This is a genomic window from Paraflavisolibacter caeni (genome assembly GCF_025628885.1).
GTDB classification, from domain to species: domain Bacteria; phylum Bacteroidota; class Bacteroidia; order Chitinophagales; family Chitinophagaceae; genus Flavisolibacter; species Flavisolibacter caeni.
The window spans coordinates 57,672-115,342 of record NZ_JAOTIF010000001.1 but is presented as its reverse complement, the minus strand read 5'-3'; the positions used below and the strand labels follow the sequence as shown (position 1 = coordinate 115,342).

Sequence of the window (57,671 nt, the reverse complement as noted above, 5' to 3'; positions counted from 1 at the left end):
TAAAATGTAAATGCAAAGCTATGGTGGTTTACCAATGATTAAGCTTCTCAAAAACACGTATTTTGCATTTCCCTATATGCACTAGCCTTTTGGAAGGCTTTGATGGATAGAACGGCAATTCAAGAAAAGACTGAATACGTCATCATCCGTTTTCAATAACATGGTAAAAAGATCATCTATGAGATGAACAGGATAGAAACCGAGTTTAACCAGTTTTTCTTTTGAACTTGAACAAGGAATCTACCCTTTATTTTTGACCACCGTTATATCGTAAAATATATAACGACATCCCATTAGCCTTATAGTCTTTTTAAATGCTAAGTGCTATCGATTGTTAAGATTATGGAAGAAAAGGTACCTGATAACGACTGTTTGCCGGATCAACAAAAATGTAAAAACACAAAAACTGCATCATGAGAAAGAAATCAAGACCAGGTAATTCATTTTTGAAAAAATCTTCCACTTTTTTATTGACAGGAGTGAGTATTGCGGCTACAGGACAAAGCACGAATCAGACGCCTATAGATACGTTCAATAAACTCCAAAGCCTGGATGAAGTGGTGGTATCCGCTTCAAGAGTATCGGAAAAACTGTTAAGTGCACCGGTGAGTATTTCTAAGCTCAGTTCCGGACAAATCGCACAAACTGCCTCTCCTTCCTTTTTTGATGCCATTGGCAATATGAAGGGCGTGCATATGATTGTGCCCAGCCTTGGATTCAAAATCATTAACACCAGGGGATTTTCCAATACCACCAATGTGCGATTTGTGCAGTTGGTAGACAACATCGATAACCAGTCGCCACATATTGGTGCCCCTATTGCCAATGTGTTGTGCCCGAGTGACCTTGACATCGAGAATCTAGAAATTGTGCAGGGCGTTGCATCTGCTTTGTATGGTATGAACGCCACCAATGGTTTGGCTAATTTTAAAACAAAGGATCCTTTTTCGGTGCAGGGATTGAGCATTCAACAACAGTTTGGATTGAATCATGTAGATGATCCAAACGGCGTGGGCCCACAATTGTATAATGCATCCAACCTACGATGGGCTAAAGCATTTAATAGTAAATGGGCCTTTAAAGTCAATGCTGGATTTACCAAAGGCTATGACTGGATTGCCAACGATCAGACAGACCTCAACCCAAAAGCAAACCAGACCACTAACCTTATGGGCCAGGATAATCCCGCACTTGACCCGGTGAGCAGTTATGGTAATGAATCCTCCAACAGGAAGACACTAACGCTCGGTGGTAAAAACTATGTAGTAGCCCGCACAGGTTACCTTGAAAAGGAGGTTGTGGATTACCATTTCCAAAACATCAAAGGAGATGTAGCCTTGTTTTACCGCCCCGGCAGGGACAGAGAGTTCTCTTATACTTACAGGGCGGCCTTTCTTAATACGGTTTATCAACGGTCAAACAGATTCCGCCTGGAAAACTACCTGTTGCAGCAAAACATATTTCAGTATAAAAGCCCTCTTTTCCAATTCAGGGCGTATGTAAACAGTGAAAACACGGGCGATTCGTATAACCTTCGGTCTATGGCAGAGAACCTGGATGTCAGCTTTAAGGGTACCAACCAGTGGTATAACGATTACTCCAAGGTTTTCAATGATGCAGTTTCGAATAATTCGCCTGTTGCTGAAGCACACCATATTGCACGGCAAGCAGCGGACAACGGCAGGTATCAGCCCGGCACAGATGCGTTTAATCAAAAACTGAATGAACTGAAAGACATCAACAACTGGGATATAGGCGCCGCCCTTCGGGTAAAAGCCCATTTAATTCATACAGAAGCCACACTGGATTTAGGAAAGTTGTTACAAACGAGGTACAACTTGCAGGTAGGTGGCAATTTCAGGGAATATGTAATTGTTCCGGATGGCAACTATTTTATCAATCCCAAGACTACTGACAAGAATCTTGTTTATAGCAGTTATGGTTTCTTCATACATGCATCGAAGGAGTTTTTCCAACAAAGATTGCAATTGAGCGGAGTGCTCAGGGCCAGTAAAAATGAATATTTCCAAACCAACTGGAATCCCCGTTTGACAGCGGTGTATGCTGTTTCGAAAAAAGACTTTGTACGCTTTTCCTACCAGAATGGCTATCGTTTTCCCAGCATATTTGAAGGTTTCTCGAATATCAACAGTGGAGGGGTAAAGCGCGTAGGAGGCTTAAAGGTAATGTCTGACGGCGTATTTGAGCAATCCTGGCTGAAAAGCTCTATTGATGCATTCCAGGCGGCAGTGAACAAGGATGTGAACACTCAAGGGATGACAACACAAGCAGCGATAGACAAGAACAAAGGGCTTTTGAAACGGAATAACTATTCGTATTTAAAGCCGGAACAGATGAATTCGTTTGAAGTTGGTTACCGCAGTGTATTGCTTCATAACAAACTGTTTGTTGATGTGGACGCCTATTACAACATCTACTCCAACTTTATTGCACAGATTGAAGCCAGTATACCCAATACGACAGATAGCTCCGCAATTCCAGCAGCATTGTATGATAAAAGTAAACAAGCCCGGTACCGCTTGTGGACCAATTCCAAAACTATTGTTCATAATTACGGAACGGAACTCGACCTGCGCTATGTGATCAATGATCATTATTCTGTTTCCGGTAATGTGAGTTATCAAACATTAAAAAAGACCGATAAAAACGATGGCCTGGAGGATGGCTACAATACTCCGAAATGGATCGGCAATGTCAGCATCAATGGCAATAATGTTTATAAGCAACTAGGCTTTAACATTGCCCTCAAATATCAAAGTCAATATTATTACCAATCGTTTTTAGTGAATGGGAATGTGCCTTCCCTATGGAATGCTGATGCGCAGATGAGGTATTCTTTTGTAAAGCAGAGTCTAGATGTAAAGGCCGGGGCTACCAATTTGTTGAATCATTACTACTATTCTATATTGGGGGGACCCCAAATTGGGGGATTTTATTATACAACTCTCACTTATCATCTCCATTAATGAATAAGGCGTGATTGTTGAAATGAAACTAATGAATGATGAATAGTTTCTTCAATGAATAAATGAGTGAAGAGTTTTGGTGATGTGTGAGGAGAGAGTAAAAGATCCCGCTAGTACGCGGGATCTTTGGTTATAAGGAATTCTTTATTTTATTTTTCCCGTTTTTCGAGGTATCTAACTATAGCCAGGCGGATGTCTGTTTGTACGTTCGGTTCTGACGCTGGAGCATCGTAAACCTTTACAAGACCAGGATTGGCAGGGGTTAGATAGCCCAGATTGGCTTCGCCGCCTGTTAACAGGAAATCGCTCAGTGCCACGCGGTAAGTTCTTGCCGTATCAACAGTATTTCCATTTAATGTCCAGGTGTTATTTAATTCATTGAAAGCCAGGGTTTCGTTGTAGTGCAGGAAACCACCTATACCTTTGTTCGCTTTTCCTTGTTGCAGGGTTTTTACCAGCAGGCTTCCCTTCATGTCTACCTGTTTAATGCCGCCACCAAAGGGGAGGCTTCTTAAGATATCGTACTGAGTAACCGGAGGCGGAAGCATATCATCTACCCTGATGGAACCAGCATTGACAATGACCACTTCAGCTTCGGGCACAGCATCAGCCATTGCAGCTGTAATTATTCTTGTCAGGTTGGTGTTACCGCTCCGAACTGCACTTTCCAGGCCATTCAGCGGCTTGCCCGAATTGATTACCACCTTATTGGCATCAAAGCCGGACAAGCTGTAGCTTTTAGCGGCGATATCCACCCATTTTTGAACGACGGTGTTGGTACTGCTGTCAATAGCTGTTTTTTCATTAATGTAGACCAGTTTGGGATCTACGTTCAGTTTATGTTTCTTCTTGTTTATGTCCAGCTTTACTACGTAAGCAGACTTGGCATTGGCGTGGGCCTTGGTTATGAATACATTGCCTACTTTTTCTAAGCGCATATCGTGTTCATGGCCGCCGAGAATCACTGCAAGGCCTGGCAGTTCTTTGGCCAATAGCCTATCATCGGCAATAAACTGGTGCGTCAAGGCAACTACTGCATCTACAGAATCTTTGAGGCTATTGTATAGTTCTTTAGCTGTAGACAACGGATCGGTGTAGTTGACAAAGGAGGCTTTATTGAATGGGAGGACTAGGCCGATAAACCCGATCCGTGCAGTGGTGCCATCTTTATCTTTTACTTCTTTGATGAAGGTTTTGGGGAAAGGAGGCTGATTGCTTGCTGTAGTCTTTGCGAAAGGAGCGACCATATTTCCCTGTTTATGGAATGCATTGGAGGAAATCCATTGGAAATCAGATTCATTGATGCGGTCCTGCAGTTCCACTTCGCTGATATCGAACTCGTGGTTGCCGAAGATAGCAAGGTCGGTGCCCGCGCTGTTCATGGCTTCTACCATCTGGCGGCCACGAATGCGCTTGCCTTCGTATTGTAAACTGTTATAGACAGAAGGACTCAGGAAGTCGCCGGCCATGACCAGGAAGGTATTGGGATTCCTTTGCTGGTACTGCTTTTTCAGCGTAGCCACTCTAGCCATCCCTCCCTCCCTGCCACCAGCAAGGGGAGCTATTTCATAAACGTCGTTGACCTGGACAAATACCACTTCTATCTTACCGTCGTCCTTTGCAGGAGCCTTGCGCAATGCAGAACAAGATGCGGTGCCTGCCAATAGTACCAGACAGGTAAAGCGCAAAATGTGTTTCATGTATGGGAAAGTTTGATTGGGTGGCAAATTTAGGCAGGAACAGGGTAGCCCAAAAAAAGATGCAGCAGGAAAAATTCATTTCCCGCTGCATTCAGATTTCTCATGTGTAACTATTATAAAACTAAAGCGAGGCGTAATTTATAGAAAAAGACGAAAATTTACAGAAATTAATTCTTCAAAATTGTAAACTCCACCCTTCTGTTCAACTGCCTGTTCTCGTCTGTATCATTAGGCACCACAGGTTTGGTTTCGCCATAACCCTGCGACCTGATGCGATTAGGAGCTATACCTTTTGAAAGGATATAGTCCATCACAGAACGAGCCCTGTTGTCAGACAGCTTGAAATTATATTCGTCAGATCCCCTGCTGTCTGTATGCGCACTCATTTCAATCTCTATTGCAGGATTCTCATTCAATAATTTTACCACCCTATTCAGTTCCCAATAGGATTCCGGCCTCAAATCCCATTTATCAAAGTCAAAGAACACATTATTTAACCGAACCACCTGTCCAATTTCGATGGGAACCAGAAAAAGGTCTTTGTGCACCTCTTTATAGCCGACCTTGATCAAAGAATCAAGGTTCAGATTCTCAGAGACGGCAAAAAACTTGTCGGCGGTTGCATGGATGCTATAATTTTTATCGTAAGGCAGTACCACCTTAAATGAGCCATCGTTAGGACTCGACAAACCGTTGCCTGCAATGGTACCATCGGGTAAGGTTTCATAAACCAAAGACGCGCTGAGGGGCAGCATGGTTTTGGCATTAAATACATTGCCGCTCACAATTACCACAGGGTTCGGCTTTTCTCTCTCCAGCAGCTTTACCCGCACGATATCACTTTCGCCGAAGGAATTGACATGAGAGCTCATGTAGGCATACTCCCCACCAGCATCCATGGTAAAGAAGGCGTCCCAGTCGGGAGTATTGATCGGACTACCAAGGTTTACCGGGTCGCTCCATTTCTGCCAGCTCTTATCGAGGCGCTTCGTCATCCAGATATCGTTATCACCCACGCCGCCCGGACGATCGCTGCTGAAGTATAAGGTTTCGCCATCGGCAGCCAGGTAGGGTGTCATTTCGTTGTATTTGGGCAGGTTAATCTTCTTGCCAATGCTTTGGGGCTCAGACCATGTACCATCCGGTTGCAGGAAACACGCATAGATATCGTTGTTGTAACTGCCTTTTACTTCTGACATATAGAGCAACAGTGTCTGGCCATCGTGGGCCAGGGTAGCACCGTATTGCTGGCCGCGGTCGTACTTTTCGAAATTCTTGATCATCAGCGCCTGGGGCTTACTCCAGGAGCCATTCTTTTTCCGGTAAGTCAAGCTGACCCCATTGCCGGCGTAGTCTCCATCGATAAATGCATTACGAATTAAAAGCCGGTTGTTATCAGGTGATATCCAGAAGACAGCATTAAAGAAGTAAGTATTCAGAGGATATTCCATGTGCACGGCTTCAGTCCATTTGCCTGTGACAGAGTCTTTTTGCGAATACCAAATATCCTGTGAATTTCGGATGGAATTATATTTTGTATTGTAGGGATGATTCTGACAGATAAAGTACAAATGATTCCCATCCGCAGAAATGGTAGGCCGGAGTTCCGGCAATTCGGAGTTAATGTTGATCCCGATGTTCTCAATTTTGACAATAGTATTAGCATTAATGATATTTTCTTTCTGGGGCACCAGTTTTCCAGAGGTATCATTAACATTAGAGGGCTGGGCTTTGGCTATCAATGCACCTGCCAGTAGCATTAGTACGAAGGCTTGCTTCATGGGTAAGGACTTTATAAATACGTATTGGCATCAATGTTACAGCTAAGTATTTGAAAGTAAAAAAGATCAATAGACTTATCTGTCGCAATACTTATATTCCCTTATTTTCTAACACATATATTCCTTTTGTTGGCAATGACATCAATACAGTGAGGGGGCCTTAACAGGAAGCAATACGGCACAGTTTTTTACCAGGTAGCACTCCAATGTAACAAACCTGCTATCAACTTATACGCCAACCAAATAATTGCTGCGATGACCAGGAATAAAATGATCAACACAGGAATGATCACCTTCCAGGCACTACCCTTATGCCGGCCCTCCCTGTAATGCTCCTGCATGAGGCGCAGGTTGCGCGTATTGGATTTGAATGCAAAGTCGAACAAATCGCCGACTAAGGGGATTGAGCCAATGAGGGTATCTATTAGCACATTGACGACCATGCGGGCCAAGACATACCCGCTGGCTCCATTGCGCGCCATGATCCATAGCATATAACTTGATACAGCAAACGTAGACAGGTCTCCGACGCCTGGTACCAGGCCAATGATGCCGTCGAGGCCAAACCGGAAGTTAGTGCCCGGGATACGGAACTGGGAATCCATCAGTTTTGCCAGGTATTCGACTTCTTTTAATCCCCTGCTTTGTACAACTGCTTTTGCCATTGTTGAATCAATTTTACTTTCTTTCTGATCACGGTCTTATAGATGTGCAGGTGAAAACTGTGCCAAAGAGAGGAGTGACTGCAGATTTCGAGGACTGACTGGTTGCAGAAGAGGTTGTTTTTATTTGCCGTGCGTGAACTTCAGTATGAATATGATGGTTTAATTTCATAGTTTAATTAGCAGGTATGTTTAAACAGTACTGCATACTCTTTGTTTTTAATTTTATTGCATCCACTGTTGCAGCACAGCGGCAATGGATGAATGGTTATTTACAGGATAGTGCTACACATTTTCCCATTGCCGGGGGAACAGTCAGGAATGCCAACACAAACAGAAGCGTACTTACGAATGAAAAGGGTTTCTTTCACCTTGAAGTAGCGCCTAACGATGTTCTGTATGCGCTTGCTCCTTCTTACAGGTATGATACATTGACCTATTCTATATTGTTCACGGATACGGTTACGGTTTACCTGGCACCAGCAAGTGAAGTATTACCTACCATTACTGTTACTGCGTCTGACAGCAAGTACAAGATGGATAGCATGGAGAGGAGAAAAGAGTATGAAGAAAACATGGGTAATATGGTCAGAACAGCTTCAAGTAATAACACAACTGGCGCCGGTATCGGTATCAACCTGGACCGTTTTTTCAAAAAGGAGTACAAGAACAAGAGGAAGTATGAGCAAGCTTATTTAAAGGCGGAAGAACAAGCTTATATAGATTACAGGTTTTCGCCACATCTGGTTGCGTATTATACGGGATTGAAGGGCAATGATCTCAGAGACTTTATATACCGATATACGCCCAGTTATAAATGGCTGCGTGAGCACCCTACTAATGAGGCGGTGTTTTATTATATCAATGAGAAGATCAAGGAGTGGCGGAAGGGAAGAGGGAAAGGAAAATGACGAAACAATGGAATGATGGGAATGACGAATGATTCGAATCCGTCAGAGGCGGACACGTGCAAATGTCGAATGGGGAGAACAGATTGTGGATGACAGAGGATAGAAGGGGAACAGACGGGGGAATTTTACAGGCTTAGGTATGGAGTAAACAGGGAGTACAATAGGAGTATATATGGAGTAACCATGCAGTAAGGTCTCTATAAGGTCTCTATAACATCTCTATAAGGTCTCTATAAAGTCTCTATAAGCCGAGGAGAAAAAAGATGGGCAATATGTAGTATTTTGTGTGAGATATAGAACACATTCAACCAAAACTGAAGTTACCAAACCCCTTTGAAAATGGCAAAAATTGTCCCTTCCCTTATTAGCTTGCAAGGAACATTATATGATGTCACTCATGTAAACAGCAAGTCTTACCCTGCTCATACACGGGCAGTGAGAGGCACTTATAAACGAGCTATCTGTAATAGTGTACTTGAGCAGAACTCAATGCTGACTTCTTTATTGAATAAAGCCGCTAAACCGGTGCATGATGCATTAAAGCAACTAGCAGGTCCATTTAAGCAGCGAGATTTATGGCAACAATTATTGAGCAGGATGCGGAGTGCGTCTTCTCCTACCCTCTCCGGATTGTATAGAACACTTGAAAGTCTGGAAATTAATAAAGCTTACCCGCTGGGCCGGCGAGTACCAGTGCCACAAGTCGTGGTGCGTAGCGATAAGGAAGGTCTCATTCTGAACATGACGGCGATAGGGCATCCAGTATTTGGAAAGAAGGTGAAGGCCGAGCAATACTGCTATGAGTTGTTTGTGCTTTGGATGAATAAGGATGGGCAACTATGTGGAATTGAGCATACGGGAACTGAATGGATACAACTTTCAGCACCGGTGCCTATTTGTGAGTTTTGGATTGATCATCCAACAGACGGGCAGTATTATATACTTTGCCTGAAGCTGCAGGCTGGACAAGCGGAAAAGGAAGTGGAGAGTTTTGCAGGTATGGGGATGAGGATTGTTGGGACGGGGTTATGGGGTTAAAAATGGCGGTTAGGGAATGTTTATACTCAAACCAAACTTTGATGAACCTCTAGATGATTTCAAAGAATACATGCACTGATTCAGCTTAATTTATTAGACACCCATACACTTATTTGGTTTATTAATGGAGACAAGGAACTTTCTCCAAAAGCAAAGACAATAATCGAAAAAGAGGACGCGGTAAACTTTGTTAGTATTGCAACCTTATGGGAAATAGCTATGTATCTTTATTCAAAGACGGTATAAAAGAATGTAACATTGGCAGAAACAGTGTGGATCTTTGTAAACAATTTAAATGCATAAACTTGAAAATAAAAATTGCTTTTGTATTGATTAGTATTGTCCTTTTTTCCTGCGGAGCAGAAAATGGGGAGCAGGCTTCAAAAGTTGAACCGAAGCCCATAGTAGGAACCTGGAAGTTGCTTAAGGGCACATTAATAGAACATGGTGATACTACGGTTACGGACTACACCAAGGCTGTTTCCTTTATTAAAATCATCAATGATTCGCACTTTGCCTTTTTGCAACATGATCTGAATAAGGGTAAGGATTCTGCTGCTGTCTTCGTTGCCGGGGGAGGCCGTTATACTATTCAAGATAGCTCGTACACCGAGCATTTAGAGTATTGCAGCGCCAGGGAATGGGAAGGCAATGACTTTGCGTTTACAGTTTCCATCCACAATGATACACTTACCCAGTATGGAGTAGAAAAGGTAGAAAGTGCTGGAGTGAACAGGATCAACATAGAAAAGTATGTTAGGGTGAAAAATAATGAGCACTTAAAGTAAGTTAACCCTCTGGCCTGTTGCAGCGGATTTGTAGATAGCTTCCACGATGCGGATGTCGCGGAGGCCTTCTTCGCCGGGAACGAGCAGGGGTTTGTTTTGCATGATGGCCACTGCATCATCATCCATCTGTTTGGCTTGCTGCCAGGGGACTGAATAAGGAAAATGTATTTCACCTAACGGACTGCTGCCGCTAAGGCCTGCATAAGATTGATAGGGAGACATGTTGATGTCTCCTTTTTCGCATTTAATGTGGAGCTCGTTAATATTTTCTCCGAAACTGGTTTTGATATCAGCCATAACTCCGCCAGGAAATTCAAGTTTCGCTACCGTGGTTTCATCGAGACCATTCTTATAGATCTCCGGACGAGTGGTAGAGGTTTGGGCTGAAATAATTGCTATAGGCTCCATACCTGTTCCTAGTCTTGCGCCTTGAATGGAATAAACACCCATATCATACAGCACACCGCCACCCATCTCCTTCTTTTGTTTCCAATGATCAGTGCGGTTATCACGGTAACCGGCAGCGCAATTGAGGCTCTTTACTTTGCCTAAGAGTTTATTGTTTACAATCCGGCGCCACTCCTGGGTGTTGGGTTCGTGTTGCAGGCGGTAGCCGATGGCCAGCGTCTTTTTGTTCTTTTTACAGGCATCGATCATTTCCTGGCACTCTTTGGCTGTCATTGCCATTGGCTTTTCACACCATACGTGCTTACCAGCGTTTGCTGCCCTGATTGTATACTCGTGGTGCATGGAAGGAGGCAACACTACGTAGACTACATCTATATCAGGATTATTGGCGATCTGGTCGAAGTTCTGGTAGTTATATATGTTCTTGTCGGGGATGTTATATTTTGCCTTCCATGTTTCGGCCTTGGAAGGCGTTCCGGTTACAATGCCTGCCAGGTAACAGCGCTTTGTTTGTTGCAAGGCAGGTGCGAGCAAGTCGGTACTATAGTAACCGAGACCTACCAGAGCAACACCGAGACGATCTTTTTGCTTCCTTGTGGCAGAAAGCAAGGTGTGAGGAGATAAGATCAAGCCGGCACTGCCCAGAGCTATTGTTTTAATAAGATTTCTACGGGAAATGGATACCGTGTTTGAATTTTCTGAAGCAGGTAAGGGTATGAAGGCGGGGGCAATCTTTTTCATGGCATTCGTCTTGAGTAAGGAAAAGGGTTATAGCTTATGAAGATAAATTATTTTTTATTTGTGGCACCGTCATATAGAGTACACCATAAAATTATCTACAATGAAAGCAGAGATGCTGTTATCTTTAAGACTTTGGTATTGAACATTCATTGTTCAATAGATCTATTCATCCTAAACAACACGCAACTATTTCACTTATGAAAAAAGTTCTTTTTGGTTGTTTCTGTTTTTCTGCCGTTATGCAGCTTTGTGCACAAAGCAATGAAACTCTGGTGAGAAAGATTGCAGACCAGATCATCAATGAAACAAAACTTGGTTTTGAAGGTACTGAGAACAAACAGTTCTACGCTTCTTCGAAAGATATCCCGGAAAATACAAAGGTGAAATACGCATCGCCATATACAGGCTGGCATTATACACATGGCGTTCTGAATATGGCCATGATCAACCTGGGTAATTACCTGAATGAACCCAAGTATACCAATTATGCAGCACAACACGTTGCTTTTGGCTTTGACAATTACAAGGTATTCCAGCAACGTTTTAAAAATGATGTAAAGCATTATACCTATCCATATGGCGAGTTTTTTACTATGGATGAACTGGATGATTTTGGAGCTATGAGCGCAAGTATCATTGAAGTTTATAAAACAGTAAAGAAACCTGAATACAAGGAATACCTGGAAAAGGCCGCCAAGCACCTGACAGAAGAGCGCCTTCGCCTGGAGGATGGTACTTTTGTGCGGAAGTTTCCTTATCAAAATACATTATGGGCAGACGATTTGTATATGAGCGTACCCTTCCTGGCCCGTATGGGTAAACTAACTGGTCAGAACAAGTATTTTGATGATGCCATCAAACAAGTGATCAATTTCAATAAATACCTGTGGGATGCTGACCGGGAGATCTACTGGCACATCTGGTACAGTGATTTGAAAAGGAATGGTGTTGCTCATTGGGGCCGCTGCAATGGCTGGATCATGCTGGCACAAATTCACCTGCTGGACCAGCTGCCTCAAAACCATCCCAAAAGGAAAGAACTTATTCAGCTCCTGGAAAGACAAATCGTAGGTATTGCAAGATATCAAAATGCAGAGGGCTTGTGGCACCAAATACTGGACAAGAATGATTCGTATACGGAATCTTCCTGTACTGCCATGTTTGTTTATGGCATTGCCCATGCCGTGAACCAAGGTTGGATCGATAAGCGTTATGCCTCTATTGCAACAACAGGCTGGGAAGGATTGAAGAAGCATAAGATCAACGAATTGGGACAATTGAAAGACATTTGTGTAGGCACAGGTATACAGGATAATCTTGCTTTTTATTACAACCGGCCAGTTGGTTTGAATGAGAAGCATGGGACCGGACCGTTGCTGGATGCGGGTGTGGAGATATTGAAATTAGAAAAATCGGGAAAGTAAAGTACCCCCGGTCCGCCTAAGGCGGAGAGCATCAGCGCTCAAGGGCTCACAATTGTAGTTCATAATTTTATGCTCATTAGGATAATGATAGCTGCACATAATTTACATAAACACAAAAGTTTTCTATTTATTCTTTTCAGTGCCGTTGGTATTTCTGCAAATGGACAAACTGCAGACTCGTCAGGTAAAGATGTCTTGCAGGAAGTTGTGATCAAGGCGTATGAACAAGGCAGAAGATTACAAGAAGTGCCTGCTGCCGTCAATTATATAGGAAGGTCGACGCTGGAGCGTTTTAGTCCTACTTCCATTGTACAGGCAGTGAATACAACTCCAGGTGTACGAATGGAGGAACGCTCTCCGGGAAGTTACCGGTTCAATATCCGGGGCTCTTCGCTGCGGTCTCCTTTTGGTGTGCGCAATGTGAAGGTGTATTACAATGATATTCCCATCACAGATCCGGGAGGACATACTTACCTAAACCAATTGGGTTATTACAATTTCAACTCTATAGAGGTGATCAAGGGCCCGGCAAGTAGTTTATATGGTGCAGGAACCGGTGGTGCCTTGCTTATTGAAAGCCTTGGGCAAAGCGAACAGCCATCCATCCATACAGAGTATACTACAGGAAATTATGGCTTACACAATGTTTATGGCAGCATTACAACAGGATCAGGAGAAAATGCAGGAAAGGCCAGCTACCAGCACCAAGAAAGCAATGGCTACAGGGATCATTCGAGATTAAAGCGGGATGTAGCGAGTTGGAGTGGACACTACTGTTTTGGAGACGCCAAGGTTCTGAAGACTAGTTTTTTATACGGGAACCTGTATTATGAAACGCCTGGTGCATTAACCAAAGCTGAATATGATGCCAACCCAAAGTCTGCAAGACCGGGTAGTGCTGCTTTCCCGGGCGCCGAAGCGGCTAATGCATCCATCAGACAAAAAACATTTATTGCCGGCGCGTCTTATGAACAGCCTGTATATCAAAAGTTGAAAAATAAAACTGCATTATATGGCATGTTCACAGAACTGCGTAATCCAGCGATCCAAAACTATGGCCGGAATTCGGAGCCGCATGTTGGAGGAAGAACAAGCTTTATTTTCAGTCAGCCTTTACAGAAGGGCAACCTGAATATTGATGTCGGAAGCGAGCTCCAGCAAGGTTTTACCAGCGTGAGCATATTCAAGAATAACGGAGGAAGTGCAGATTCCTTAAGAACGAGTGACGAGATCAATAACCGCCAGTTACTGGTCTTTTCGCAGGTATCGCTCGATTACAATGCATGGACGTTCAATGCAGGAGGCAGCCTGAATTTCTTCAAAATTAAATTTCAAAGATTTTCACCAGCAACGGCAGGAAGACAGGACAGGACATTCAATAATCAATTCGCTCCCCGACTGGCCATCCTCAGGAAGTTCCATCACCTGAACATTTACACGAGCGTTGCCAAGGGTTTTTCACCGCCTACTACTTCAGAACTGTTACCTACCGGCGGGGCCGTGAACCTGGGCCTCAATGCCGAGGAAGGCGTGAATTATGATCTTGGGATCAAAGGCACTATTGGGAAAGCGGTTTACTTTGACGTCAATGCTTTCATCTTCTCGTTGGAAAACACCATTGTACAAAGACGTACTGCAGGCGGAGGAGATTATTATATCAATGCCGGTGCGACGAAACAACATGGCATTGAAACTTACATCAGCTATCCCCTGCTTCAATCCGGTGGTTTCATGGACAGAAGCCTGTTGTGGCTTAGTCATACATGGCACAACTTCCATTACAAAACCTTCAAGCAGTTGAACAATGATTATTCAGGCAACAGCCTTCCATCTGTAGCGCCGCATACCATCTCTACAGGTTTTGACTTCCTGGCGAAGAAAGGGTTACTGGGCACAGTAAGTTATTTTTACAGTGACCGGATCCCACTGAATGATGCTAACACTGCTTATGCCGATGCCTATCATTTGTTGATGTTGCAACTAGGTTATCAAAGGCTGATACAACAAAAGTTCATGATGAAGGTGGTTGCCGGTGTTGATAACCTGCTTGATCAAAAGTATAGTTTGGGTAATGACATCAATGGTTTTGGCGGCAGGTATTATAATGCTGCGGCCGGAAGGAATTATTTTGCATCGGTGGTGTTGGAGCTGAGGGGGAAGAAGAGATAGCTGGATATTGTAAAGTTCTATTTTCGATTAGCCGGGCCGTGATCGTAGCTTAAAATGCGGGCCATTTTCCAAGTGCCATCTTTTAACAGCCATACATGGGTGAACTTTGCCAAGCCATCAAGTCTTTCAGTTCCTTTTTCAATGATGTAAAAGACATGTTCACCAGAAATGACCGCACCATAGATGACACCGGAATTCTGGAGCGGGAAGACCTTAACACTGCCTTCAACAGCTTCGCGACGAAGCCTGAAGGTATTGGTACCACAAAGGTTCTTTTTCATATTTGAGATGATGCCATCCAATCCTATTGTCATGCCCCCTTTGTCATGATAGAACTCCACGTCATTTGTAAAGAATTGGGGAAAGCTTTCTGTGTCGCATTTATTGTATGCCGCCCAGAAGAGGCTGTCTTTGTGCAGGATGGTCGCAGTTAGTTCTTGCAGGTTTGTCTGGGCCCATAGCTGTGAGCAAAAACAGAAGAACATTAAAAATGCAAGGATAGCATTGATGGTTTGTTTCCTGATCATTTGTAACATATTAATGCGTTCTAATTTAATTTATTATTTCAGAACAGATAGCGTAAAACAAGCAAAACTGGCTAAAGAGGTAAATGTTCTAACAGAATGAAATAGTTGCCACTTGCTACGAATCGATTCCCAATCGGATGGAATCTCCGCAACAGTCCAATGTTTTATCTGATTGTCTATAGGAACCAAAATTAGTAATGTAATCAGCAGCGTAATAATGATTAGAACAAGAGCTGTAAGGTTCAAATAAAATCCTGTTGACTTTTTTTGAGGATAAAACAATAATGATAAAAACATAAACAAAATACACGAAGGCATCAAAATACGCATAGGTACAGCTACATTGGCTATAATTATTTTCCCGATGTGAATAAATTCTGCAGCCGAGAAATGTTCTATAGAACGGGTAAGCGTAAACCATGTTCCCCAAAAAACTCCTGATACAAGAAGGAGAAGGAATAGGCTAACAAATTGAATAAGCTTTGTTTTCACTTGATTGAAACTTTCTCATTCTTAAATTGAATATGAAGATACTAAGAATATCATCTGCTCACCAGCCGATGCCATAGTCTTCACCATAGTTGCTTGAGCCACCCCAAAAGCTGCCATGCTTCCAGTCGAAGTAAATGGCATTGATCGGCCCGCTGGTACGGTCGCCAAAGCTCAATGTGTAGCCCATTTTTTTCAGTTCATTGCGCACAGTTTCAGGCGTATTGTTATTTAATAAAAGCTGTCCAGGACGAGGTTTACGATCATCATTTTTCGTACCTCCAAGTGAAAGCCAGAGCTGGTTGGAGTTGATATTGGCTGCTTCAGTGGCTTGTTGCACATTCATTCCAAATTCAACAATGTTCAAAAAGAACTGGAGCAGGTTTTGATCTTGTGTATCACCTCCCTGAACTGCAAAAGATAAAAAGGGTTTACCGTCTTTCAGAGCCAGTGATGGTGTTAGTGTTACCCGAGGGCGTTTACCGGGCTGCACCACATTGAACGGGCTTAGCGTCGAATCCAACACAAAGCTTTGCATACGCTGACTCATACCCACACCTGTATTACCGGCTATACAAGCAGGCACCCAACCACCACTTGGCGTTATAGAAACGACCCAACCTTCCTTATCTGCAGCTTCCACGCTGGTGGTGCCCAACCACAACCGTTGCTGATACTCTATTAATGAAGAAGTGTTCCGGATATCATGCACCGGGGCAAAGTTGCGTTTGGTTGTATCCATTTCATAACCACGCTTTTTCAGTAACGCAGTGTAAGGATTGGCTTTCCCTTCAAATGGGTAGGGATCACCAGGACCTATACGCGGGTTGTTTTGATCAAATTGAATTATGGAAGCTCTCTGCTTCGCATATTCCTTACTGAGCAATCCTTTTATAGGTTCCTGAGGTTTGAAATACGGATCGCCATAATAAAAGTCCCTGTCGGCAAAAGCCAGATTCATTGCCTGGTAAATAGTATGGATGTACCGTGCGCTGTTGTAACCCATGCTTTTCAAGTCAAAGTTTTCCAATATGTTCAGGGCCTGTAGCATAGCTGGTCCCTGCGTCCACTGTTGTAGCTTATATACATCAATGCCCTTATACGCTACTTTGAGGGGTGCTTCTTCTAGGGGTTTCCAGCGGGCCAGATCTTCCATTGTGATCAGTCCTCCCTGCTCCTGGCAACCGCGGACAAACTCCCGGGCAATATCTCCTTTATAAAACCGGTCATAAGCTGCCATGATGGCTTCTTTACGGCTTTTTCCTGCTTTCATTGCCGCCCGTTCTGTCTCCACCATTTTTGTCAGGGTTTGTAGTAAATTCTTCTGCACAAAGATCTCACCTGCATCAGGAGCTTCCCGGTTTTCTCCCGGATGTGTCAGAAACACTTTTTTACTGTAGGGCCATTGCTTGATCTGATCCTTATTCCGTTCAATACTGTTAGCAGTTTGCGCTTCTATTGGATAACCTGCAGCCAATTGCAAAGCAGGCGCCAGTACCTGTTCCAGGCTCAGGGTGCCATAGTTAGCCAGCATGTAACATAGTCCCCCAGGAGTGCCGGGTGTAACAGCAGCCAATGGACCATATTCTGGAGGGAAATTGTACCCTTTATTCTTAAAGAATGCTACTGTCGCTCCTGTAGGAGCAATGCCAAGGGCATTAATGGCAATTACTTTCTTTGTTTTTGGGTTGTAGATCAGCGCCTGTGTTTCTCCACCCCAGCTCAACATATCCCACATGGTGCAAGTAGCGGCCAACATGGCACAAGCTGCATCAACGGCATTACCTCCTTTCTGAAAGATCATCGCGCCAGCTGTTGCTGCCAGTGGCTTTCCGGTTATAGCCATCCAGTTTTTCCCATGTAGTACTGGCTTTTGGGTTTGTTGTGCAGATGAGGTATGCATCAATGCCATGAGTATAAAGAGTGTCCAAAGGAACTTCATGCTTAGTCAATTAGTACTTAAAGTTAGGATGCCTGTTGTTGTTTTCATTAAACAGAAATAAGATTGCAGATTTGCTGTAGCTTTATTGAAGCTATGCGGATACTATTGGTCTTGGCTTTTGTTATTTGCACCATTTTTTGCAAGGCACAAAACTTAAAGCTGCCAGCCAAAAAAATAACGCCTTCATTAGAGCTGTTCCTAAAAAGAAGTATTAAGCCTGATAGTATAGACATTCTATTGTCTGTTCAAAATTTTACGGTACTTGGCCAATGGAAAAAAGATGTGCGCTTCATTTCCAGCTATAGCCCGGCGAATACTATTGTATGCAGAATCAATACCAGTAGATTGATGCAATTGATCAATGATACTTCCGTTGTATTTGCAGATTTGTTAAGAAAGCCCAAAGAGGAACTTGCAACTGCTGAGTTTGACTTATCCCTTAATCAATTCAATGTTGTTCATCGTCTTTTTCCTTTCAACGGCAGCAACATACATGCTTCATTGAAAGAGCAACGTTTTGATACTACTGATATTGATATTAAAGGACGTTATTTTAATTCAGGTATTGCAGCGCCCAGTCTGACAGGTCATGCATCCAGGATGGTTACCATGCTTGGAGGAGGGGGTAATTCCTCCCCTTTCAACAAAGGAGCCGCTCCGGGTGTTTTTGTCACATCATCTGATTTTGTCAACCTATTACCAGATGCAGATTCCATTTACCAACAATATCACATTAGTATTCAGAATCATTCCTACGGAACAGGTATCGAGAATTATTATGGAGCTGATGCAGCGGCTTTCGATGCCAGCATATATCACAACAACGCTCTCATGCATGTATTCTCAAGTGGTAATTCAGGAACAAGTACACCAACCGATGGAACTTATTCCGGCATCTTGCAATTTGCTAATATGACCGGCAGCTTTAAGATGGCAAAAAACATCATTACAGTTGGCGCTGTCGATTCATTCAACACCGTAATGGAGCTAAGCTCGAAAGGTCCTGCTTATGATGGACGTGTCAAACCAGATCTAGTGGCATTTGGTCAGGACGGGAGCTCAGGATCGGCAGCTTTGGTGTCAGGTGCTGCAACATTAGTACAGGATGCTTATTTGCAAACACATGGAACCTTACCTTCCGCGGCTTTATCCAAGGCTGTTTTATTAAATAGTGCAGACCATGACCCTGTAAAGGTGATCAATTATACAACAGGTTATGGAAACCTGAATGCTTATGAAGCTTTAGCCACTATAACAGCAAATCATTTCTTTGAGGATGAAGTAAAAAAAGGGCAGACAAAATCCTTCTCACTAGATATCCCGGCCAATATTGCACAATTTAAAATTACATTGGTATGGACAGATACACCTGCCATAGCCAATGCACCTAAAGCATTAGTCAACGACCTGGATGCAACACTTTCCTTTTCCAACACAAGAGAAATTTGGTTGCCATGGGTACTGAATTCTTCTGCCAACCTGGATTCTTTGCAACTACCACCCACAAGAAGAATTGATACACTTAATAATGTGGAACTCATTACTGTTGATCATCCCCAACCAGGCCATTATATTTTTGAAGTAAAAGGCAGCAATATAGTAACGGCAGACCAGAAATTTGCTGTCGCATATCAACTAGATACAATTAATCATTTTACATGGACCTACCCCTTATCTACAGATGTGCTGGAAGCAGGGAAGACTCACCTATTACGCTGGCAAAGCAATATACAGGATAGTGGTTATTTAGAATGTTCTTACAATAATGGCGCCTGGCAAAGAGTAGCCTCCAATATTTCTGTTCAAAATCATTATACAAAATGGACTGTACCAGATACATCCATTACTGCCCAACTAAGATTCACCATACCATCCCTAAATATGATTAGCGAGTCGGAAGTATTTACTATATCAAAGCTTACAGACATGCAAGTTGGCTTTAACTGTACAGACTCATTTATGTTACATTGGAACAATGTCCAAAATAACGGTTACCAGCTATACCAATTGGGAGATCAATACATGGAGCCTGTATCCACTATACAGGATACATTTATTGTATTACAAAAATCTTTGTCGCCAACTATATATTATGCAGTTGCGCCTAAAATAAATAATAGAACCGGGCTAAAAAGCTACACGATTGATTACCGGACCCAAGGTGTTGATTGTTATTTTCAAAGCTTTTATGTTTTACTGGAGCGCGAGAACACAGCAGATTTAGCTGTAGGTATAGGCAGTACTTATGGTGTGCAACTACTCTCCTTTCAAAAATATCAAAAGGATGGCTTTTCAAACATCTATACAGTAGCCGGGCTATCAGGCCCCACAAGCACCTATTTTACATTTGTGGATACCGTCTTAACAAAAGGAGTCAACAGCTATCGAGTAGCATTAACATTAACCAATGGCCATACCATTTATAGTTCAACAGAGTCTGTATTCTACTTTCCTGATAACCCTGTCATTGCTTTCCCCAATCCTGTAAGACAGAATCAATCATTAAGATTGATCGCCCAACAACCTGGCGTTTACTCTGTTGAAATTTATGATGTCATAGGTAAACTTATGTATAAAGGACAACTTAAAGATATCAACCAGGAGCTGCCAGCTGTATCCTTATCCAAAGGAGTTTACTTATTCAGGTTTTATTCAAAATCAGGGGAAGCGTTCACTAAAAAGATATTGGTCTATTAATCAATAAACTATTTAAAACACCTATAACAGATGGTTTACAAATTGATTTTATTAACAGTGCTACTATGTAGTTGTAAACTGAGATCAGTTCATCATACCTCTCAACCGGCCCAACTTGTTGGTAAATGGAAAATGACTCAATATTATGCTGATATTGGTGATGGAAAAGGAAACTGGCAGGAAGCGGATCAACAGAGAACAATTGAATTCAGAAAAGACGGCGTATTTATAGATTCTGAACATAAAAATGCAGGCAGGTATGTTTTATTAGACAGTACCAATATTAAAGTTGTACCTGAAGATACCACTAAAGCCTATAATGTGAAGATCATTGAATTGAATGATACCAGTTTAGTCCTTAGGCCTAATTGTATTGAAGGGTGCGGCGAAAAGTATATCAGAATAAAATGATTATATAGCGCTTCTAACTTTATCTGATGAAGAGCATGCTTCTAGCATACAGCATGCTCTTCATCAGATGGTAAAGCAGGAAGAGTCATTCTAATACAACCATCTTAAGGCAATTACGTCGTTTGCAGTAAACGGCCGATTAGTTCCATTACCTATACAAGCCAACATCCAGGATCCTGCTTCAGCTCCTGAAGGTGTTCCGGGAATCAGTTTTGCTCCAACAGAGCCTGCACCCTCATTAACCGCTGAACCGCCGCAACTGAATGAACGATTAAACCAGTCTGTATGGCGGAGACCAATACAATGACCTATCTCATGTGCAAGTATTGTAGTTTTTGTATTCGCTGCCCAACTATTTACAATAGAAGCATTTACCAAAATTTGGGTATATGGATTACCTGCATCAGAAGGGAAGCCGGCTGAAGCTAAATAAGGAGATCCTGCCGGAGCAGGATTAATTACAATATTACCTCCGGAAGTAACTCTTACAAATGTTAATAGGAAATTCGTAGTCGTTGTCTTTAGGGCATTGTACCTGGCTATAGCTGCATTTAATGCTGTTACATAAACCGAAGGCAATGAAGTTGATACACGTATAGTAATGGTCCTGGGTAAGCCCAATACCGTGTTACTGGTACGGTATTGTTCCTCACTACCCACTCTAAGTATTTCCATTTTAGGATTGCCGTTGAGGTGTTCATCTGTAAGCAAGATATCATCTTCCACAAGATAACCTCCCTCAACCTTCTGAACAGAGCTTATACCGAAGCCTAGTTTCTGGATCTTGCTTAAAACGTCCTGAGAGATTGCCTGTTGTGCCTCTGATTCTTTTATATCTTTTTTACAAGCAGTAAGCAGGAGCGCCATAATAAAGAATACTGCAAAGAGTAGTGTGTTTTTCATTGTGAAAGACTTTATGATTAAAAAATGAAATACCCAACAAGAGAAATGAATGACATCCGGTTTATACAGGATAAGCTTATATAGAGCCAACCAGATAATTAAACTCAAACTTTACAGCAAAGATTTTGATCAAAGGGGCAGGATCGTATATTTTAAAAAAGCTGATCTTATGCAAGAATATTTACATGCAAGTTATATACATTATATTTTAAAACCAAGCTCATTAACACTAATTGCACTAAAACAAATCAGAATGAAAAAGACCTTACAACAATGCGTAATACAACTATTACACCATCGTAAAACTACGCTATAATTTCAGTTAGAAGCCATAACAACTGGTTCAATTAATTACACTTAAAAAGCTACTTACTTAAGCACTATGAATTTTCCAGACTGCACCCACACCTTGTTTTTAGTAGTAAGTGTACAGCGATAATAATAAATGCCCTTTGTAAGAGTTATAGCATTTAACTCAGTACTGTACAAGCCTGCATTATGCTTAGCCTTCACTACTGTAGTGACCTCTCTTCCCAGCACGTCATAGACCTTGATGGAAACATCGCCATCGAAGGGCAACTCATACTGAATCTTCGTCAATGAATTGAATGGATTAGGTGCAACGGAAACCCAAAACCGCTTAGGACTTTCCTCCATCCATTGAAGCGCATCAGTGTTTTCAGTAATACTGTTCAAAGAAGGTGATGCATTACAACTACCCAACTGATCGCCATGCTTTAAATGAGCAGCCACGGCACTGTGGGAGATGCAAAGTGTCTTTCCCTTATGACACACCAGTACCTTGTCTCCTTTTTTGCCGCAGTTAATGTCTGTTACAGAGCCTTGGGTGTATTTGATAGTGACATAGTCTGTTTGAGAATCTATTCCAAAGTCATATCCTACAACATACACATTTTCATTTGCGCCTACAACAATAGAGACTCCTACATCAAAACTATTGCCCGGACCATTATACCGTTGTACCCATTTCTCATTGCCGTTGGTATCATATTTTATAGTTGCAATGTCAGAAAAGGATTCACTTCCATAACTTGTTCCTGTTACATAGACATTGCCAGAGGCATCCACAAACAAGGATGTTGCGATATCAGAATTATTCCCTGGGCCATTGTAGCTTCTTACCCATTTTTCATTACCATTGGTATCATATTTTATGGTGCCGTAGTCATCACCCGTTCCTCCACCATCAATTGTCCCTGTCACAAATACATTGTTTAAGGCGTCAACTGCCAGGGAATAGGCACTGCCTCCTTTATGTCTTCGGACCCACTTTTCTTTGCCATTGGTATCATATTTTACAGTAGCATAGTCATTTACTCCAGTACTGCCAAGGCTCCCTCCTGTGACATAAACATTGCCGGAACCATCCACTGCTATTGAACCGGGAAAATCAATATCATTTCCCGACCCGTTGTACATTTTTATCCATTTCTCATTTCCATTAGCATCATATTTTACAGTGGCATAATCATAATTAAAACCGGTAGCACTGCTAATGCTGGCACCAGTTACATATACATTACCAGAAGCATCCAGGGCAAGGGCAATAGCTATATCTGAATTATTCCCCGGGCCATTATATCTTCTTACCCATAGCTCGTTTCCATTGGTATCATACTTGACGGTTGCATAATCAGAATTGGTTTCCAGATCATCGCTGTAACCTGTTACATAGACATTCCCCTGAGCGTCTACGGCTAAGGATGCAGCGATATCGGAATGATTTCCAGGACCATCATACCATCTTACCCAAAGCTCATTGCCGGCAGCATCATACTTAATCGTTGCATAGTCCCAACTGCCTCCGCCACCAACGCTAAAGCCAGTTACATACACATTACCCTTTGCATCTACAGCGATAGAAGTTGCCTGATCAAACTCATTGCCTGGTCCATTGAACCTTCTTACCCAAAGTTCATTTCCGGCTGCATCGTATTTAATAGTAGTATAGTCACTCGCTGTTTCCTCACTAACCAGCCCTGTTACATATACGTTCCCGGAGGCATCGACTGCCAAATCATAGGTATAATCAAATTCATTTTCCAGGCTATTATATCTTCTTACCCATTGTTCAGTAACCTGTGTGAAACTTAGCATTGTGAGTAAACAATGAAAGAGAAGCAATAAGGCTTTCTTAAACAGTTGATTTTTTTCCATAATCTGGTTTTTATGTTACCATAAAACTTACTCCTTTAGCATCACTACGACCCTGGCATTCTTCTGTTCAGAAGACGAGATAAATACCTTGTATATTTTATCATTTGCGGTTACAATCATTAGTGAGGTATTGGGTGGAATGGAGCCCAGGTTGTCGGCGACCATGATCAACTCATGATAAGGCTGCGTCGCATCAACCTTGAGTTGAAAGGTGATTGGCTTTTGAGATAGCCTGGCTTTGGAAACAATTAGCTTGTTGTTGTGGTAAATGCTGACTGTGTCGCCATCTACTTCACCATTGTCGTAAAGGCTGATCGTCAGCTCACCTGGCTTTGCTTCTATTAGCCTGATCAAGGGGTTAGCCCGTGAACGTAATACCTGCGGTGCAGGAGTAGATATTGCCGTTTTTTGATTGGGTACAGTAAGAACATGTACCGGTGAGTCCTTACTACTTTTCAGGACAGGAGCGGGTTTTTCTGCAGTTTTAATAACAGGTTGTTTTACCTGTTCTTTTTTCATTTCAGGTTTTGGAATATCGGTTGGTTTCTTTACTACAGGTGTTGTAGACTGCTTTGGTTTGGCTTTTACTATGGGCTGCAGCGGAATACATTCCCGGACGCTAATATCGTCTAAAGCGAAATCGTTTCCGCAGCCCCCTATTGCATTGTCCTGCATGGTGAGCACTACTGAGGTTTCACCGGCTGGCATGGTAAAATAACTTACAGATTTCCTCCATTGGGGAGATGTGCGCTGCTCCAGTTCTCCAAGGCGAAACGAGGCAATATTCTTCCCGGAAGGTGTTGCCAACGAGAAAGAAATCACCGGAGACAGAGAGGAGCAACAGATATGTAAGCGGCAAACATTAATCAACCACAATGCCAGTTCGTAGGTTTTATTGCCTGTCAGTCCACTGATGGTACGATGAAAGAAAACACCGCCTCCCGGGTAGGCATTCACCAACAACATATTTCCATCCGTGTCACCTGGGGTATGGTCTTCCGTAAGTGTGAACCAGTCGCCCTCAAAGCAATTGGATGTATAGGAAGTAAAAGTATAATGGCCATCAGTTGGGCAACCGCCCCATATACGCCCGTAATTTGATAGCGGAAATGTGTTAAAATCCTGCACATTGTCGCCCCTGCCGAAATCAATGTGAGCAATAAGGTCCTGGGGTACGCAGCCGCCTTGTTGCGCCCGTGCTTTATGCAACAGGCCAGCTATCAGCAAGAGCGCCAGAAGAACGCTGCACAATAAAATTGATGGTTTCATATTGGCGTTTTACATACGGAGGGCTTTATTAAAGTTATTAAACTATTAGCACCTTTCTAGCCAGAAGATGACAGATGGCAGAGGACAGATGACGGGAGGTGAAGCAATGATGCGATTTTGATTTCAAATTGTACACTAAATATTCTAAATTTCCATTTCTACCTTAAACCAAAAAGACTTGCCATGTCCAATCGACGTCATTTTTTAAAACAAACCACGACCTTTTTAGGGGGCGCAACGCTTCTGTCGGCTCTTGACAATAAAGCTTTTGCACTTTTTCCTCAGCGTTTAGCGCCTAGCGACCAGGTGAACATTGCAGCCATTGGTATTGCAGGTATGGGTTGGGCCAATGTAAAATCGGCTTTGAAAGTACCGGGTGTAAACCTTGTAGCGCTATGTGACGTAGATAAAAATATATTGGATAAACGCATGGGCGAGTTGGCCAGTCTTAATGTAGATGCGGCTAAAGTGAAAACTTATTCCGATTACCGTCGTTTATTGGAGCAAAAAGATGTTGATGCCGTCATTATTGGCACCCCCGATCACTGGCATGCCCTGATCATGATCGATGCCTGCCAGGCGGGGAAAGACGTATACGTGGAAAAGCCAGTGGGCAATTCCATTGAAGAATGCAGGGCTATGGTTGCTGCACAAAAAAAGTACAACAAGGTGGTACAGGCGGGTCAATGGCAACGCAGCCAAAAGCATTTCAGGGATGCAGTTGACTTTGTGCATTCGGGACAATTGGGAAACATCCGCACTGTGAAAGTATGGTGTTACCAGGGATGGATGAAGCCCGGTCCCAAGGTTCCGGATTCTGCACCTCCGGCTGGCGTAGATTATGCCATGTGGCTGGGACCTGCAGAAAAGCGCCCCTTCAATTCCAGCCGCTTTCATTTCAATTTCCGCTGGTTCTGGGATTACGCAGGAGGTTTGATGACAGACTGGGGCGTACACCTGCTGGATTATGCCTTACTGGGCATGAAGGCTCCTATTCCCAAAACAGTAGCTGCCCTTGGAGGCATTTTTGCCTATCCGGAATTGGCACAGGAAACGCCTGATACGCTGACCGCGTTGTATGAATTTGACGGTTTTAACCTGGTGTGGGATCATGCCATGGGTATTGACAATGGCTCATATGGGCGCGACCATGGTATTGCTTACATTGGCAACAATGGTACGCTCGTCCTGAATCGTGGCGGCTGGGAAGTGATCGAAGAGAAACACAGTGGAAATAAAGTAAGTAAACCACTGCAACCATCAGTAGATAATGGTTTGGACAAACATTGGGAGAACTTTATTTCTGTAGTAAAGTCCCGTAAAATGAAAGAACTGAATTGTCCTATTGAGACAGGCGCCCATGTGGCTACCGTTGCGCAAATGGGTAATATCAGTTTCAGAAGCGGTCAACGAGTGGTTTGGGACAAAGCCAAGGGAAAGTTTACGGATAACAAACTGAATGAGCAATACTTAATGGCGGAATATCACAATGGGTATAAGTTGAAGACGGTTTGAGACGTTGTAAAAATTAAAATCGCCGCTCCTTTGACAGGGCAATAAAATGCAACCATCAGGCCACTCACTTCGCAAGTACCACTGTTCCCTTTTCCGAGCGGACGGGCTCTCCCGAAAACTGGTAGGTGCAGGTCCATAAAAAAACATTAGCATCCTGGCTTTTTCCATTGATCCTTCCATCCCATCCCTTACCAGGTTCGGAGGAAGTGAAAACCAGTTGTCCCCAGCGATTATAAACTGAAAACCTGTATTGTTTTGTATTGTCGTAGAGTACTGGCTTAAACGTTTCATTCCTGCCATCACCATTAGGAGTAAAAATGTTAGGAACATAAAACCTCTTTCCACATTCTTTTTGTCTTACCAATACTGTATCTCTTTGCTTACAATTATTATGATCAACCACTTCCAGCCAGTACATTCCGGGATCTCTTACCTCAATTAAAGGAGTCGAAGCAGAATTGCTCCATAAGTATTGTTTAAAACTTGCAAGAGCTGCCAGTTCCACTGAACCGCCGTTGCAAAAGGAGACATTAGCCGGTAAAAAACCACCAGATTTTGGATAAAAGGAAACCACTGCTGTATCGCTGGATGAAAAACCGCAAATGTCTTTCACCTGAACAATATAACGCCCGGGCGTAGTTGCTGTATGTATATTAGCTGTAGAGGCATCTTGCCATAAATAAGATGCATATCCCTGACCAGCTTTTAAAATAACTTCCGTTCCCGGACAAATCGTAACATCAGGCCCAAGGCTTACCGGGGGTGAAGGTTTAAGTACAGTCAAGGCTATTTTATTACTTATAGCTGAAGTTGAAGCCAAGCAAGCACCACTGGTAGTCAGCTCACAACTAATCGCATCCCCATCAACTATAGCCTGATCTATATACACAGAGGCATTTGAGCCTGTCTTCAAACCATTCTTTTTCCATTGGTAAGCAATACTATTACCCACATCTGTCGCTATTGCATTGAACGTAACCGGAGCTCCGGGAGCCCATTTTACGATGCGGTTATTGCCCATGTCAGGTATATAGAGATTGTCTGAAGCATCAACAAAAATGCGAACCGGATTTGCTAATTGATTCAGACCTGTGCCGCTACCATTTCCACCTGCGACAATAGAACCATTGCTTGATATGGAAACAGCCTGAGAGGCCCCAACAGCAGCACCATTTAGATTCCATGTTATAGATGAAACAGCACTATTCAGAGTAGCCTTTAATACAGCCCCCTGGCAAGTGTTACCTGATATAGCAACAGGAACATTGTTGCATTGACCGTATAAATTCTGGCAAATAACAAAGAAGAGAAATGCAGTAGTTAGTTTGGCAATAGCTTTCATAGCCTTTACGGAAAAAGCATAAAGCTAAGCTGAAAAAATTAAAAAATAATGGCTAGAATAAAGACTGGGGAAAGTCCGATCGCTACCAGTCCTTCAGCAGAATTGCCATTATCGTTTTGTCCGTTAATTCAGGACAAATAATAAATCAATAAATAAAAAAAGATAAAACTTACTAGTTGCTTCATGGGGTATCTATTCTTTAGTTTACGGAAATAAAATTCTCAACAGGAAATTGGATGCTGTTTTTCATAATTGGTAGCCTTCAACACAGCACCCTGGCAAGTATTGCCTGCAGTAACAGGAGTTTAGTTGCACCGGGTATAAAGATTCTCCTCTGTAACTAAGAATGATAAAGGATTCACTAGTTTGGTATAGTATTTATTACTTATGTCACAAATATAAAGTTATAAAATGTAAAATTAAATGTCAATCCAAATGCTCATTATTTGGAGAATATAAGGAGCAAGGATCGCTGTAAAAATTCCGTTCATTATAAGTCCTAAACTTGAGAAAGCTCCGAAGTTGGAACTGATCTGCATAGATTTGGATGTACCCACTGCATGCGCTGCCGTACCCATGGACAATCCCTGCGAAATGGGATTCTTCACCCGCGCCAGCTTCATGATCGCATAGCCGAATATGGAGCCAAAAATGCCCACCACAATTACCACGGAAGCTGTTAACGGAGGGATGCCGCCAACAGCCCTGGATACTTCCATTGCAATAGGTGTGGTGACAGACTTTGGCGCCAGAGACAAAATCACTTCTTTAGGAGCCCCCAATAGTTTGGCTATGAGCACCACACTGACTACACCAGCAATGCAACCTGCCAGTTGCGAAATGAGTATCTGGAATGTTTGCTTCCTGATCTTTTCCAACTGCTGATACAAGGGTACACCTAATGCTACCACAGCCGGCTTTAAGAAAAACTCAATCAGCTTACTGCCTTCATGATAGGATTCGTACTTGATGTTGAATACGGAAAGAAACAGAATGATTATGATAATGGATACTAAGATCGGATTCAGTATAATTATTTTGGTCTTTTGTTGCAGTTTCTGGGCCAGGTAATATACCAGGAATGTAAAAGCTATAACAAAAGTCTGGCTTTGAAAAAAAGAGATCATGGTGCTTGTTGTTTAATCATGGGTGGTGGCTGTTGAAACTTTGGATGCACCTTTTTTTCTCAGTACCTGATGCACCCAACCAGTTACCATTAGAATGATCACAGTACTGCCTAGCGCCGATATAACAATTGGCCAAAAGGATGCCTGTATCACTTTTAAATACAGCATAATAGCGACCCCTGAAGGCACAAAAAAGAAAGCCAGGTTTTTAGTAAGTAAGTCTGCTATTTCTTTTACAGATTGCACCTTTATCCATCCTGCTCTGAGGGAAACAGTCAGCAAAATCATTCCGATTATGCTTGCAGGAAGTTTAATGCCAGTGAGCGATACGATTAACTCACCTATTGTCAGGCAGCCCAAAATGATTGCACATTGCTTGATCATATTCAATGAGATTTTCTTAATAATCTTTTTAAAAAGAAGTCTTCATGAGCAGAGGCAATACGTTGAATTTAAAGCAGATTGTTGCTGAGGAAAAATAATCTACGGAAACAAAATTAAGCTTTAGTGTGTTTAACTATTGCCAATTGCCTATACCCATCCATAAATATCTCTGACTAAAAAGAGGTAAATTAGTAGATTCGCCGCACTTCATGAAAAACTGAAAGGTTCCGTCTCTTCTAAACAGCTATTCAAATTACGCTTATTACTGCAAAACCTTTCTGTATGGAAACGTTATCAACAACATTCACTGCCACCACATTGGAAAAGAACCTTGTGCAAACCGCCCGTGATTTAGGACCATTGATCAGTCAAAATATCAGCGAAGAAGAAAACAACCGCAGACTTTCCAAGCCTGTGCTTGATGAATTGAGAAAAGCAGGGTTCCTGAGGTTGTTCCTTCCAAAGTCTTTAGGAGGTCTTGAAGCAGACCCCATAAGTACGGCCAGGGTCATTGAAGAAGTAGCCCGTCATAACACGGCTGCAGGCTGGTCAATGATGGTAGCCAATTCAACAACATGGTGGGGCGGCCGTTTGCCTGAAAGAGGGATTGATGAAATCTTCAGGAATGGACCTGATACCTTCATTGCAGCAGCCTTTCATCCCCCAATGAATGCCAGTCCGGTTGATGGAGGTTTTAAGATCAATGGAAAAAATCCGCTCTTCAGTAATGTTCATGAAGCTCAATGGATCTTTGTAACAGCCTTTGTGATGGAAAATGGGCAAATGAAAATGGTGAATGGGCATCCTGAAGTCATTGGGGCGTTTATGAAGCGGGAGGACTGTGAGATTCTTGATACTTGGTATACATTGGGCATGAGAGCCACAGATAGTAACGATGTGGCAGCAAATGATGTATTTGTCCCGAATCACCTTTTTTTCCCACTCGTGCCGGAATTTCAGCCTAACTCCTATTACAAAAGCCTGCTCTACCAGTTCCCTGCAATTGGAGCCAGTGTAGCCTGCCTGTTAGCGCCGGTGGCCTTAGCCGTTGCACGTAATGCCATCAATGAACTAAAACAAATAGCAGAGAAGAAGACACAACTAGGATCGACCGTAACCATCAGGGAAAGAGGAGTTGTGCAGCGGAAATTGGGCATGGCAGAAGCTCTTGTTCAATCGAGCCGTGCATATTTATATCAAAAGATTGCAGAATGCTGGAATCAAACACTTGCAGGAGAAAAATCATCACTTGAAGAAAAGGCAGGGTTGTTACTAGCAGCAACTCATACCAATCAAAGCTGTGAACAAGCAGTGGACATGATGTATTCGGCTGCAGGCAGCGCAGCTTTTTATGCCAGGAATAAAATAGAACATTATTTCGCAGATGCGCAGGTAATCAGGCAGCATGGCTTTATGAATGACAACCGTTATGAAACAGTGGCGCAGGTATATTTGGGTCTGAATCCAGACCTACCTGTGATCGCGTTTTAAAGTAAAATATATCATGAAAACCCTTAACTTGTAGTATAGATCATGTTAGAAAGCAGGTCCAGCCTTTAACAGTCATCAGTATGCTACAAGTGTTATCATACCAAATAGCCGATAGTATAGACATCAAATTGTTCAAGGCCTACTTTAAAGCAGAATTACATTACAGCGACGCCGATGAATTATTCTACAAATTAGACCAGGATCATTTCATTTACGTGTTCAAGTATGGCGTGGTTTGTTTTTTAAATTATGATCCTGTAAAGGTCTCAGAGTTCCTGAAGGTGATTTCGCCTTATTGCAAAAACCCATCTGGACAAACGTTAAGTGAAGAATTCCAGATTGAAACCGGCACTAAAGAAAACAGGATAGGGTACAATAAGATCGAGATCACTTCTGCAGATACCGATGTATTGCGCCTGATTATGCTGAACGTTTCCCAATCAGTGGCCCTCGACTATTACTCTGAGCAAGCCAATATGTTATTGGAAGAAACCAATAACCACACCATGCACCTGGAACGGAAAGGAACACTGGCTATCCCGGGAAGAAACCTGAAAAAGTATATTGGCAAAACGCTCAATCTTAAAAATCGCATTGCAGAAAACCTGTACATCTTTGATGCGCCACCAGAAGTTTGGGAAGATGAAAACCTCAACAAAATTGATACTGATCTCAAAAAGACATTCGACTTGCAGGAACGCTTCAGGAACATCCAGGAAAGCTTAAGTATCGTAAAAGAAAACCTCGAGTTGTTCAAAGATATTCTTCAGTACAGGAACAGCACCCGCCTGGAATGGGTGATCATCATCCTCATATCTATAGAAGTTATTCATTTCATCATTGCTACCTTATTTTGAGGGCTTCATCTACCAACCGTTTCAACTCCGTATAACGTTCGTGCCTGCCCGTGTTCTTTACATACATTGTAAAGAGGAAACCGCAATACTTCTTTTCATTATCTACCCATGGGAAACTTCCGAATAAGCCAGGGCTGGTAACACTATTACTTCTTTTAGCATTGGTATCATCATTCATCACCCACTCTCCAAAGCCATAACCCCAGTTACCGGCTTCAGCCGGTGCATATTTCACCACCACATCTTTTGCTACACGGTCCCGCTGCATTTCAATGACACTTTCTTTACTTAAAACCTGTCTTCCATTAAATTTTCCCTCATTAAGGATCATCACCAGGAAATTCATGTAATCAGACGGCGTGCTCCAGGCGCCTCCGGCGGCCAAGGGAACTTTCTTATGACCATAATCCGTATTCTTCATTTGTAGTGGTGCAGCAATCCGTGAAGCAAATAAAGTTTCAAAATCCTTACCGCCAATTTTTTCAATTACTGCGGCAGCCATTTGTAGTCCCACATTACTGTAATGAAAAGTCTTTCCCGGTGCTCCTTCCATAGGCAGCTGTGCTATTTGTTCCATTGCTTCATCCATGCTGTTCACATCTTTCATGGCCTGCAGGCTTTCCTTCAATGTACCTGACGCTATCCCTGTAAGATGAGAAAGACACTGCCAGATCCTGATGTTGCCTTTGCCATACTTTGTAAATACGGGCAGGTATCTTCCTACGGAATCTTCGAGGTTTAATTTTCCTTCATCTACAAACGTCATTACGAGGGCGGCACTGTACCATTTGCTGCAACTGGCCACCATTTGCCTGGTACCAGGATCAAAATCCTGTAACACTTCATCAGCTTCTTTATTTGTCCTATTGGCAATAAATCTTCCAGCTATTTTTTGCCTCCGGCTTAAATTATTTTCTGATTTACTGTACACAATTTTGCCATCTTTATAGACCATTAGAACGGCTCGGCCGCCAATCTCTGACAGGTTATATTGCAACCAATGATCTACTTTACTGAAATCGTATTGTGCATTACTATTTTGAAAAAACGAGAGTAGAAAAATAATTAAAAAGAGTTTTTTGCAGCAAGAAGCGATTAGTGATGGCATTAGCAATAGAATTTATGGTCGGACTGTAAAATAAGGACAAAGTTTAAAGCTTTTTAAAGAACACCCTCTCATTTCCCATAAACAAAAAGCCATTAACTATATCCTTCTTTTTCGTAAAGTGTACATCAAAATACAGGTCTGGCTGGACAAAGAACACATTATTGCCAGCTGCTTTTAAAGAGATCAATTCTTTGCCTGGCTTGGCCACCAGTCCGCCATTATCTATTAATATGGTTACAGTATCTTTTCCGGCTCCTGCATATCTGCCTGTGTATTGTTTTAATTGTGTTGCATCAACAGGTACCTCCTTATAAGTGAACTTTGTATGTGACAGCATCCATTGGTACAGGCTGTCGTTGTTATAGGTAGTGTCCCAACTATTGTGATTAGCATTGGGATAAAGCGTAAATTTTACTGATGAATTGTATCGTCTTGCAGCGGCCACCATATGTTCACTCTGTGCCGGTAATACGACATCATCCTTAGCGCCATGAAAACACCAGATGGGCACATAGCGGAGTTTCCATGCTTCGGTAGTATCACCACCTCCACATACAGGAGCAATTGCGGCAAATTCTTCCGGGTGTTTCATGGCAAATGCCCAAGTTCCAAAACCTCCCATGCTCAATCCTGTTAGGTAAATTCTTTTATCATCCACCCGGTTTGTTTCCTTGATGTACAGTAACAATTTGTAAAGATTTTCCGGCTCCCATCCAAAAGGCAATTGGGCTTGTGGAGAAACAACAATGAAGGGAAACTTTTTTCCTTGCTCTATTAGTTTGGGAAGACCATGAACTTTTACCTTTTGCAGATCGGTCCCGCTCTCTCCACTTCCATGGAGAAAAATTATTAAAGGCCACCGCTTTGTGGTGTCCTGATCATAACCATCTGGAAGCGACAACAGGTAATCGGTTTCCTGGATAAACTTTTGAGCCATTTGTTGCGCTTGTGTAGATAAGCAATTGAAGTAAATGATAAAGGTTACAGAAATAAGGCGAAGTATTCTTGCTATTTCCATGCCATTGATTTTGTACTGGAAAGATAATCAATAGCGTCATGAAATGTAAATCAGCCTTTCCACCTGGCATTTTATCTAACCGCTTGCATATAAAACCAATATCATCAGCGGATTATTCGTAAATTAATGATACTGTATCATTCCTTCACTTAAACCATGCGATATGCATTGCCTAACTACAAAAAGACTTTCATTGTTTTTTTTGATGGTCATTTACTCGTTAACAGTATGGTCACAACAAATTACCATGCCCCGCATGCCTAGTCCTGCTGCTATGGTTTCGCAAACCATCGGTATCTCTACTGTTACGGTCAATTACTCAAGACCTTCAGTTCGCGGGCGGGAAATCTGGGGCAGCCTGGTTCCATATGGATGGAACAAGCAAGGCTTCGGCAGTAACAATGAGGCACCCTGGCGTGCCGGCGCCAATGAAAACACCACCATTACATTTACACATGATGCTGAAGTGGAAGGACACAAAATACCAGCAGGCACTTATGGATTGTTCTACGCGATCAATAAGGACAATACCGGTGAAGTGATTCTATCCAAAGACAGCAAATCATGGGGGAGCTTTTGGTACAACCCTGAAAGGGATGCCATGAGAGCTAATATCCAGTTGCGCACCATACCTATGACAGAGCGACTTACTTATGAGTTTGATAGCATCACAAAGAATACTGCTGAATTATTGCTGAACTGGGAAAAGAAACAATTCCCCGTAAAAATTCAATTTGCAGTAGATGAAATCGTAATTGCAAATGCTGAAGAAGAATTAAAGGGTCCACTTGGATTCACCTGGCAAGGCTACGCCAGTGCCGCTAATTACGCAATCCAAAACAAGGTTTATGCAGACAAAGCACTTGCCTGGATTGACCAGGCAATAGCACAGAACCGCAATTTTACTACACTCAGCATTAAAGCAAGGTTACTTAAAGAAGCTGGAAAAACAGCAGAGGCTGATCAATTAATGAAGGAAGGTGTAGCCATTGCCACTGAAAATGAGCTGAACACTTATGGTTACCAGCTATTGGCCAGTGGCGAGATCGATAAGGCCATAGAAATGTTTAAACTCAATACCCAGCGCCATCCTCAAAGCGCCAATACCTGGGACAGCCTGGGAGAGGGCTATGCTACAAAAGGTGATAAAAAGAATGCGATCGCTAATTTTAAAAAATCTTTGAGCATGAACCCTCCGCCTAATGTAAGGGCTAATTCGGAAAAGTTTTTAAAACAATTAGGAGCTATGTAAATACCTCCCCCGGCCAGCATTAATTGTCCATCATACCCGGAATTCCGGGTATGATTTTTTATTTACATTGGCCAAAAGAACGAAACATGCGAGACCAGGCGATAAAAAGAGTAATCATAGTAGGGGGTGGATTTGCCGGAATTAATCTGATCAAGAAGTTATCTAAAGACAAACGTTTTCATATTACGCTTGTAGACATCAACAATTACCACTTCTTCCCTCCCCTGCTTTACCAGGTAGCAACAGCATTTATCGAGCCATCGAACATTAGTTATCCTTTCAGGCGATTATTCCAGGAAAAAGAAAATCTGCGGTTCCACATGGGTAAACTGCTAAAGGTGAATCCGGAACAAAATACCATTGAAACTGATTATTGCAAACTGGAATATGACTACCTGATATTAGGAGTGGGGACTGAAAGCAACTTTTTTGGGATGGTCAACGTGCAGGAGCTATCCTTACCAATGAAAACAATTGATGACGCCTTGAATCTGCGCAATCATCTTTTGCTGAACATGGAAAAGGCTGTGCGAACAGATGATATAAAAGAAAAGGAAAAACACCTCAACATTGTTATTGCCGGGGGCGGCCCCACCGGTGTGGAATTGGCAGGTATGCTGGCTGAATTGGGACGATATATTGCAGAAAAGGAATACCCCGAGATCAGGGATCTCAGGTCGCACCTTTACTTAATTGATGCGGGTCCTGTGCTTCTGGGTCCTATGAGCAAAAAATCGCAGGAAGAAGCGACTGAGGTTTTAACAAAACTGGGTGTACGCATTATCAGGAACACTGCAGTAAAAGATTATGTTGATGGAAAAGTAATATTAAGTAATGGGGAATCTATTGATACAACGGTTTTGATCTGGGCTTCCGGGGTTATTGGCCGTGAAGTACCTGGCTTGCCCAAGGAAATCATTGGGCGCTCCAGAAGGATCATGGCTGATGAATACAATAAAGTAAAGGGTACACATAACATTTTTGCCTTGGGAGATATTGCTTTGCAAACTCATGACGAAAGATATCCGAATGGTCACCCTCAATTGGCCCAGGTCGCGATCCAGGGAGGACAGTTGCTGGCAGATAATTTAAAAAGGATACTCGACAACAAACCTTTAAAACCTTTTGTTTACAATGACAAAGGCAGTATGGCCATTATCTCCAAATACAAAGCTGTTGCTGACCTGCCCAAAGTTTTCTTTAAAGGTTTTATTGCCTGGGCCATTTGGCTGTTCATTCATATCATTCCGCTCATAGGATTCCGTAATAAATTGCGCCTAGCCTTTACCTGGTTCTGGTCGTTTATTACCAACGATCCAACGCTTAGGCTTATCATCAGACCTCGCGAGCAAGATAAAAACTGTTAGAAACGCCATTTGTAACAACTAATAAAGTGAGCCCTGAGCGCTGACGCTCTCCGCCTCAGGCGGAGCCGGGGGTGTGCTTGGGGGCTCGCACCTCTTTCAGGAACCTTCTTTCCTCTATTAGAAAACCATTTCCTTTTTTACAGATATGAACTTTTACATTTTCCATACTGGGCGTATGATTGTCTTGTATATCCAAAATGTCTGAATGTCTCATCTCACTTCCATCAATAATCGTAACCCAACCACTACCGATCACCTCTATATGATTTCCTTCTGAAACTACAATACCGGTATCTTCTCCTAGGCCAATGCCAATGCTTTCCGGATGCAATGCAACTACCTGTGCCAGCCGCGCAAAGCGGCCACTCCTTTCAAAATGGGAGTCGAAAATGACATTATCGATAAAGTGCAACCCATGCATGATCTTTACATGACCTTTCAGATGAGTAAACATAGCTGTGCCTTTATAGATCATGACCAAGCCCATAGCCATAGCACCGGCAGAAGTGCCGGCTACCAATAAATGCTCTTTCTGATAACGACTCCTGATGGCATGAAGGAACTCGGTTTTATGAAATACTGTACCCAGGCGCTTTTGTGTACCGCCAGTGAACATTATACCATCGCAATCCCTGATCCGTTGAAAATAGCCCTCATTAATATCCGCACGGCTGCGAATATGCATCACACCAACATTCTGACAACCAATAGTAGCAAAAGATTCCAGGTATTCATTTCCTCTTTCAACAGGAATTGAAGAGGCCGTTGTGATCACTTCTATCCTGGCATTTACCCCTCCAGCCTCATCAACAATACGACGGAGGATACCATTCTCTATAAAGTGCGCCAGTTCTTTGGTACCCAAACCTGACACCAGGTGTTTTGTCACTCTTTGTTCCGCCCCTCCAACTGCTATCAATTTGCCGTTTGGTATGATCATATTGGGTTGTCTTGTTTTGTATTTTAGCATATTTGTCTACATACTATGAATTTTAACAAATGACTCATCCAAAATAACGCCTCCCCATGAACAATATGCTATTCAAATTTATCATCATTCCTCTTCTTTTCTATATTGTTCTATGTGGTGTCTTATTTCTAATTCAGGAAAGACTCATCTTCTTTCCGGAAAAACTGCCTATGGATTATACCTTTCATTTTGACCAACCATTTGAAGAGATTAGGATCAAAACAGAAGACCAAAAATTATTGCATGGAATCCTGTTTCAAGCAGACACTTCAAAAGGATTGATCTTTTATCTACACGGCAATGCAGGATCACTACGGTCATGGGGAGAAGTAGCTAAAACTTATACAGAATTGAATTATGATGTCTTCATTTTAGATTACAGGGGATATGGTAAAAGTGAAGGTTCTATCACCAGCCAAAAAAAGTTGCACCAGGATGTCCTAATCGCATACAACGAAATGAAAAAGAGATATCCTGAAGGTAAGATCATTGTATTAGGCTACTCTATCGGAACAGGCATGGCATCTAAACTAGCGTCCACCAACTATCCCAGGTTACTCATCTTACAAGCTCCTTTTTACAGCCTTGCAGATATGATGAAGCATTATTACCCAATCATTCCAGGATTTATTTTAAAATACAAGCTGGAGACAAACAAATACATCAAAGAATGCAAAATGCCAATTGTTCTGATACACGGAAAACAAGATGAAATCATATATTACAACTCTTCTGTCAAACTAAGAGAATTGATAAAAACAACTGACACACTGATTACAATCAATAGGCAAGGGCACAATGGAATGACAGATCATCCTGAATACTTAAAAAACATCAGGAAGATCTTGAGCAATTAAATTGATAGCAAAACACGATACCTTTTCACAAGGACAATAAGACCTAAACATTATTCTCCGGTCTTCACTACCTTCATCGCATAGTGCCTTGGATGCACTGCCATTTCATTGCCTTCAAGGCTACTGATCTTCAGCAGCAGCATCCAGGGCCCTTTCTGTGCAGGCAAATCAACAGAAAGTTCACACAGCTTTTGATCTGCTTCAATGGAGTATACCTTCGATTCCACACTATCCACACGCAAGCCGCTATCTTTTGTAGCATCACCTTGTACTACAATTGCTTCAAAATAATAATCAGTTACTATACCGTTAAGCTGCTTCACCCTCCCTTTCCCAATTGGTATCGAAATATGCAGCGAACGATCTGCCTGCTCAACCTTGTAAGGATCCAATACCAATTTATTGAACGGATGCTCAGGCTGTAATTCCATCCCATCTAAAAAAGTAAAATCAATAATTCCCTTTCGGTTCAATGCTTTCCGCAACGCCCCAATAACACGAACTGTAAGCCTTCCGGTTCGGAGCCCTCTTAAATAAGGACGTAGTTTATCCACAATCCTTTTAGCTGCAGGCCCCGTCACTTTCGATGCTTCTGCATTGCGGGCCAAAACATCATTTACAGGTGCAGGTTTTACACTGCCTCTTTTACGCCGCCAAAAGGATCCTTCTTTGGTTTTAACCAATATGTATTGCGATCCATCCGGGGGAGGAGGCGTACTCACCCTGTTGCTTCTTTTTTTTGCCATAGTACTTCTTTAACTTTTTGAGTTTTCATGTTCATAAACTACATGAACATGCGCATCTTTCTAATGGGTCACCATATCCTTATAGTAAACTTACAGAAAACTTACAGTAAAGTTATAGTAAAGTTATAGAAATGCAACTCCCTACTTACCCTTCCACAACCCCGTATCAACCCCTACCATCACTCAACTACCACGCCGATCCCAGTTATCCACATTGCTAAATTCAATAGCAAATCCTGTCTAACTTTGACTTATGTCATTGCTCCGCGAGAAACTCCAGAAAAAGTTTACAGAAGAATACAACCGTTTGAATGAGCAACAGCGTAAAGCTGTTGACCAGATTGAAGGCCCCGTTATGGTGATTGCCGGTCCGGGTACTGGAAAGACCCAGATCCTGAGTGCCCGCATTGGTAAAATCTTATTAAGCGATGCCCTGATAGAACCTTCTAATATACTTTGTCTCACCTATACCGATGCAGGCGTAGTGGCTATGCGGAAGCGGCTGTCACAGTTTATCGGTCCTGATGCTTACAAAGTAGCCATCTATACTTTCCACGCTTTTTGCAACGATGTGATCCAGGATAATCTCTCACTCTTCGAAAAAACTGCTCTTGACCCAATTTCAGACCTGGAGCGCATTGAGCTGATGAAAGAACTGATCGACTCTTTCCCTAAGGATCACCCCCTGAAGCGCTACCGTGGGGATGTCTATTTTGAGATCAAATCGCTGCAGTCGCTTTTCAGCATGATGAAACGCGAAGGCTGGACATCCGACTTTATCTGCAAGAAGATAGATGAATACCTGGATGACCTGCCGTTGCGCGATGAGTATATCTGCAAACGGGCTACCAGGGAGTTCAAGAAAGGCGATGTGCGCATAGACAAGATCGAGGAACAGCGGGAAAAGATGGAAAAATTGAGGGCAGCCTGTAAAGAATTCAACAGGTTTCAGGAAATGATGCGCCTGCGCAACCGTTATGACTTTGACGACATGATCAATTGGGTGATTGATGCCTTCAAGGAGAACGAGGTCCTGCTGCGCAACTACCAGGAACAGTTTCAGTACATTCTGGTTGATGAATACCAGGATACCAGCGGTTCTCAAAACAAGATCGTGGAGCTTCTGATCAACTTCTGGGATAAACCGAATGTATTTGTGGTTGGCGATGATGACCAGAGTATTTACCGTTTCCAGGGTGCCAACGTTGAAAACATGTTGCAGTTTGCCAAAAGCTACGAAAAAGATTTGCTCACAGTGGTACTCACCAACAATTACCGCTCAACGCAACCCATTCTAGATATTTCGAAAACCCTGATTGACCGTAACGACGAACGTTTGGTAAAGCAAATTGAAGGTTTAAGTAAGGATCTTCGGTGCAGTCACGATGGATTGAAAAACCTGATCCACGCTCCTATCATCCAGGAATACGAAACGCAGCGTGATGAAATGATCAACATTACCCTGCAAATTGAAAAACTGGTCGCACAGGGGATTCCGGGCAATGCCATTGGTATCATTTACCGTGAAAACAAATACGGTGAAGAACTGGCGAACTACTTAAGGTTAAAAGGCTTGCCATTTTACAGCAAACGCAATCTCAACATCATTGACCAACCCTTTATCCAGCAACTGTTGCTCGTATTGAATTACCTACGGGCAGAACACGATCTGCCCTATAGCGGGGACGAAATGCTGTTTGAGATCCTGCATTTCGAATGGTTTGACATTCCGGCTATCGAAATTGCGAAAGCGAGCATGCAGGTAGCTGAAACAAGACATGGAGGCAGGAGCACTTCACTGCGGCAGTTCCTGAACGAAAAGATGACCCAGCCGCCAGCAGATTTGTTTTCGCAGCCCATCCTGCCAGCCATCAAAGAGGCTGTTACGATTTTAGAGGGCCTGATAACTGCCGTGAGCAATACTACCCTGCAATCCCTGGTGGAAAAAGTAGTGCGGGAAGGAGGTTTCCTGTCACACATCATGCATAGCTCCGAAAAGTCATGGCTGATGCAACTGCTCACCGGCTTTTACGACCATGTAAAGGACGAAACCCGCCGCAGTCCATCATTGAAGCTCGAAGAGTTTATGAACCGCCTCGACCTGATGGAAAAAGAAGGTCTGGTTCTTCCATTGGTACAGGTTGCCGGCAACGACAAGGGCGTCAATTTGATGACAGCACACGGTTCCAAAGGGCTGGAGTTCGAATATGTTTTCTTCACCGGCTGCAACTCCGGTTGCTGGGAAAAGAAAAGAAAACCATTTAGCGGTTTTAGTTTCCCAGATACTTTATTCAGTACGCAAAACAAGCAAAACGATACCGAAGAACTCCGCCGCTTGTTTTATGTAGCTCTTACCAGGGCCAAGAAACATTTGTACATCTCCTATCCTAATTACACCCTGGATGGCAAGCAGTTGGAGCCCTCTATGTTCATAGCCGAAATCTTTGAGCACCATATCCTGCCCACAGAAAAGATATTCCTGGATGCAGATGTTGTTACTGAATTCAATGTTTTACAGTTTAAAGACAATACCGCGCCTGAAGTGGCTCACCTGGAAGATGAATGGGAAGAACGCATGGTGCAAAACTTTGCTATGAGTGTATCAGCCCTGAATAGCTACCTCAAATGCCCTCTTGGCTTTTACTTCCAGAATATTGTCCGCATTCCTTCGCCTAAGAACGAAGCTGCAGAATTTGGTTCCGCCGTGCACCATGCCCTTGAACAATTGTTCCGGAAGATGCAGGCAACTGAAAGATTCCCCTCTGCAGATGAATTCATTAGCGACTTCACCTGGTACATGCGCCGGCATCGCGAAAGCTTTACTAAAGAAGAATTTGCCCGCAGGCTAGAATATGGCCAGCAAATATTGTTAGCCTATTACGACAATTATATCTATAGCTGGAATAAAGTCACATCCATCGAAAGACGCATCAACAATGTCATGCTGGATGAGATCCGCCTGAAAGGTGTACTCGATAAAATAGAATTCAGAGGAAAAGATGCCACCATCGTTGACTATAAAACCGGCGACCCTGAGAAATGCAAGGAAAGACTAGCCCCTCCAAATGATAAGGAGCCTAATGGAGGCGACTACTGGCGCCAGGCGGTATTTTATAAACTGCTGATAGATCACTTAACAAGTAAAGATTGGAATGTGACCGCCGTGGAGTTTGACTTCGTGGAGCCTGATAAAAAGAAACAATACCGTAAAGAGAAAGTACTGGTTACTGATGCCGACACCACCACGGTAAAAGAACAGATCAAAACAGTTTGGAACAAAGTACAAAACCGCGACTTCTATACTGGCTGTGGCAAGGAAGATTGTCACTGGTGCAATTTTGTCAAGACCAATAAAATGGCCATTGCCCTGCACGAACTCAAGGATGATGAACCTGAGCGCAGCTTTAGAAGGATGACGATGAATGCGGTATAAGCGGTTAAAGAAATCCTAACAATCCCTCTCAATCCTGAAGATCCGTAGTTAAATCCGCGGTTTTGGGTTTATGTTTGCGCCTATTCATGAAAAAGGAATTTCTTTTTACAGTTTTTACTCTGTTCATCTTCATTATCAGCATCATCTGCGGTCCTGGCTGTGCTAATATCATTCCTCCATCTGGAGGCCCTAGGGATTCCATCCCTCCGGTATTGGTGAGCGCCTCGCCCAAGGATTCTACAGTTAACTTCAAAAGTAAAAGCATTACCCTGACTTTCAATGAATTCATTGATTTGAAAGAAGTCCAGAACAATCTGTTGTTTACGCCGATCTTCGAAAACGTGCCTGTTATTGAAGCTCGCCTGCGCACACTTACCATTAAGATTCGAGATACCCTCGAACCCAATACGACCTATAATTTCAATTTCGGACAGGCGATACAGGACGTTAATGAAGGCAATCCTGTAAAGAACTTTGTTTATACTTTTTCTACCGGTCCGGTGCTGGACTCCCTGGAAATCAGGGGCAAGGTAATCCTGGCCGAAACAGGCAAAATAGATTCTACCTTGATTGTAGTCCTGCATAAAAGCATGGATGACTCTGCAATAGTAAAACAGCGTCCCCGCTACGTTGCCCGCCTGGATAGTGCAGGCAACTTTCGTTTCCGGAGCCTGCCCAAAGATACTTTTGCTATTTATGCAATAGGCGATGCAGGCCTGAGCCGTCGCTATACGAGTCCTACACAAGCCTTTGCCTTTGCGAATGCCCCTGTTGTGGCCGGGGCAGATTCCCTTTTTACTTTATATGCTTATAAGGAAGAGGCTGAAGAAGAGAAAAAAAAGACACCTGCTGCAACCAAAGGAGGTGGCGCTGCCGAAAAACGGCTCCGTTTTACTTCCAACCTGGAAAGCAACCAGCAGGACTTGCTGAAGAATTTGACCTTGACGTTTGAACGCCCCCTACGCTCATTCGATTCTACGAAGATGCGCTTAACCACAGACAGCACCTTTACCCCGGTTGCTCAATACAGACTGGGATTAGACAGCACCCAAAAGATACTGACCTTGCAAACGCAATGGAAAGAAGCCACGGAATACAACCTGGTTATTCAAAAAGATTTTGCTGAGGATACATTAGGTCGGAAATTATTAAAAGACGATACACTTTCCTTCACTACCCGCAAAAGGTCAGATTACGGCAACCTGCGCATTCGCATCCGTAACGTGGATACCGCCAGCAACCCGGTATTGCAGTTCATTCAGAACGATAAAGTAGTCTTTTCAGCTTCAGTTAAATCAGGAGTGTTTACCCAAGCCCTATTCCCTCCTGGTGAATATGAATTGAGAATGCTTTCTGATACCAACAACAACAGCAAATGGGATCCCGGTCAATTCTTCGGGCCAAAGAAAAAACAGCCTGAAATTGCACGCCCTATACAGAAGAAGTTAACAGTAAAACCGAACTGGGATAATGAGTTAGAAATAACAGCGCCATAGCGGTATTTTAACAAGGCAAACCGCCCTAAAAAAGGTAAATTTGCACCCTTATGCAATTCTCTAGTGCTTTGTTAGAAACGGCTGTAAATGAGTTTGCCAAACTGCCCGGGATAGGTAAAAAAACAGCCTTAAGGATGGTGCTTCACTTGCTGAAACAGGAGGCATCTGATGTGCAGCATTTTAGTGATGTCGTAGCTAAAATGCGTACAGAGATCAGGTTTTGCCATCGTTGCCACAACGTAGCGGATGCCGACATATGCTCTATTTGTGCCAACTCTATGCGCAAACAGGAGATCATTTGCGTAGTAGAAAACATCCGTGATGTAATTGCACTGGAAAGCACTCAACAGTACAGCGGCACTTACCATGTGCTGGGTGGTGTTATTTCTCCGCTTGATGGTATCGGACCTTCCCAACTGAACATCGATACCCTGATCCACCGGACACAAAAAGAAGAAACCTGCGAAGTGATTTTTGCCCTTAGTCCAACCATTCAGGGTGACACCACCATCTATTATATCCAGAAGAAGCTGCCAGCAAATATCAAGGTAACTACTATTGCCCGAGGTATTGCCTTTGGCGGCGAATTGGAATATGCAGATGAAATGACCCTGGCGCGCAGCCTTCAAAATCGTCTGCCGGTAGATAGCTATGTTTCCAGCAAATAGTTTATTTTCGCGTCACTTTAGGCGGATTTGTTTATTGTTCGGCCGGTAAACAGAACTAATAAACGTCAGAAACTTCCCTTTTGGTTTCCTTTCGTTTATTAGGCTCGTATTGATGAGGCCATTGGCAACAATGCTTGTATATACTTGTTGCATGGCTAAAACCATAATATTCATATCGTCCGGCAACTCCGCCCCATAAAACAATATAACCATGGCAAACATTCAAGATATCCTCAAAGAACGCATCCTGGTAATAGACGGTGCAATGGGTACAATGATCCAGCGGCACAAACTGACGGAGGCTGATTACCGTGGCGAACGTTTCAAGGACTGGCCATCAGACCTGAAAGGCAACAACGATCTTTTATGCCTGACACAACCTGAAATTATTAAAGGCATTCACAAAGAATACCTTGCTGCCGGCGCCGACATTATTGAAACAAACACTTTTAACTCCCAGCGTGTTTCACTGGCAGATTACGGCATGGAAGCCCTTGCTTACGAGATCAACATTGTAGCGGCCCAACTGGCAAAGCAGGCAATAAAGGAATTTCAAACAGCTTCCGGGGTTACCAATCCCAAATTTGTCGCAGGCGCCATTGGCCCCATGAATAAAACCCTTTCTCTCTCTCCTGATGTTAACAATCCGGGTTATCGAGCGCTTTTATTCGATGAAGCAGTGGATGCTTATTACGAGCAAGTGAAAGGACTGGTAGATGGCGGCGCAGATCTATTATTAATTGAAACGATCTTCGATACGCTCAATGCTAAGGCAGCCATATTTGCCATCAAGAAATATTTCCGTGAAACAGGAAAAGAGCCACTGCCTGTTATGATCAGCGGAACGATTACTGATGCATCAGGCCGTACTTTGAGCGGACAGACATTGGAAGCCTTCTACACCTCTGTGGTGCATGCCAAACCATTGAGCATAGGATTGAATTGTGCCCTTGGTGCCAAAGAAATGCGCCCTCACATTGAAGAACTGAGCCAGATCTCGGCCTGTTATACCTCAGCTTATCCAAATGCCGGTTTACCCAATGCAATGGGTGAATACGACGAAGCGCCCGAAGATACCGGACACTTTATTGAAGAATGGGCCAAGGAAGGCTTTGTGAATATTGTTGGCGGCTGTTGTGGTACCACCCCCGATCACATCCGTCATATTGCAGAGCATGTAAAAAATATTAAGCCAAGGCAATTACCTGTGGTAGAAGCTGCTTTTGAAATCACGGAAGCATAGTTAAAAAGTTGTAGTTCAATTAAAGCATATGTCGCAAACTGTTATCAAACCATATTTACGCCTTTCTGGCCTCGAACCTTTGGTTGTTCGCCCCGAATCCAACTTTGTCAATGTTGGTGAGCGCACCAATGTGACCGGCTCTAAAAAATTTGCCCGACTGATTCGTGAAAATAAGTACGAAGAGGCGTTGAGCGTTGCCCGTCAACAAGTGGAAAACGGCGCCCAGATCCTGGATGTAAATATGGATGACGCCCTGCTTGATGGCGTTAAGGCCATGACCACTTACCTCAACCTGCTTCAAAGCGAACCTGATATTGCCAAGATCCCTGTCATGATCGACTCTTCCAAGTTCGAGATCATTGAAGCGGGCCTGAAATGTGTACAGGGTAAGTGCGTTGTGAACTCAATTTCTCTGAAAGAAGGTGAAGAAAAGTTTATAGAACATGCGATTATTTGCCAGGCATACGGAGCTTCGGTAGTAGTAATGGCATTCGATGAAAATGGCCAGGCCGATAACCTGGAAAAAAGGGTAAGTATTTGCGAAAGAGCCTTTAAGATCCTGGTCGAAAAAGTAGGCTTTGAACCCCAGGATATCATCTTTGACCCCAACATCTTTGCCGTTGCCACGGGTATCGAAGAACACAATAATTACGCTATTGACTTTATTGAGGCTACACGCATTATCAAACAAAAGATGCCGCTTACTAAAATTAGTGGTGGCGTCAGCAACGTTTCGTTCTCTTTCCGTGGTAATGACCATGTTCGTGAAGCCATACATTCTGTGTTCCTTTTCCATGCTATAAAAGCTGGTATGGACATGGGTATCGTAAACGCAGGCCAGTTGGTAGTATATGATGAGATTGAACCTCAGTTAAGAGAGTTGTGCGAAGATGTCATCCTGAACCGCCGTCCCGACGCTACTGAGCGACTGGTGACTTTTGCTGAAACTGTAAAAGCTAAAGGCAAGGAAGAAAAGAAAGACGATGCCTGGAGAAATACTACTGTAGAAGAACGCCTGAAACATGCCTTGGTGAATGGTATTACCGACTTTATTGATGCAGATACGGAAGAAGCCCGCCAGAAATACCCTAAGCCTTTGGATGTTATTGAAGGTCCGCTGATGGCCGGAATGAATGTAGTGGGCGACTTGTTTGGCGCGGGTAAGATGTTTTTACCCCAGGTAGTGAAAAGTGCACGGGTAATGAAGAAATCTGTGGCTCACCTCACTCCATTCATTGAAGAAGAAAAGAAAAACAACCCCCAAGCCTTACAAAGTTCGGTAGCTAAAGTATTAATGGCCACTGTAAAAGGAGACGTTCACGATATTGGTAAAAACATTGTTGGTGTAGTACTGGCTTGTAATGGATATGACATCATCGACCTGGGTGTAATGGTTCCGGCAGATAAGATACTGGAAACTGCAGAAAAAGAAAAAGTTGATATCATTGGTCTGAGCGGATTGATCACACCATCCCTGGATGAAATGGTACACGTAGCCCGTGAAATGAAGCGGCGTAACATGAAGCAGCCGTTGCTCATTGGTGGCGCGACTACTTCACGTATGCATACAGCGGTGAAAATTGCACCGGAATACGACAATGGTGTGATGCACGTACTGGATGCTTCGCGCAGTGTAACGGTAGTGGGTAATCTGTTGAATGCTGATCAGAAAAAGACTGTGCTGGCGCAAACCGCAAAAGAATACAGTGACCTTCGTGCCCAGTTCTTAAACAAGCAAAAATACAAAGCACTGATTCCTTACGAAGAAGCAGTGACGATTAAAGAATATTTCGACTGGAAATCGTACCAGGCAGTGAAACCTGCCGTTGACGGCGTTAAAGTATTCCACAGCTTTGACCTGGGTACCATTGCCAAATTCATTGATTGGGGTCCGTTCTTTATTGGTTGGGAAATGCCTGGGCGCTTCCCAGAAGTATTGAGTGACAAGATCTTTGGCGTTGAAGCTACGCGCCTGTATAATGATGCGCAAAAGCTGGTGGAAAAGATCGTTTCAGAACAATGGTTTACTGCTAATGGAGTGATCGGCTTCTGGCCAGCCCAAAGCAATAATCGTGATACGGTGATCCTTCAAACAGAAAATGGTGAAGTAAAGCTGGAAATGTTGCGTCAGCAGTTAAAGAAAGCGATTGGTCAGCCCAACTTCTCTTTGGCCGACTTTATCAACCCCAACAAAACTGATTATATGGGGGCTTTTGCTGTAACCATCAAAGGAGCACAGGATTGGGTGAAGAAGTTTGCCGACGAACACGATGAGTACAACAAGATCATGGTGCAAATTCTGGCGGACCGTTTTGTAGAAGCTTTTGCAGAATGCCTGCACCTGCAGGTAAGAAAGGAATACTGGGGTTATGAAAAAAGCGAAGCCCTTACTAACGAGCAATTGATCCGTGAAGAGTACAAAGGAATCCGTCCGGCACCAGGCTACCCTGCCTGTCCAGACCATACGGAAAAAATCAAGCTCTTCTCGTTGTTGAATGCAACTGAAAATGTGGGCATTGAATTAACAGAGAGCCTTGCCATGAACCCTCCGGCTTCTGTTTGCGGCTGGTATATCGCTCATCCGCAAAGTCATTACTTTGGATTGGGTAAAATCCAAAAAGACCAACTGGAAGATTATGCAGAACGTAAAGGCATGAGTCTGGATGAAGCTGAAAAATGGTTAAGGCCGGTTTTGGAATAGCCCTATTGAAGTTTTAAATATTCTGATAAAATGCAAAGGCCCTGTCATTCAGGGCCTTTGTTATAAAAATGATGTTACAAAGAGCATTGGCGAGCTACAAGCGAGTACCAAGGGCATAGATAAATTGGTCGGCACTGAGTGCAGGATGGCGCCAGAATTGTCCCAACCTAACGATTACTACATTATTGATGGGGTTTACATAAATCACCTGGTTAAAGACCCCCTGCGCACTAAAAGCTCCACTCCGGTAACCTACCCGGTAACGACCATTGACCTTCCTTACTGAACTTGAATAAGCAGTTTGCTGCTTATAAGAAGCTGCTTCCAGGGAATCATCAAAGAACCGGGAATTATAACGGCCCCACCACTGGTTTTTATACCCCTTATACAGTTCCATAGAGTCTTTATTGGCAACAGTAGCTACCATATCTTCATTCGCAATCTTTTTTCCCTGCCAGCTACCACTTTGTATATATAATTGCCCCAACTTAGCAAAATCACGGGCAGTAGCATTTAAACCAGCAAAAGCAATTTCCTGCTTACGCTTTTTGCTATCAACATTCCATGTAGCATTGAATTCAGCACCCAAGGGCTGCCATAACTTGTCTTCCAGGTAGTTAGAAATCTTTTCTCCAGTTGCCCTTTGCAGGATCAGGGCGAGCAACTGCGTATTGACGCTACGGTATTGAAATTGCTTGCCAGGCTCCTGTTCAATATTCAATCTTAAAGTGTGTTTTAAAATGTTGTGACGAAACCCCAGCTTGATCGCATCATCTTTAAGGTTATAATACCCTTCCCTGAACTGAATACCACTACGCATATCCATCAAGTGCTGAATGGTGATGTTGGCAAATGCTTCATCTCTTTTCAGTAATTCCGGTAAATAGTTGGTAATAGGTTCATTAGTAGACCTGATCTTACCCTCATCCAGGGCAATCCCTATCAATGTACCAACAAACGACTTGGCAACAGAAAATGATGGCAGTAGAGATTCACGTTTAAAGCCATTAAAATAATGCTCGTATATAATACTGTCGTTTCGAATTACCAGGAAAGCTGCGGTCCTGGAATTTTTTAAAGACGTATCCAGGAATATTTTTAAATCTGTATACGCAGGCAAAGAAGCGGCATCCGTAAAAGGTGTTGAACTCTTTGGCTTGTGAATAACAACTGAGGGAAGACGCTCATGATCATCAAGCTCAAATTTGCGCACTTTATAGGCACGAAAAACATAGCAGGACGAAAAACTGCATAAAAACACAAAAGATAATATCCACCTCATGGCAAAGAAACTTTAATGAGCCATAATATTCATCACTCAATTGCATATGCAATTTCTTTACCGCATTTTCCAACTATCATCCACGTTTCTCTGCGGGCAGATTCAAGAACGTAATATCCGTAATTGCTTTACATAAAAGAGGCCGCACAAGGCGGCCTTTAAGAAAACTTTACATCTATTAATCAGGCATCAAGAATACCATTCTCCAGAAGAGCCTCTTGCAGTTGCCGGGGATTTTGAAAGTGAATACTTGTAATCCCCAGTTGTTCTGCTGCCTTGATATTGCGTAGGCTATCATCAATAAATAGGGTCTCCTGCGGCTTCAGATGATAACGGTTTAACAGCACCTGGTAAAATTCGGGGTGTGGTTTCCGCATTTTTTCTTCACCACTTACAACTCTCCCATCAAACCAATATAGAAACTCGTAAAGTTCCAAAGCTATTGGAAATAACTCTGCGCTCCAATTGGTCAAAGCATATAATTTATACTTCCCACTTTCTTTTATCTGCCTAAAAATCTCAACAGTATCATGGATAGGACCACCAAGCATTTCGGCCCACTTACCATAGTATGCTTCAATGTATTCTTTCCACTCCGGATGCTTAGCTACTAATTCTTCAGTAGCCTCCTTGATGGAACGGCCCGCGTCTTGCTGCTCATTCCACTCCATAGTGCAGATGTTCTGGAAAAAGTGCTTTTTCTGCTCTTTATCTTCGAACAATGGATCAAAAACATAATCCGGGTTCCAGTCAATCAACACATTACCCAGATCGAAAATGATTGCTTTAATGTTTTCCATATCCGCAAAAATAAGAGTTCGTGGGCTAGTTCGTCGATTAACGCTTTTCAAACAGCCACCAAAACCGCTTCCTTGGTTTAACTTTATAATTCTGCATGATATATTTGCGAATGTGATCCATTGCTTCATGTACATCATCGGTTAGCAAAACCAGCGACATGTCCTGTATGGAAATTGTTCCTTTTTCGGCCATATGCTCCATGACATCTATTAGCGGCTCATAATAATCTTTACCGAATAATACTATTGGAAAGCTATGAATGGTTTGCGTTTGTACAAGCGTGAGTGTTTCAAAAAACTCATCCATAGTACCGAATCCTCCCGGCATGATAATAAATGCATAAGAATATTTCAGGAGGATTACTTTACGCACAAAGAAGTGTTCAAAGGTTACCCATTGGTGCATATACTTGTTGTGTACTTGTTCAAATGGCAGTTGAATATTACATCCTACTGACATGCCGCCACTTTCGTAAGCTCCGCGGTTGGCAGCTTCCATAATACCGGGTCCGCCACCAGTCATTGTGGTGAAGCCATAAGCTGCTATTTGCTTTCCGAATTCACGGGCACATTTATAATACTCATTGTCTTCTTTAAATCTTGCTGAGCCAAATACGGTTATACATGGTCCTACAAAATGCAAACATCGAAAAGCAGTAATGAATTGTTTGAAAACTCTCCAGGCAAACCCTATTTCATAGCTTCGGCTTTTCGGACCATCTAAATAAACTTGTTCTTTCGGCGGTATTATAGGGTCAGTTTTTTTCATTGGCATTGATCCTTTTTAAAGTTTAAGATTTAATGAATTAAAGTTCTACGTTTAGAATGCAAAGTCCAAATAATGACCACGCTATTTCTTTCTTAATTCATCATATTAAATGCCGTATTTTGCCCAATTGAAATAAATTACCAGAATATGTGGATTGAATGAATTTCGGATATCATTCATTTATATTTCACGTTTGACGTTTCACAATATGAGAATTATTAGCTATAATGTAAATGGCCTTAGAGCGGCCATGAAAAAAGGTTTTTGTGAGTGGCTGAAAACAAACCCTGCCGATATTATTTGCCTTCAAGAAGCTAAAGCACAGCAAAGTGATGTAGACTGTTCCGTTTTTAAAGAGCTTGGCTACTACGATTACTGGTTCTGCGCACAAAAGAAGGGATATAGCGGCGTAACTGTTTTGTCTAATATACAGCCAGATCATGTATCGTGCGGTACCGGACACCAGGTAAGTGATGATGAAGGAAGGGTAATACAACTTGACTTTGGCAATATGCGCCTGATCAACGCTTATTTCCCATCAGGAACATCCGGAGATGTTCGCCAAACTTACAAATATCAATGGCTGGAAGAGTTTTATGAGTACGTGCAGCAATTAAGGGAAAAATATCCCAACATAATCCTATGCGGAGATTACAACATTGCACATAGGGAAATTGATATTCATGATCCGGTACGTAATAAAAACACCAGCGGATTTCTTCCTGAAGAACGTGTATGGATGGACAAATTGTACAGCAACGGATGGGTAGATACTTTCAGGGAAATTCATCAGGAACCTGATCGTTATTCCTGGTGGAGTCAACGCTTTCCAAGTGTAAGACTTGCTAATAAAGGGTGGCGTATAGATTACATTTCAGTAACAGAACCCTTACAACCACTGATTAAAGATTCAGAAATATATCCGGATGTAAAACATAGTGATCATTGCCCCGTGTACGTTGAGATAGAAATGTAAATTGCATCATGATGAATGAACAAAAAAAAGAGGGTCCTGGCCTTATATATAACGTAACCATGAAGGTAGAACCCTCTATTGCAGCAAGCTGGTTGCAATGGATGTTGGAAGAACATATACCTGAAATAATGTCGACCAATTGCTTCCTTGACTACCGTGTTGTAAAGATTTTAGAAGCGGATGAATCTGAAGGTCCGACCTATGCTTTCCAATATCATGCAGCAAGCAAAGAAAAATATCAAACCTTTATTGACAGATTTGCGAATATCCTTCGTGATAAATCATATGCAAAATGGGGTGACAGGTTTATTGCCTTTCGAACAATCATGGAAGTAGTAAAATAATAACATACAGCCTTATCTGTTAAACACCGGTAGGGTTTATTTCAGGCTCAGAAAGGCTAAAATGCAGCTATAGCAAGGGTTTCAGGCGACCAATGCGCAATAGACCAAGTGGCATATTTTATTATATATCTTCAAAACCCTTGCCAGATAAGGGTTTTAGCTCATTGAAAATATTTTTGATTTTTATGAAAAATATTTTGTCTGAATTAAAAACCGTCTAAATTTGTTGCTATCAACTTTTTTTAAAAAAACTACTATGAACAAAGCTGAATTGATCAACAAAATTGCCGAAGATTCTGGTATAACCAAAACCCAAGCTAACGTAGCTTTAGACTCTTTTGTTGAAGCAGTAACCAAAACCCTGAAAGGCGGCGGAAAAGTAACCCTAGTTGGTTTCGGAACTTTTTCTGTTTCTAAACGCGCTGCACGCAATGGCCGTAATCCGCAAACCGGTGAAGTAATCAAAATCAAAGCAAGAAAAGTTGCCCGCTTCAAAGCTGGTAAAGAACTTTCTTCCAAGTTGTAATGATTGCATAAATGCATTGTAGCTCCGTATTGTAATAATACGGGGCTTTTTTATTCATTATATTTAAGATATTTGCACAAAATTTTAATTATGGGTAGAGGAGACAAAAAAACCAAAAAAGGAAAAATCTTTAAATCTTCTTTTGGAAAATCAAGACCAGCAAAAGCTACAAAGAAGAATACAGCACCTTCTCAGGAAAAGAAGGAAGCGTAAATAGTTTATAGTTTGTGGTTTGTAAAAAAACCACAAACTATAAAACTCAATCTCATTACGGAGCCAGTCGTTCAACCTTCCAGGTCCCGTCTTGTTGTAAAGTGTATTGAATCCTATCATGAAGACGGCCAGGACGTCCCTGCCAGAACTCCACTAAAACCGGCTGCACATAATAACCACCCCAGTGTGGCGGACGCACGACTTCTTTGTTTTTGTATTCTTCCGTCAATTTATCAAACTGAGCATCCAGCCATTCGCGGCTTTCAACTACAGAACTTTGAGGTGATGCCCAGGCTCCAATGCGGCTTCCCATTGGTCTTGATTGGAAGTAATCATCATTGGTAGCATTATCCGCTTTTGATACTAAACCGACAATACGTACCTGCCGCTCCAGTTCTCCCCAGAAAAACACAAGGCTAGCTTTCGGATTTTCATCTAATTGCATTGCTTTGAAGCTTTTGTAATTGGTGAAGAATAAGAACCCCGCGTTACTAAAACCTTTCAAAAGCATCACCCTGGCAGAAGGCACACCATCAGCCGAAGCTGTGGCAAGAATCATAGCATTAGGCTCTTTTATTTCGCTTGCTACTGCTTGTTGCCACCATTTTTCAAACTGGCTTATAGGATTAGAAGCTACATCAGATTCGTGTAAACTTTGAGCTGTATATTCTTGTCGCAGGTCTGCGATACGTCTGTCCATAATTGCAATTTTTAGGTTGAGGTTAAAGAAGGTGCAATTTCCTGTTATTCTGCCTTATTAAGCATTGATTATGATCAGCTATTTGTAAAAAAGCCCCGGCACATCCATATGCAACGGGGCTCGAATAATGTCCAATCACCTTATTAGCCTTTTACCAGCGTTCCAACTTTCTCGCCTGTTACCACTCTCTTCAGGTTTCCAGGAGTGTTCATATCAAATACCACAATAGGCAGCGTATTTTCCATACAAAGTGTAAAGGCGGTCATGTCCATCACTCTCAGGTTTTTAGAGATACACTCAGCAAAAGTGATATGGCCATATTTTGTAGCAGTAGGATCCTTTTCCGGATCTGCCGTGTAAATTCCATCTACCCTGGTTCCTTTCATGATCACATCAGCTTTTATTTCAATTGCCCTCAGAGAACCAGCCGTATCAGTGGTAAAATAGGGGTTACCTGTTCCTGCACCAAAAATCACGACCCTACCCTTTTCCAGGTGACGAATGGCCCTGCGACGAATATAAGGTTCGGCTATTTGTTCCATTTTAATAGCACTTTGCAGGCGGGTATAAACGCCAATTTTCTCTAATCCAGCCTGTAGTGCCATACCGTTGATCACTGTAGCCAGCATTCCCATATAGTCTCCATGAGCCCTTTCAATCCCGGTCTCAGCTTCGTTCATACCACGGTAAATATTACCCCCGCCAATAACAATAGCCACTTGAACGCCTAAATCAACAATGGACTTGATATCGTGTGCATATTGACTGATGACACCGGCATCCATTCCGAAGCTCTTATCACCCATTAATGACTCACCGGAAAGTTTTAGCAGAATTCTTTTATACTTAGGTAGCATGAGGATTGTTTTTTCGGCTGCAAAGAACGGATTTTTTGGGGAATGTCAGAACGAGGATTTAATCTCTCATTTTTATCAATGCTGTTATGGGATAGCGACTGTTTTTATAGCTCATCATATCAACTTTAACTGCACCAACCACGATAGGACTTTCAATACGCACTGGTATTTTATTTTCGTCGTCAGTGACCCAGACCGTCATTTTTTCACCTCCTGAAAAAATAGTGCCTTCAATCAAGAGAGGTTTGAACTTTATAGCTCTGAACCTACCGTATTTGGTTTTTACTTCCTCTTTGCCCAGATAACGGACGTACATATTAAAAACGTCATCACCCAGGAACATACTGAACGGGATCTTGTCCCCTGCCTTATATTTATTGAAGTTGATGTTCCGGGCATAATAAATGGCACTCAGTACATCCTGTACGCAGTCGGGCACTTTAAAAACGCCTTTATTAGTAACTGCAGTATTGGCATTGTGGTTAAATGTAATTGTCTCAAACTTCTTATAACCACCTTCATTTACATCCCGGATAAATTTCAGGGGTTGCAATGAAGCTGTATCTATGTAACTTTCATAAAGATCCCTTACCTTATATATCCAGTCGTAAGAAGGATTGGTCCTTCCTTCACCCTTTAAGTGATATACCGGGTTTCCGTTCAGGCGTTCAAGTGTAGCAGAAAATACAGCAGTTCCAGCATTAACATACAAGCCAGCTACGGAATAATAAACTGTATAATAGATTTGCTCGCCAGCTTTAAATGCTTTGTTACGGACACCGCAAAAGTTATCATTCAACGGGGCAGCAGCTTGCATAGACATGCACAAAACACTAATAAAAAATAAAAAAACGTATTTATTAAACTTCATTTTCTCCTTTGAAAAGTTTAATGCCCAAAAATAAGATACTACCTATAATGGCAGGTAACACCAGGTTTAGGAACCAAATGGTGACCGATGTAAGTCCCACCCCGAGGCTATTTGCACTATATAACCCCATCAGCTGCAAACTGATTTCTCCTCTAAGTCCAACCTCTACTAAAGATATAGACGGAATGACGGCCAGCGTCAGGAATAAAAGAGCCAAAACATTCCAGACAATTGTCACTGGCACAAGCACGCCAAACAAAGCAAAAAGCAAATAATATTGGCTTACAAAAACAAGGTAGCGCAAAAAAGAGAGCAATAATAATTTTATTAACAGTTGTATTTCAAATGTTCCTAAAGTTTGCACCAGGTACAGAAAGCGTGTTTGCTGCAACCATTTTTCCAACAATTTTCCTATAAAAGCAGTTTGAAAGTAAAGTAGAGTTAACGTTAAACCACCAGCAAAAATGCTAAAAAGGATAAACTCATAGAAGACTTCGCTAACGTACTGCGCTTTTAAAAGATCCGCCTTTAAAAAAATAAACGCAATCATCCCGGTAAAAACAGTAACCAGCAATTGACTCCAACTACCCACCAGCGTTACTGAAATGCTTTTTAACCGGCTGCCGTCAGGCAGGTACCTCATGCGGCCAAAATATTCTCCAACCCTGTTGGGTGTGGTTACAGAAAAGGATACACCACACAAGATCGCTTTAAATGCAGACCAGAATCCGACATCGTAAAATGAAGCAATGGACAGTTTCCATTTCCAGGCTTCAATCGCCCAATTGAAAAAAATAAGCACTACAGCTGCTAATAAATACCACAATCGATAAGACTTTATGGCTTGTTTTATGTGCAGCCAGGAAGCTTCAAGCTGAGGCTGGGCTTCAATTTGCCGGTATATGGAGAATGCCAGCCAGAGGAACAAAATAGGACCTAAAAAATAATTGATGAAGATTTTGATATTTTTGTTCCGCTGCATGAAGCAGTAAAAATAATCACGTCCTTGCAAAAGAAGAATAAAATCATATTAGGTATTGACCCTGGAACTCTTGTAATGGGTTACAGTGTTATCGAGATTTGTGACAATACCATTACTGTAACCGACATTGATGTACTGAAACTTTCTTCCAAAAAGGACAACTACCTGCGGCTGCAACTAATTCATCAAAAAGTATGTGAATTGGTGGCACATTACCGGCCCAATGAATTTGCCATTGAATCGCCATTCTTTGGCAAAAACGTTCAGAGTATGATGAAACTAGGAAGAGCACAGGGCGTAGCTATTGCCGCTGCTATGACAGGAAATATTCCGGTTACAGAATACTCTCCTAAAAAAGTGAAGCAATCCATTACGGGTAATGGTAATGCCGATAAAGAACAAGTATGGCAAATGCTGCAGCGCATTACTTCAATTCCTGACAAACCTAAATACTTTGATGCCACCGATGCTTTGGCAGTAGCCATTTGTCATCATTTTACATCCCAAAGGCCCTATGCGACAAAAACATCAGTAGCGAAAAGAACTTCGAAAAGTGGTTGGGGTAAATTTATTGAGGCCAACCCGGAGAGGGTGGTTTAAAAATGAAAAAGGTCTAAAAGTTCAATTTTAGACCTTTTTCATTTTTAAATGACTCAATTCTTAAAGATGTTGTAAAATCAGCTCCTGCACTTTCTTCAGTTGCTCGTCAGAAGCTTTTGGCTTATGCTGCGTGAAGTTAAGATCATTGGCA

48 protein-coding genes and 1 pseudogene (1 of these 49 only partly in view) are annotated in these 57,671 nt (G+C 42.5%); 24 read left to right on the top strand and 25 right to left on the bottom strand.

Translation table 11 applies throughout. The annotated features are described in order from the left end of the window. Nucleotides 1-413: 413 nt before the first annotated feature. Entirely contained in the window at nt 414-2,987 is a 2,574-nt protein-coding gene (locus tag OCK74_RS00460) for a TonB-dependent receptor (RefSeq protein ID WP_279295006.1), read from the top strand. Between the two features lie 149 nt (nt 2,988-3,136). Here OCK74_RS00460 and OCK74_RS00455 read toward each other — a convergent pair whose 3' ends face one another. From OCK74_RS00455 to OCK74_RS00445, 3 genes are all read right to left on the bottom strand, one after another. Beyond that, nucleotides 3,137-4,687, bottom strand: a complete 1,551-nt coding sequence (locus OCK74_RS00455; protein WP_279295005.1) for a bifunctional metallophosphatase/5'-nucleotidase — start codon at nt 4,685-4,687, stop codon at nt 3,137-3,139. Between the two features lie 167 nt (nt 4,688-4,854). Further along, entirely contained in the window at nt 4,855-6,468 is a 1,614-nt protein-coding gene (locus OCK74_RS00450; protein WP_279295004.1) for an OmpA family protein, read from the bottom strand. Nucleotides 6,469-6,656: 188 nt separating this feature from the next. Beyond that, nucleotides 6,657-7,133: a DUF4112 domain-containing protein gene (locus OCK74_RS00445; protein WP_279295003.1), complete on the bottom strand. Its 477-nt coding sequence runs from the start codon at nt 7,131-7,133 to the stop codon at nt 6,657-6,659. Between the two features lie 185 nt (nt 7,134-7,318). On the opposite strand from OCK74_RS00445, the gene OCK74_RS00440 reads away from it, so the two are divergent. The 3 genes from OCK74_RS00440 (at nt 7,319) to OCK74_RS00430 (ending at nt 9,867) form a co-directional block, all read left to right on the top strand. Next, complete coding sequence (locus OCK74_RS00440; RefSeq protein ID WP_279295002.1) at nt 7,319-8,041, top strand: hypothetical protein; 723 nt, start codon at nt 7,319-7,321, stop codon at nt 8,039-8,041. Between the two features lie 339 nt (nt 8,042-8,380). Continuing rightward, nucleotides 8,381-9,079 carry a hypothetical protein gene (locus OCK74_RS00435; RefSeq protein WP_279295001.1) on the top strand — a complete coding sequence of 233 codons (699 nt, stop codon included), beginning with the start codon at nt 8,381-8,383 and terminating at the stop codon, nt 9,077-9,079. Between the two features lie 305 nt (nt 9,080-9,384). Next, entirely contained in the window at nt 9,385-9,867 is a 483-nt protein-coding gene (locus OCK74_RS00430) for a lipocalin-like domain-containing protein (RefSeq protein ID WP_279295000.1), read from the top strand. Here the strand turns inward: OCK74_RS00430 and OCK74_RS00425 are convergent. Next, on the bottom strand, nt 9,859-11,016 hold the full coding sequence (locus OCK74_RS00425) for a Gfo/Idh/MocA family protein (protein WP_279294999.1): 1,158 nt from the start codon (nt 11,014-11,016) through the stop codon (nt 9,859-9,861). The two genes, OCK74_RS00430 and OCK74_RS00425, sit on opposite strands and share 9 nt — an antisense overlap. A 197-nt stretch (nt 11,017-11,213) precedes the next feature. Between OCK74_RS00425 and OCK74_RS00420 the strand changes: the two genes are divergently transcribed. Next, nucleotides 11,214-12,440: a glycoside hydrolase family 88/105 protein gene (locus tag OCK74_RS00420; protein ID WP_279294998.1), complete on the top strand. Its 1,227-nt coding sequence runs from the start codon at nt 11,214-11,216 to the stop codon at nt 12,438-12,440. A gap of 69 nt (nt 12,441-12,509) precedes the next feature. Further along, the gene (locus tag OCK74_RS00415; protein ID WP_279294997.1) at nt 12,510-14,609 is read left to right on the top strand and encodes a TonB-dependent receptor; all 2,100 of its coding nucleotides are present in this window, start codon (nt 12,510-12,512) and stop codon (nt 14,607-14,609) included. A 17-nt stretch (nt 14,610-14,626) separates the two neighbouring features. Here the strand turns inward: OCK74_RS00415 and OCK74_RS00410 are convergent, their stop codons facing one another. Genes OCK74_RS00410 through OCK74_RS00400 form a run of 3 tightly spaced genes read right to left on the bottom strand, consistent with a single transcriptional unit; the run spans nt 14,627 to nt 17,567 of the window. Continuing rightward, a complete protein-coding gene (locus OCK74_RS00410) occupies nt 14,627-15,136 on the bottom strand; it encodes a nuclear transport factor 2 family protein (protein WP_279294996.1) in 510 nt (169 codons plus the stop codon). Between the two features lie 33 nt (nt 15,137-15,169). After that, nucleotides 15,170-15,628 carry an anthrone oxygenase family protein gene (locus tag OCK74_RS00405; RefSeq protein WP_279294995.1) on the bottom strand — a complete coding sequence of 153 codons (459 nt, stop codon included), beginning with the start codon at nt 15,626-15,628 and terminating at the stop codon, nt 15,170-15,172. Between the two features lie 58 nt (nt 15,629-15,686). Beyond that, a complete protein-coding gene (locus OCK74_RS00400; protein ID WP_279294994.1) occupies nt 15,687-17,567 on the bottom strand; it encodes a gamma-glutamyltransferase family protein in 1,881 nt (626 codons plus the stop codon). Nucleotides 17,568-17,660: 93 nt separating this feature from the next. Between OCK74_RS00400 and OCK74_RS00395 the strand changes: the two genes are divergently transcribed. Both OCK74_RS00395 and OCK74_RS00390 read left to right on the top strand, forming a co-directional pair. Then, nucleotides 17,661-20,264, top strand: a complete 2,604-nt coding sequence (locus OCK74_RS00395) for a S8 family peptidase (protein ID WP_279294993.1) — start codon at nt 17,661-17,663, stop codon at nt 20,262-20,264. 30 nt (nt 20,265-20,294) lie between these two features. Next, a complete protein-coding gene (locus OCK74_RS00390) occupies nt 20,295-20,675 on the top strand; it encodes a lipocalin-like domain-containing protein (RefSeq protein ID WP_279294992.1) in 381 nt (126 codons plus the stop codon). A 90-nt stretch (nt 20,676-20,765) separates the two neighbouring features. Here the strand turns inward: OCK74_RS00390 and OCK74_RS00385 are convergent, their stop codons facing one another. The 3 genes from OCK74_RS00385 to OCK74_RS00375 form a co-directional block, all read right to left on the bottom strand. Then, complete coding sequence (locus OCK74_RS00385; protein WP_279294991.1) at nt 20,766-21,578, bottom strand: M57 family metalloprotease; 813 nt, start codon at nt 21,576-21,578, stop codon at nt 20,766-20,768. Nucleotides 21,579-21,947: 369 nt separating this feature from the next. After that, nucleotides 21,948-23,756: an SBBP repeat-containing protein gene (locus OCK74_RS00380; RefSeq protein WP_279294990.1), complete on the bottom strand. Its 1,809-nt coding sequence runs from the start codon at nt 23,754-23,756 to the stop codon at nt 21,948-21,950. Nucleotides 23,757-23,783: 27 nt separating this feature from the next. Beyond that, a complete protein-coding gene (locus tag OCK74_RS00375; RefSeq protein WP_279294989.1) occupies nt 23,784-25,025 on the bottom strand; it encodes a hypothetical protein in 1,242 nt (413 codons plus the stop codon). A 183-nt stretch (nt 25,026-25,208) separates the two neighbouring features. Here OCK74_RS00375 and OCK74_RS00370 point away from each other — a divergent pair, with 183 nt between their 5' ends. Next, nucleotides 25,209-26,540, top strand: a complete 1,332-nt coding sequence (locus tag OCK74_RS00370) for a Gfo/Idh/MocA family protein (RefSeq protein WP_279294988.1) — start codon at nt 25,209-25,211, stop codon at nt 26,538-26,540. Between the two features lie 64 nt (nt 26,541-26,604). Here the strand turns inward: OCK74_RS00370 and OCK74_RS27905 are convergent, their stop codons facing one another. From OCK74_RS27905 to OCK74_RS00355, 3 genes are all read right to left on the bottom strand, one after another. Beyond that, on the bottom strand, nt 26,605-26,958 hold the full coding sequence (locus OCK74_RS27905) for a T9SS type B sorting domain-containing protein (RefSeq protein WP_423803127.1): 354 nt from the start codon (nt 26,956-26,958) through the stop codon (nt 26,605-26,607). A 1,343-nt stretch (nt 26,959-28,301) separates the two neighbouring features. Further along, nucleotides 28,302-29,009, bottom strand: a complete 708-nt coding sequence (locus OCK74_RS00360) for an LrgB family protein (RefSeq protein WP_279294986.1) — start codon at nt 29,007-29,009, stop codon at nt 28,302-28,304. A gap of 12 nt (nt 29,010-29,021) precedes the next feature. After that, complete coding sequence (locus OCK74_RS00355) at nt 29,022-29,393, bottom strand: CidA/LrgA family protein (RefSeq protein ID WP_279294985.1); 372 nt, start codon at nt 29,391-29,393, stop codon at nt 29,022-29,024. 282 nt (nt 29,394-29,675) lie between these two features. Between OCK74_RS00355 and OCK74_RS00350 the strand changes: the two genes are divergently transcribed. Both OCK74_RS00350 and OCK74_RS00345 read left to right on the top strand, forming a co-directional pair. Continuing rightward, a complete protein-coding gene (locus tag OCK74_RS00350; RefSeq protein WP_279294984.1) occupies nt 29,676-30,884 on the top strand; it encodes an acyl-CoA dehydrogenase family protein in 1,209 nt (402 codons plus the stop codon). Between the two features lie 80 nt (nt 30,885-30,964). Beyond that, nucleotides 30,965-31,741: an RMD1 family protein gene (locus OCK74_RS00345; protein WP_279294983.1), complete on the top strand. Its 777-nt coding sequence runs from the start codon at nt 30,965-30,967 to the stop codon at nt 31,739-31,741. Here the strand turns inward: OCK74_RS00345 and OCK74_RS00340 are convergent. Then, entirely contained in the window at nt 31,728-32,849 is a 1,122-nt protein-coding gene (locus OCK74_RS00340) for a serine hydrolase domain-containing protein (RefSeq protein ID WP_279294982.1), read from the bottom strand. The genes OCK74_RS00345 and OCK74_RS00340 overlap by 14 nt on opposite strands. Before the next feature lie 43 nt (nt 32,850-32,892). Continuing rightward, nucleotides 32,893-33,867, bottom strand: coding sequence for a prolyl oligopeptidase family serine peptidase (locus OCK74_RS00335; protein ID WP_279294981.1), 975 nt, complete (start codon nt 33,865-33,867; stop codon nt 32,893-32,895). A 256-nt stretch (nt 33,868-34,123) separates the two neighbouring features. Between OCK74_RS00335 and OCK74_RS00330 the strand changes: the two genes are divergently transcribed. Together OCK74_RS00330 and OCK74_RS00325 are read left to right on the top strand one after the other, a co-directional pair. Next, nucleotides 34,124-35,119, top strand: a complete 996-nt coding sequence (locus tag OCK74_RS00330; RefSeq protein ID WP_279294980.1) for a DUF2911 domain-containing protein — start codon at nt 34,124-34,126, stop codon at nt 35,117-35,119. 86 nt (nt 35,120-35,205) lie between these two features. After that, the gene (locus tag OCK74_RS00325) at nt 35,206-36,486 is read left to right on the top strand and encodes an NAD(P)/FAD-dependent oxidoreductase (RefSeq protein WP_279294979.1); all 1,281 of its coding nucleotides are present in this window, start codon (nt 35,206-35,208) and stop codon (nt 36,484-36,486) included. Nucleotides 36,487-36,541: 55 nt separating this feature from the next. On the opposite strand, the gene OCK74_RS00320 is transcribed toward OCK74_RS00325, so the two are convergent. Continuing rightward, complete coding sequence (locus OCK74_RS00320) at nt 36,542-37,426, bottom strand: cyanophycinase (protein WP_279294978.1); 885 nt, start codon at nt 37,424-37,426, stop codon at nt 36,542-36,544. An 86-nt stretch (nt 37,427-37,512) separates the two neighbouring features. Here OCK74_RS00320 and OCK74_RS00315 point away from each other — a divergent pair, with 86 nt between their 5' ends. Then, nucleotides 37,513-38,313 (top strand): alpha/beta hydrolase, encoded by an 801-nt coding sequence (locus OCK74_RS00315; RefSeq protein ID WP_279294977.1) that lies wholly within the window; start codon nt 37,513-37,515, stop codon nt 38,311-38,313. A gap of 50 nt (nt 38,314-38,363) precedes the next feature. On the opposite strand, the gene OCK74_RS00310 is transcribed toward OCK74_RS00315, so the two are convergent. After that, a complete protein-coding gene (locus OCK74_RS00310) occupies nt 38,364-39,059 on the bottom strand; it encodes a hypothetical protein (RefSeq protein WP_279294976.1) in 696 nt (231 codons plus the stop codon). 253 nt (nt 39,060-39,312) lie between these two features. Between OCK74_RS00310 and OCK74_RS00305 the strand changes: the two genes are divergently transcribed. The 5 genes and pseudogenes from OCK74_RS00305 to metH all read left to right on the top strand — a co-directional run. Next, entirely contained in the window at nt 39,313-42,492 is a 3,180-nt protein-coding gene (locus OCK74_RS00305; RefSeq protein ID WP_279294975.1) for an ATP-dependent helicase, read from the top strand. 86 nt (nt 42,493-42,578) lie between these two features. After that, nucleotides 42,579-43,988 carry an Ig-like domain-containing domain gene (locus tag OCK74_RS00300; protein WP_279294974.1) on the top strand — a complete coding sequence of 470 codons (1,410 nt, stop codon included), beginning with the start codon at nt 42,579-42,581 and terminating at the stop codon, nt 43,986-43,988. Nucleotides 43,989-44,038: 50 nt separating this feature from the next. Further along, on the top strand, nt 44,039-44,656 hold the full coding sequence (gene recR / locus OCK74_RS00295) for a recombination mediator RecR (protein WP_279294973.1): 618 nt from the start codon (nt 44,039-44,041) through the stop codon (nt 44,654-44,656). Nucleotides 44,657-44,867: 211 nt separating this feature from the next. After that, nucleotides 44,868-45,899 (top strand): homocysteine S-methyltransferase family protein, encoded by a 1,032-nt coding sequence (locus OCK74_RS00290; RefSeq protein ID WP_279294972.1) that lies wholly within the window; start codon nt 44,868-44,870, stop codon nt 45,897-45,899. A gap of 19 nt (nt 45,900-45,918) precedes the next feature. Continuing rightward, a pseudogene (metH, locus tag OCK74_RS00285) lies at nt 45,919-48,600 on the top strand (methionine synthase); the annotation flags it as partial. A 94-nt stretch (nt 48,601-48,694) separates the two neighbouring features. Here the strand turns inward: metH and OCK74_RS00280 are convergent. From OCK74_RS00280 to OCK74_RS00270, 3 genes are all read right to left on the bottom strand, one after another. Next, a complete protein-coding gene (locus OCK74_RS00280; protein WP_279294971.1) occupies nt 48,695-49,882 on the bottom strand; it encodes a serine hydrolase domain-containing protein in 1,188 nt (395 codons plus the stop codon). Nucleotides 49,883-50,064: 182 nt separating this feature from the next. After that, complete coding sequence (locus OCK74_RS00275) at nt 50,065-50,682, bottom strand: HAD family hydrolase (RefSeq protein ID WP_279294970.1); 618 nt, start codon at nt 50,680-50,682, stop codon at nt 50,065-50,067. Nucleotides 50,683-50,719: 37 nt separating this feature from the next. Continuing rightward, nucleotides 50,720-51,451 (bottom strand): LOG family protein, encoded by a 732-nt coding sequence (locus OCK74_RS00270; RefSeq protein ID WP_279294969.1) that lies wholly within the window; start codon nt 51,449-51,451, stop codon nt 50,720-50,722. 208 nt (nt 51,452-51,659) lie between these two features. Between OCK74_RS00270 and OCK74_RS00265 the strand changes: the two genes are divergently transcribed. The 4 genes from OCK74_RS00265 (at nt 51,660) to OCK74_RS00250 (ending at nt 53,510) form a co-directional block, all read left to right on the top strand. Beyond that, nucleotides 51,660-52,427 (top strand): exodeoxyribonuclease III, encoded by a 768-nt coding sequence (locus tag OCK74_RS00265; RefSeq protein WP_279294968.1) that lies wholly within the window; start codon nt 51,660-51,662, stop codon nt 52,425-52,427. A gap of 8 nt (nt 52,428-52,435) precedes the next feature. After that, nucleotides 52,436-52,771 carry a DUF4286 family protein gene (locus OCK74_RS00260; protein WP_279294967.1) on the top strand — a complete coding sequence of 112 codons (336 nt, stop codon included), beginning with the start codon at nt 52,436-52,438 and terminating at the stop codon, nt 52,769-52,771. A 223-nt stretch (nt 52,772-52,994) separates the two neighbouring features. Continuing rightward, nucleotides 52,995-53,297: an HU family DNA-binding protein gene (locus tag OCK74_RS00255; RefSeq protein ID WP_480287221.1), complete on the top strand. Its 303-nt coding sequence runs from the start codon at nt 52,995-52,997 to the stop codon at nt 53,295-53,297. Between the two features lie 90 nt (nt 53,298-53,387). Continuing rightward, entirely contained in the window at nt 53,388-53,510 is a 123-nt protein-coding gene (locus OCK74_RS00250) for a 30S ribosomal protein THX (RefSeq protein WP_279294966.1), read from the top strand. Between the two features lie 55 nt (nt 53,511-53,565). Here OCK74_RS00250 and pdxH read toward each other — a convergent pair whose 3' ends face one another. The 4 genes from pdxH to OCK74_RS00230 form a co-directional block, all read right to left on the bottom strand. After that, nucleotides 53,566-54,210: a pyridoxamine 5'-phosphate oxidase gene (gene pdxH, locus OCK74_RS00245; protein WP_279294965.1), complete on the bottom strand. Its 645-nt coding sequence runs from the start codon at nt 54,208-54,210 to the stop codon at nt 53,566-53,568. 143 nt (nt 54,211-54,353) lie between these two features. After that, nucleotides 54,354-55,067, bottom strand: coding sequence for a UMP kinase (pyrH, locus tag OCK74_RS00240; protein WP_279294964.1), 714 nt, complete (start codon nt 55,065-55,067; stop codon nt 54,354-54,356). Nucleotides 55,068-55,125: 58 nt separating this feature from the next. Continuing rightward, on the bottom strand, nt 55,126-55,890 hold the full coding sequence (locus OCK74_RS00235) for a DUF3108 domain-containing protein (protein WP_279294963.1): 765 nt from the start codon (nt 55,888-55,890) through the stop codon (nt 55,126-55,128). 37 nt (nt 55,891-55,927) lie between these two features. Beyond that, entirely contained in the window at nt 55,928-56,920 is a 993-nt protein-coding gene (locus OCK74_RS00230) for a lysylphosphatidylglycerol synthase domain-containing protein (protein ID WP_279294962.1), read from the bottom strand. Between the two features lie 24 nt (nt 56,921-56,944). Between OCK74_RS00230 and ruvC the strand changes: the two genes are divergently transcribed. After that, entirely contained in the window at nt 56,945-57,520 is a 576-nt protein-coding gene (ruvC, locus tag OCK74_RS00225; RefSeq protein ID WP_279294961.1) for a crossover junction endodeoxyribonuclease RuvC, read from the top strand. Nucleotides 57,521-57,580: 60 nt separating this feature from the next. On the opposite strand, the gene OCK74_RS00220 is transcribed toward ruvC, so the two are convergent. Beyond that, nucleotides 57,581-57,671: the end of an HIT family protein gene (locus OCK74_RS00220; protein WP_279294960.1), read on the bottom strand. Its footprint extends 299 nt past the window's final position; 91 of the gene's 390 nt are visible here — the last part of the coding sequence; its start codon lies off the right edge, out of view; its stop codon occupies nt 57,581-57,583.

Excerpts from the sequence above, each read along its gene's own strand:
- OCK74_RS00460 (WP_279295006.1), top strand. The coding sequence starts at position 414 with ATGAGAAAGAAATCAAGACCAGGTAATTCATTTTTGAAAAAATCTTCC.
- OCK74_RS00455 (WP_279295005.1), bottom strand. The coding sequence starts at position 4,687 with ATGAAACACATTTTGCGCTTTACCTGTCTGGTACTATTGGCAGGCACC.
- OCK74_RS00450 (WP_279295004.1), bottom strand. The coding sequence starts at position 6,468 with ATGAAGCAAGCCTTCGTACTAATGCTACTGGCAGGTGCATTGATAGCC.
- OCK74_RS00445 (WP_279295003.1), bottom strand. The coding sequence starts at position 7,133 with ATGGCAAAAGCAGTTGTACAAAGCAGGGGATTAAAAGAAGTCGAATAC.
- OCK74_RS00440 (WP_279295002.1), top strand. The coding sequence starts at position 7,319 with ATGTTTAAACAGTACTGCATACTCTTTGTTTTTAATTTTATTGCATCC.
- OCK74_RS00435 (WP_279295001.1), top strand. The coding sequence starts at position 8,381 with ATGGCAAAAATTGTCCCTTCCCTTATTAGCTTGCAAGGAACATTATAT.
- OCK74_RS00425 (WP_279294999.1), bottom strand. The coding sequence starts at position 11,016 with ATGAAAAAGATTGCCCCCGCCTTCATACCCTTACCTGCTTCAGAAAAT.
- OCK74_RS00420 (WP_279294998.1), top strand. The coding sequence starts at position 11,214 with ATGAAAAAAGTTCTTTTTGGTTGTTTCTGTTTTTCTGCCGTTATGCAG.
- OCK74_RS00415 (WP_279294997.1), top strand. The coding sequence starts at position 12,510 with ATGCTCATTAGGATAATGATAGCTGCACATAATTTACATAAACACAAA.
- OCK74_RS00410 (WP_279294996.1), bottom strand. The coding sequence starts at position 15,136 with ATGATCAGGAAACAAACCATCAATGCTATCCTTGCATTTTTAATGTTC.
- OCK74_RS00400 (WP_279294994.1), bottom strand. The coding sequence starts at position 17,567 with ATGAAGTTCCTTTGGACACTCTTTATACTCATGGCATTGATGCATACC.
- OCK74_RS00395 (WP_279294993.1), top strand. The coding sequence starts at position 17,661 with ATGCGGATACTATTGGTCTTGGCTTTTGTTATTTGCACCATTTTTTGC.
- OCK74_RS00390 (WP_279294992.1), top strand. The coding sequence starts at position 20,295 with ATGGTTTACAAATTGATTTTATTAACAGTGCTACTATGTAGTTGTAAA.
- OCK74_RS00385 (WP_279294991.1), bottom strand. The coding sequence starts at position 21,578 with ATGAAAAACACACTACTCTTTGCAGTATTCTTTATTATGGCGCTCCTG.
- OCK74_RS00380 (WP_279294990.1), bottom strand. The coding sequence starts at position 23,756 with ATGGAAAAAAATCAACTGTTTAAGAAAGCCTTATTGCTTCTCTTTCAT.
- OCK74_RS00375 (WP_279294989.1), bottom strand. The coding sequence starts at position 25,025 with ATGAAACCATCAATTTTATTGTGCAGCGTTCTTCTGGCGCTCTTGCTG.
- OCK74_RS00370 (WP_279294988.1), top strand. The coding sequence starts at position 25,209 with ATGTCCAATCGACGTCATTTTTTAAAACAAACCACGACCTTTTTAGGG.
- OCK74_RS27905 (WP_423803127.1), bottom strand. The coding sequence starts at position 26,958 with ATGTACTGGCTGGAAGTGGTTGATCATAATAATTGTAAGCAAAGAGAT.
- OCK74_RS00360 (WP_279294986.1), bottom strand. The coding sequence starts at position 29,009 with ATGATCTCTTTTTTTCAAAGCCAGACTTTTGTTATAGCTTTTACATTC.
- OCK74_RS00355 (WP_279294985.1), bottom strand. The coding sequence starts at position 29,393 with ATGATCAAGCAATGTGCAATCATTTTGGGCTGCCTGACAATAGGTGAG.
- OCK74_RS00350 (WP_279294984.1), top strand. The coding sequence starts at position 29,676 with ATGGAAACGTTATCAACAACATTCACTGCCACCACATTGGAAAAGAAC.
- OCK74_RS00345 (WP_279294983.1), top strand. The coding sequence starts at position 30,965 with ATGCTACAAGTGTTATCATACCAAATAGCCGATAGTATAGACATCAAA.
- OCK74_RS00340 (WP_279294982.1), bottom strand. The coding sequence starts at position 32,849 with ATGCCATCACTAATCGCTTCTTGCTGCAAAAAACTCTTTTTAATTATT.
- OCK74_RS00335 (WP_279294981.1), bottom strand. The coding sequence starts at position 33,867 with ATGGAAATAGCAAGAATACTTCGCCTTATTTCTGTAACCTTTATCATT.
- OCK74_RS00330 (WP_279294980.1), top strand. The coding sequence starts at position 34,124 with ATGCCTAGTCCTGCTGCTATGGTTTCGCAAACCATCGGTATCTCTACT.
- OCK74_RS00325 (WP_279294979.1), top strand. The coding sequence starts at position 35,206 with ATGCGAGACCAGGCGATAAAAAGAGTAATCATAGTAGGGGGTGGATTT.
- OCK74_RS00320 (WP_279294978.1), bottom strand. The coding sequence starts at position 37,426 with ATGATCATACCAAACGGCAAATTGATAGCAGTTGGAGGGGCGGAACAA.
- OCK74_RS00315 (WP_279294977.1), top strand. The coding sequence starts at position 37,513 with ATGAACAATATGCTATTCAAATTTATCATCATTCCTCTTCTTTTCTAT.
- OCK74_RS00310 (WP_279294976.1), bottom strand. The coding sequence starts at position 39,059 with ATGGCAAAAAAAAGAAGCAACAGGGTGAGTACGCCTCCTCCCCCGGAT.
- OCK74_RS00305 (WP_279294975.1), top strand. The coding sequence starts at position 39,313 with ATGTCATTGCTCCGCGAGAAACTCCAGAAAAAGTTTACAGAAGAATAC.
- OCK74_RS00300 (WP_279294974.1), top strand. The coding sequence starts at position 42,579 with ATGAAAAAGGAATTTCTTTTTACAGTTTTTACTCTGTTCATCTTCATT.
- recR (WP_279294973.1), top strand. The coding sequence starts at position 44,039 with ATGCAATTCTCTAGTGCTTTGTTAGAAACGGCTGTAAATGAGTTTGCC.
- OCK74_RS00290 (WP_279294972.1), top strand. The coding sequence starts at position 44,868 with ATGGCAAACATTCAAGATATCCTCAAAGAACGCATCCTGGTAATAGAC.
- OCK74_RS00280 (WP_279294971.1), bottom strand. The coding sequence starts at position 49,882 with ATGAGGTGGATATTATCTTTTGTGTTTTTATGCAGTTTTTCGTCCTGC.
- OCK74_RS00275 (WP_279294970.1), bottom strand. The coding sequence starts at position 50,682 with ATGGAAAACATTAAAGCAATCATTTTCGATCTGGGTAATGTGTTGATT.
- OCK74_RS00270 (WP_279294969.1), bottom strand. The coding sequence starts at position 51,451 with ATGAAAAAAACTGACCCTATAATACCGCCGAAAGAACAAGTTTATTTA.
- OCK74_RS00265 (WP_279294968.1), top strand. The coding sequence starts at position 51,660 with ATGAGAATTATTAGCTATAATGTAAATGGCCTTAGAGCGGCCATGAAA.
- OCK74_RS00260 (WP_279294967.1), top strand. The coding sequence starts at position 52,436 with ATGATGAATGAACAAAAAAAAGAGGGTCCTGGCCTTATATATAACGTA.
- OCK74_RS00250 (WP_279294966.1), top strand. The coding sequence starts at position 53,388 with ATGGGTAGAGGAGACAAAAAAACCAAAAAAGGAAAAATCTTTAAATCT.
- pdxH (WP_279294965.1), bottom strand. The coding sequence starts at position 54,210 with ATGGACAGACGTATCGCAGACCTGCGACAAGAATATACAGCTCAAAGT.
- pyrH (WP_279294964.1), bottom strand. The coding sequence starts at position 55,067 with ATGCTACCTAAGTATAAAAGAATTCTGCTAAAACTTTCCGGTGAGTCA.
- OCK74_RS00235 (WP_279294963.1), bottom strand. The coding sequence starts at position 55,890 with ATGTCTATGCAAGCTGCTGCCCCGTTGAATGATAACTTTTGCGGTGTC.
- OCK74_RS00230 (WP_279294962.1), bottom strand. The coding sequence starts at position 56,920 with ATGCAGCGGAACAAAAATATCAAAATCTTCATCAATTATTTTTTAGGT.